Consider the following 57,671-nt stretch of genomic DNA (forward strand, 5'->3'; position numbering starts at 1 on the left):
GCGGCCCCCCCCCCCCCCGGGCCCACCGGGTGCGCCCCGTGGGACCCCCCCAAAACCTTGCCCCCCCCCCCCCCCCCCGGGCGCGGCGGCGCCCCCCCCCCCCCCCCCCCCCCCGGGGGCCCCCCGCGCCGCGTTTCGTTCCCTGACCGATGACGCCGATGACGCCGGAGCGTGGATGCCGGCGGTGGCCGGTGCCGCCATCAGGGGTCCGAGTTCTTGTTCTGACGATGAGAGATCTGTTTCCGCACCGTGCGCCACTGTGACCGAGTCTGCTCGACCACCTTGTCCCACTGCCGGCGGACTTCGCGGTCGGAAGGGCGGTGGCCCCGACGGATCCGGGTGAGTTCGTCCCGTACTTCTCGTCCCAGTGCCGCCGACGCGACCAGGACGAGCATGGCCGCGAAGAGCGCGGAGATCATCGCGAAGACCGCGCCGACCACTCCGTAGCGTGCTGCGGAGGAGGTGAAGAGACGCGGCATGTAGATGGTCGCGCCGACCGAATAGGCCGCCGTCAGAACGGCGCCGACCACGCCGAAGGGAAGCAGGGCCGACCGGCTGATCCGCTTCGCCGACAGGATCCAGCCGCTCCAGACGAGGAACGCGGCGGTCACCGGTACCTCGCACACCACGGCGGCAAGCCCCAGGGCGTAACCGCCGAGGAGCGCGGAGAGCAGCGTGGTGACCACTGCGTAGCCACCCAGGGTGAGAATCCACCACAAGCCGTTGCGCGTGTTGCGCACGCTCAGGGGCTTGAGTTCCCAGGTCTGTTCGAAGAGTCGCTGCGCGGCTCGCGCGAAACTCAGCACCGAGATCGTCAGGAACACGCCCCCGAAGATGCCGAAGCTGACACTGGTCCCGTCCGTGGCGGAGAACAGCGAGCTGACGGCCGTGGCACCTGCTCCCGTGAGGTGGTAGCGCCCGATGATCTGTTCCGCGGCGTCGTAGTGCACGAAGACGGCGCCGAGGAGGATGGAGAACGGGATCAGTGCCGTCAAGGCGCTGGATGCCAGGGCCATCGAGCGGTCGAAACCCACGATCTTCTGGAAGCGGTTGATGACCCGCAACGTGAAGGCGGGCCGCAGCCAGAACGTCAGTGTTCTGACGAGGCGTTCTCGATTGATCCCCGTCGTCCTGCCCTCCGTGAAGATCAGCACCGTGGTGAGCGACGCGAGCCTAACGGACGGTCGCCGGGCCGACGAAGGGCGACACGAGAAGCGGCCCGCCGACCGCGTGACGGCCCAGGCCTGGAGGGTGCGGAAGGCAGATGCCCGAGGAGCGGCCCTGCCTGGTGGGGGAGGGGCTCCTCGGGCATCCGGGGTGGTGACGGGGTCAGAACAGCGAGTGCAGCAGCTTGTTCGGGGAGCCCGTGCGCGGGTCCACGACCTTGCCGTCGGTCGCGTTGTTCACCAGGGCGTCGCGGACCTGGGCCGGCGTCGCCGTGGGGTGCTCACCCAGGTAGAGCGCGGCGACGCCCGCCGTGTGCGGGGTGGCCATCGACGTACCCGAGATGGTGTTCGTGGCGCCGTCGTTGTCCATCCACGCGGAGGTGATGTCGACACCCGGTGCGAACAGGTCCAGGCAGCTGCCGTAGTTGGAGAACGACGCCCGCCGGTCGGTCCTGTCCGTCGCGCCGACCGTGATCGCCTCGGGGACCCGCGCCGGCGAGTAGTTGCAGGCGTTCACGGGGATGCCGATGAGGATGCCGTTGCCGGCCGCGATCGAGTAGCTGACACCCGACGCGATCGACTTCTTCACCGCGTTGTCCAGGGCGGCGCTGGCTCCGCCACCCAGGCTCATGTTGGCGACGGCCGGCTTGGCGGCGTTCGCCGTCACCCAGTCGACGCCCGCGATGACACCCTCGGTCGTACCGGAGCCGTCACAGCCCAGTACGCGCACCGCGACCAGCTTCACGGACTTGGCGACGCCGTAGGTCTTGCCGCCGACCGTGCCCGCGACATGGGTGCCGTGGCCCTGGCAGTCCTGACCGTTCTGGCCGTCGCCGACGGTGTCGGTGCCGACACGCGCGCGGCCGCCGAACTCGCTGTGCGAGGTGCGGATGCCGGTGTCGATGATGTACGCGTTCACGTTCGACGCGGTCGCGTTGTACGTGTACGTGGTCGACAGCGGAAGGTTGCGCTGGTCGACGCGGTCGAGGCCCCAGGTCGCGTTCGACTGGGTCTCGTTGAGGCGGATGACGCTGTTCTGCTCGACGTACGCCACGCGCGGGTCGGCGGCGAGCCGCGCGGCCTTGGCCTTGGACATCGAGGCGGAGAAGCCGTTCAGGACCGAGCGGTAGGTGTGCTTGGGGGTCACACCCTCGTCGGCGGCGAGATCGGAGACACGAGTGCCGCCGTCCTTCAGGACGACGATCCAGCTGTTCTGTACGGCGGTTGCAGTGGGGGCGAGACGGAGATCGCCGAGCGACGCGCTCTGCGCGGTGGGGGTGACGGCGAACTGGAGACCGGCCGCGAGGGCGACTGCGGGAAGCAGCGCGCCCACACGTATGGAGCGGCGGGCAGTGAATCTCATCTCGTGCACCTGACCTCTCTCTTTGATCGGAACACGACAAACATCCACGTGGCGGAGTGGATGTGCGGCACAGCGTCTCGTGCGGTGATCGAGTACACAAGGGGTTGTTACTGAAGGGTTCAACTCAATGCCCGCGCGTTCTGCGGAATTTGGCGGACATCACCGACATCGGTATGGCGCGTGGGGGTGCCGCGCCCCCGGTGAGGTGTCAGCGCGAATCGCCCGAACCGCCACCTGTCGTGAAGTCCCAGGTCAGCATGGTGAATTCACCCTCGTTCGCGGCACCGGCAGAGCCGTACGTCGCCAGCGCCGGGTCGTTGTCCGTGTCGACGCCGACCCACATGTCGTAGCAGCCGCGCTCCCGGGCGGCCGCGGCGAGAGCCTCGGTCAGCGCCCGGCCGATACCGCGACGCCGGTGGTTCTCCGCCACCGACAGCTCGTACAGGCACATTTCCACGCCTTTGTCCGGATGGAGCATCTCGATGCCGGAGACCATCCCGGCCGGGGCGCCGTCGACATACGCGATCAACATCAGATGGCCGGGGGCGGCGAGGAAGCGCTCCGCCCACTCCGTGCGCGCGGGGCTGTCGTACAGATGCTCGGCGGCGATGAGCTCGGCGACGGTCGTCGCACGGCGGATCACCATGGCAGGGCCCTCCCCTTCTCCCGACTCCCGTCCGTCTCCACTCCGCGTCCCGGGTCCGTCTCCGGCTCCCTGTCCCGGCAGGCCCCGTCATCCAGGCTCCGCGTCTCGGCAGGCCCCGGCATTCAGGGTCCGCGTCCCGGCGTCGCGTACCGCGTCTGGTGTACGGGGACGGTACCCGGTACTACCCGAGGAGGTCGGAGAGTTCCGCCCGGCGGCAGCCGTACCAGGGGCGCCGTCCGCCTAAGGTTTCAAGCATGAAGATCCGACTTCCCCGGCCGGCCGCCGCGCCCCGTCGCCGTGGGCGGTGGCTCGCGGCCGTCGCCGCCTTCGCCGTGCTCGCCGGCGCGGGCACATGGACGGCCGCGGCATCGGAGGAACAGCCCTCCGTGCACCGCGAGGACCAGGTGCTGAGCATGCCCGGGGCGAGGATCGACACCTCCTACTTCACCTCTGGCGACGGCGACGGCGACGGCGGCCGCCGGGCCGCCGTGCTGCTGGGGCACGGATTCGGCGGCAGCAAGGACTCCGTGCGCGAGCAGGCGGAGGCGCTGGCCCGGGACGGGTTCGCCGTGCTGACGTGGTCCGCGCGCGGCTTCGGCGCGTCCACCGGCCAGATCGGGCTGAACGACCCGGACCACGAGGTCAAGGACGTCTCCCGGCTCATCGACTGGCTCGCCGAGCGCCCCGAGGTACGGCTGGACAAGAAGGGCGATCCGCGCGTCGGGCTGACCGGCGCCTCGTACGGCGGGGCGATCTCGCTCCTCGGGGCGGGGTACGACCAGCGGGTCGACGCGATCGCCCCGGAGATCACGTACTGGAACCTCGCGGACGCGCTGTTCCCGGACGGAGTCTTCAAGAAACTCTGGGCGGGGATCTTCTTCACCACCGGCTCGGCAAGCGCGTCCGGACTCACGCCGGACAGCCGCGAGGCCCCGAACAACCGCGAGGCGCCGGACACCCCCGAGGCCCCGGCAGGCACGCAGGCCCCGGCGGACGCACAGGCTCCGGCGGACGCACAGGCCCCGGCCGACGCACAGGCCCGGACGGGAGGCGGGGCCGAGGCGGCCACCGCCCCCACCGCGCCCGCGGCCGCCGCATGCGGACGCTTCCAGCCCACTCTCTGTGCCATGTACGAACGCGTCGCCACCAGCGGCAAGCCCGACGCCGAGGCCCGCACCCTGCTGGAGGCGCGCAGCCCGTCCGCCGTCGCCGACCGCATCAAGGTGCCCGCACTGATCGTGCAGGGACAGTCCGACTCGCTCTTCCCGCTGTCGCACGCCGACGCGATGGCCAAGGCGATCTCGGGGAACGGCGCGCCCGTCGCCGTCGACTGGATCGCCGGCGGGCACGACGGCGGTGATCTGGAGGGCGAGCGGATCCGAGGGCGGGTCTCCTCCTGGTTCGACCGGTATCTGAACGGGGACGAGGCCGCCGGGACCGGCCCCGGCTTCCGGGTCAGCAGGACCGGCGGCGTCGACTCCACGGACGGCCAGGCCACCCTGCGCGGCGCCACCGCCGCCGCGTACCCGGGCCTGCGCGCGGGCGGACGCGAGGTCGAACTCACCGGTCGTCCGCAGTCCTTCCGCAACCCGGCGGGCGCGACTCCGCCGGGGATCTCCGCCGTACCCGGCGTGGGCGGCGGGCTCTCCCAGCTGTCCTCCTTCGGTGTCGGACTCTCCCTCGACTTCCCCGGGCAGTACGCACGCTTCGACTCCGCGCCCCTGGGCCGCGGCACCCGGATCACCGGCTCACCCACCGTCCGGGTCGAGGTCGCCTCGGACAGCGGTGAGGCGGTCCTCTTCGGCAAGGTGTACGACGTCGGACCCGACGGACGCCAGCAGGTGCTCCCCGCGCAGCTCGTGGCCCCGGTCCGGGTCGAGGGCGCCACCGCGGGCAAGGCCGTCGAGCTGACCCTGCCCGCCGTGGACCACGAGGTCGAGGCCGGGCACCGGCTGCGCCTCGTCCTCGCGGCCACCGACCTCGGTTACGCCTCGCCCGCCGCCCCCGCCACCTACCGCGTCTCCCTCGCCGGGCCGCTCACGGTGCCCACCGCACCCGGAGTCACCACCCAGGCCACGGGGCTGCCCTGGTGGGTGTGGGGCCTGCCCGCCGCGGGTGCGGTCGTCGCCGCCGCACTGCTGCTCACCGCGCGCCGCCGGACGTCGGCGCCCGCGCCCGACCCCGGCCTCGCCGACGTTCCGCTGCAGATCACCGGACTCACCAAGCGGTACGCCAAGTCCGCCGACCGGTACGCCGTACGGGACCTCTCCTTCCGCGTCGAGAAGGGCCAGGTGCTCGGACTCCTCGGGCCGAACGGCGCGGGCAAGACCACCACCCTGCGCATGCTGATGGGCCTCATCACCCCTGACGACGGCGAGATCCGCGTCTTCGGACACGCCATCAAGCCGGGCGCACCCGTCCTTTCCCGGGTCGGCGCGTTCGTCGAGGGCGCCGGTTTCCTGCCCCATCTGTCCGGCCGGGAGAACCTCGAGCTCTACTGGCGTGCCACCGGCCGTCCCGCCGAGGACTCCCACATCGAGGACGCCCTCGAGATCGCCGGCCTCGGCGACGCCCTCGCCCGCGCGGTACGCACGTACTCGCAGGGCATGCGGCAGCGTCTGGCCATCGCACAGGCCATGCTCGGCCTGCCGGACCTGCTGATCCTCGACGAGCCGACGAACGGGCTCGATCCGCCGCAGATCCGCGAGATGCGGGACGTGATGATCCGGTACGCGGCCGGGGGCCGGACCGTCATCGTCTCCAGCCACCTCCTCGCGGAGGTCGAGCAGTCCTGCACGGATCTCGTCGTGATGGACCGCGGCCGGCTGGTGCAGGCGGGACCGGTCGCGGAGATCACCGGCGCGGGCGACACGCTGCTGGTGACGACGGCGGAAGAGCTGTCCGCACCGCTCGTGGAGAAGATCGCGGCCCTGCCCGGGGTCGGCTCCGCGGTCGCGACGGACGACGGGGCCGGGCTGCTGGTCCGGCTGGACGGTGCGAGCGCGGCAGGGCTGATCGCCGAACTCGTACGGCTGGACGTGCCGGTGACCGGTGCGGGACCGCACCGGCGCCTGGAGGACGCGTTCCTCACCTTGATCGGAGGAGCATCCGCATGAGCACCAGCACCAGCAGCAGTACCGACACCGGCGCCGGCACCGGCAGCACTGCAGGCATCGGTGGTACCGGTGGTGACACGAGGACGGCGAGCGGCGGCGCGGCCGTGGCGACCGCGCCCGGCTACCGGGCTCGGCACACGCTCCCGCTGCGCGTCGAGGCGGTGCGGCAGCTCAAGCGACGGCGGACGCTCGTGATGGGCGCGATCCTGGCGGCGCTGCCGTTCGTGCTGATCGTCGCCTTCGCGATCGGAGGCACACCGGACGAGCGGGGCGGGGGCGGGGGCCGGATCACGCTCATGGACACGGCGACCGCGTCCGGCGCGAACTTCGCGGCCACCTGCCTCTTCGTGTCGGCCGGGTTCCTGCTGGTGGTGCCCGTCGCGCTGTTCTGCGGAGACACGGTGGCGTCCGAGGCGAGCTGGTCCTCGCTGCGGTATCTGCTCGCCGCACCGGTGCCGCGGTCCCGGCTGCTGTGTTCGAAGCTGGCGGTCGCGCTGGGCTTCAGCGCGGCGGCGATGCTGCTGCTGCCACTGGTCGCGCTCGCGGCCGGCACCGTGGCGTACGGCTGGGGGCCGCTGCAGCTGCCCACCGGCGGATCCCTGGCGACCGCGGACACCTTGCCGCGGCTCGCGCTCGTCGTCGCGTTCATCTTCGTCTCCCAGCTGGTCACCGCCGGGCTGGCGTTCTGGCTGTCGACCAAGACGGACGCCCCGCTGGGCGCCGTCGGCGGTGCGGTCGGGCTGACGATCGTCGGGAACGTCCTGGACGCCGTGACGGCGCTGGGGTCCTGGCGCGACTTCCTGCCGGCGCATTGGCAGTTCGCATGGGCGGACGCGCTGCAGCCCCAACTGGAGTGGGGCGGGATGCTGAAGGGCGCGGCGGTGTCCGTGACCTATGCCCTCGTGCTGTTCGCCCTGGCCTTCCGCGGGTTCGCCCGTAAGGACATCGTGTCCTGACACCGGCCGGCAGCGGCTGCGATTGCCGTGGCAACTTCCCCCTCCGGAACGGCTGATGGAGGTTCCCGCCTCCGTCGGCCGTTGCCGCATTGAGATTCATCCGCAACTCGTTCGACTGCTCCTTCCGGCCGTCTCGCACGTCACATTCACAAGTGCTGACGATGGAGGGGGCGGGGATGAAGATCCGCGGAAAGGCGTCCGCAAGGACGTACAGGGGAGCACTCGTGGCGCTGCTCGCCGGGGCCGTGCTGCTGACCGGCTGCGGCGCGGGAGGGCACACGGACCGCGCGACCGAGGGCGGCGCGCAGCGCGCCGACGACGGCCGACAGGCGCCGATGCCACCCGATGGCGGTGGCCGGCCCGCCGAGGGCGACCGCGGCGAAGGGCGCGAGGGCGAGCAGAAAGACGATGCGCGACGGGACTTGGCACAGGTGCCCAACTACCTCTCCACCTTCGCTCTGGACGTGGACACTGCCTCGTACGGTTACGCCCGGCGCAGCCTCTCCGAGGGCAGGCTGCCGGCCCCGGACTCCGTACGGCCCGAGGAGTTCGTCAACAGCTTCCGCCAGGACTATCCACGCCCCGGGGGCGACGGCTTCTCGGTGACCGTGGACGGTGCCCGGGCGGGCAACGGAGGCGGTGACGGCTGGTCGCTGATGCGCGTGGGCCTGGCCACCCGTGCGTCGACCAGGACCGCCGAACGGCCGCCGGCCGCACTGACCTTCGTGGTCGACATCTCCGGGTCGATGGCCGAGCCGGGCCGGCTCGACCTCGTCAAGGAGTCGCTCGGCATCCTCACGGACCAGCTCCGCGACGACGACTCCCTCGCCCTGGTCACTTTCAGCGGCGAGGCCGAGACACGTCTGCCGATGACCCGGATCGACGGCAACAGGTCACGGATCCACGACATCGTCGACTCGCTGGAGCCGTCCGATTCCACCAATGTGGAGGCGGGTGTCCGCACCGGCTACGACGTCGCCGTGGAGGGCCGCAGGCGCGGCGCCAACAACCGGGTGGTGCTCCTCTCCGACGCGCTCGCCAACACCGGCGAGACCGAGGCCGACGCGATCCTGGAGCGGATCGACAGCTCCCGCCGGGAGTTCGGCATCACGCTCTTCGGCGTCGGAGTCGGCAGCGAGTACGGCGACAGTCTGATGGAACGGCTCACGAACCGGGGCGACGGCCACACCACGTACGTGTCCACGTCGGCGCAGGCCAGGAAGGTCTTCGTCGACCAGCTGCCCGCCCACGTGGAGCTGCGTGCCCGGGACGCCAAGGCACAGGTCGCGTTCGACCCGCAGACGGTGAGGGAGTTCCGGCTGATCGGGTACGAGAACAGGGCGGTCGCCGACGAGGACTTCCGCGACGACCGGGTGGACGGCGGCGAGGTCGGCCCCGGCCACACCGTGACGGCGCTGTACGCGGTACGGCTGAAGGAAGGGGCGAGCGGACATGTCGCCACGGCGACCGTGCGCTGGCTCGACCCGCGGACCCGGGCGCCGCACGAGGCGACGGGCACCGTGGAGGCCGGCGCCCTCGACGGGGACCTGTGGGCGCCGCGCACCGCGCCGCGACTGCAGGTCAGCGCCGTCGCCGCGTACTTCGCCCAGCGGCTCCGGGGCGCCGAGACCCCGGGCGCGCCCCGGCTGGGCGACCTCGCGGAACGGGCCGGGAGCCTCGCGCGGAGCACGGAGGATGCTTCCGTACGCCAGCTGGCCGAGTCGATACGCAGCGCCGACGCGTTGCTCGACTGAACGGGCGGAGGCGGCGAGGGCGAGCCAGGGCGGCCGGGCGAGCCAGGGGGACGGGCGGGCCAGCACTACGAGCCAGGGCGGACGGACGGGCGAGCCGGACGGAGGGAGCGGGCCTGACGGAGGGAGCGGGCATGGGGCCCAGCCTCTCCGCCCGGCCCCGGCCTCTCCGTCCGGCCCCGGACCTCCGCCCGGGCCCTCGGCCTACCAGGTCTGCTGCGCACGGAGGTTGTCCGCGACATGATGTCCGCCATGGCTTCCTTGCTGCTCGCCCTTGCCGTCATCTCCACCGGCCTGTACGCGGGTTTCATGCTGATCTTCCAGATCGGGATCATGCCCGCGCTGGCCAGGCTCTCCGACGACCAGTTCGTACCGGCCATGCGGCGCATCAACGAAGAGGTGCCGCGCGCCGTGTTCCTGGCGGTCTTTCTGGCCGTCGTGGCGTTTCCGGCGGCCGCCCTCGCCGTCCCGGGCGAGGGCCGCTCGGACACCCGGATGTGGCTGATCGTGGCGGGCCTTGTGTGCGCCGTGCTCAACCACCTGATCACGATCGCCGGGAACATTCCGCTGAACAACGCGTTGGCGTCGTCCGAGTCGGCGCCCGACTCGGAGGTCCGCGCCGCCTTCGAGGGCAGGTGGAACCAATTCCATCGCATCCGTACGGCCCTCATCGTCGTCTCGTTCGCCCTCCTCGTCGGCGCCTCGCTGGCGTGACGGAAACCCGACAGTGGCGCACAACCGACTCTCCAAAGGGCGGGTGTCCCGGTACGGTTCGTAGCGGCACACGCGGACAACGTTGTCGTTCTCGGCAGACTCAGCAGACGCGGTTGACTCAGCCGAATCAGCACCGCGGCCGACTCGGCCGACCGAACTTCCGGCACGACGCACGACGCACGACCGACCGCCGGACGAGGCCGGGGGCGGGCTGTCCCGGTCGTTCCCCCACGCCGACGGGGGTCGACTTCCCCCACCCGGGGCAGCCCGTCCCCCTTCCGGACAGGCAGCCCCCCTTCGGGACCGGTTCAGCGGCCTGGCAGGCTCGCACCGCAACGGCCGCAGAACCGCGCGTCCGACTCCGTCGCGAGGCGCCCGCATTCCGCGCACACCCGGTCCAGCAGGCACGCGGGCTCACCGCCCGCCGCCCTCTCCGCACTGGCCTTGATGGTCAGTCCCGGACGCCGACGGTGCACGCTCAGCTGCACCAGACCGTCGGGGCCCGCGTGCAGCCGGCGAACGCTGCCACGCGGCAGCCACACCACCGAACCCGCGACCACGTTCTGCCGGATTCCCTCCAGCTCGAGGAAGCCGCTCCCCGCGGTCACGTACAGCAGCACATCCAGGTCGGGTTCCACATGCTCGGCCACCCGGCCGTGCGGGGGGAGCCGCACCACATTCGCATCGAGCTGCCTCCCCTCCTCCGCCAGCCGCCACAGCGCTCCACCCTGTCCCGCGGGTACGCCACTGGTCAGCTCCGTCAGCCGCGCGAGCACGCCCGGCCGGGAAGACGGCGCCATTACTTACTCCTCCTGCGCTCGACCCCCACCAGATCCACGCCGGACCCCAAAGCCACGCATGCTACTCCGCGTCGTGATCCCGGGGCGTGGGCCAAAGCGGCCATTCCCCTGTGGCCGGACCTGGGCCGTCACCCCGGGTGACGCGCCTCCTCACAGCCCGCAGTCCTCGCGTACGGCATCGAACGGCGGATCCGAGGCCAGATAGAAGTGGCCGCCGGGCACGGTCCGCAACCGGAACGGGCCGCGGGTCGACTCCCGCCAGGCCGCGGCTTCCGCGACCGTCACCCGGGGATCGGCGTCCGCGACGAGCGCGGTGACAGCGCATTCCAGGGGAGTGCGGTCCGTCTGCACGTACGCGCCCAGCATCTCGAAGTCGGCGGTGATCGCGGGAAGCAGCAGCTCACGGAAGTCGGGGTCGCGCAGCAGTTCCGGGTCCGTGCCCCCGAGTTCGGTCACGGTCTCGATGACGGCCTGCTCGCCGCGCGGGACCTTCGGCGACCCGGCCGCCATCAACTGCGGTGCGCGCGCGCCCGACACGATGAGACGGTCCACCGGACGGTCGCGGGCCTCAAGGGCTCGTGCGGTCTCGTAGGCGACGATCGCCCCCATGCTGTGCCCGAAGAGGACGAGGCGCCGGTCGTCGGCCGACGCTGCGATCTCCTCCGCGATCAGACGGGCCATCGGGACGAGTTCCCGGACCGGTTCCTCAACAACGCGGTCGGCGCGTCCCGGGTAGCACACGGAACGGAGCTCGAAATCGGTCAGTTCCTTGCTCCAGCTCTGGAAGAAGAAGGGCCAGCCGCCGGCGTGCGGGAAGCAGACCAGCCGGAGCGGCGCGAAGGCCCGTGGCTCCGCACAGAGCGTCCAGAGCATGTGATCCTCCTGAGAAGAGCGTGGAGCCACAGGCACGGGAGACCGCGCCCGGTCCGCTCACCCTAGACGGCGATCACGGACGGGCCGCGCAGGTGCTGGGGGCATGAGGGGCAGCGCTCTGAGCCGACGGGGGCGGGGTGGTCGGACGGGGTGGGTTTGACCGGGGCGGGGTGGCCCTGCCGCCGGCCCGACGCCGCGGAGTCGCCGTCGCGACGTCGGATGCCCGGCCCGCCTCGTGGGTCAGTTCTTGCGCCCGACCCCGCCGAACATGGCCACCTCGTCGGGCAGCGGCTCACCGTCCGCGTCCGGACGCCAGTGGTTGCAGGACACGACTCCGGGCTCGAGGAGTTCCAGACCGTCGAAGTACTGAGCGATGGCCTCGGGCGTGCGCTGGGTCAGCTTCGGGGTGCCGTGCTCGTTCCAGAACGCCACCGCGGCGTCGACATCGGGCATGGCGGGGCTGGTGATGGTGTGGGTCAGCACCAGGTGGCTGCCGGAGGGGAGCGCGTCCAGGAGGCGCCGGACGATCCCGGAGGCCTCCTCGTCGTCCCCGATGAAGATGACCACGCCGAGGAGCATGAGCGCCACCGGACGGCTGAAGTCCAGCGTCTTCGCCGCCTGTTCGAGGATGGCGTCGACGTTGCGCAGGTCCTCGTCCAGGTAGTCCGTGCTGCCCTCGGGCGTACTGGTCAGCAGGGCACGTGCATGGGCGAGCACCAACGGGTCGTTGTCGACGTAGACGATGCGGGACTCCGGAGCCAGCCGCTGGGCGACTTCATGAGTGTTGTCCGCACTCGGCAGGCCCGTGCCGACGTCGAGGAACTGGCGTATGCCGCACTCGTTCACGAGGTGGCTCACGGCACGTCCGAGGAACTTCCGGTCAGCGAGGGCGTAGTCGCCGATGCCCGGGTGCAGCTTGCGGATCTGGTCCCCGGTCACGCGGTCGACTTCGTAGTTGTCCTTCCCGCCCAGCCAGTAGTTCCAGATGCGGGCGGTGTGCGGCTGCGTGGTGTTGATTCTGTCGCGCAGGTCATCGGAAGCTGCCGGGGCATCGGTCATGGGTCGTCTCCAGTCGGCCTGTCGTGATGGCAATGCACAAAGTAGTGCCTGGAGTTGATGTAAGTGAGACTTGCGGCACAACAAACGATCACGGCATTCCGCGCATCGGGCGGGCGCCGCCAACACCCCGGTCGGCCCGTCGAACTCGGCGCGCCGCCGACTCAGCTGTACGCGCTCGCCCGGCCTTGACCATGGCCCGCCCGTCGTCAGTCGGCGACGTCGACCCCGTAGCTGCGGGCGAGGGCGCCGAGGCCGTCGTCGTAACCCTGACCGACCGCGCGCAGACGCCAGCGCGGGCCACGGCGGTAGATCTCGGCGAGCAGCATGGTGCGTTCGGTGGTCGCGGCGTCGAGCGTGGCCTGGACGAGTGGTGCCGCGCTGGTTCCGGGGCCGGCGCTGATCTGGATGGCGCCGACGTCGCCGAAGGTGGGCGGGCCGTCGATGGACGCGGCGACGACGACCTTGTGGGCGGCGGGCGGCAGGGTGGCGAGATCGATGCTGACGGTCTGCTCGGTCGGCCCGTCGCCGAGGAGGCGGACGGTGCCGCCCGGGTTCTCCGGTGCTCCGTAGAAGACGAAGTCCTCGTCGAAGGAGACCTGCTCGTCCTCGTCGACCACGAGCGCGACCACGTCGATCTCGCAGGCGGTCTGCTGGGCCCAGGACGCCGTGACGGTCCAACGGGCGGCCATGGTCTTCCCGTCGGGCAGATCGATGACACCGCCGCGGGGCATGACGTGTGTTGCCTTCCGTCGGTCGTTTCGGTCGTTGCGCCCGGGCAGCGGGGCGGTGACCGGTGCGTCGAGCCAGCCGACGCCGTATGTGGGAAGGGCGAGGGAGGAGATCCGGCGCATACGGCGGTCCGCATCGCCGCCGGTGAGGAGCACGACGTCGGTGACGCTCGCGGAGAGGTTGATCGCGGCGGCTCCGCCGAGCTCGACGACGCGGGCGCGGGCGGCAGCGGCGTCCGGGTGGGTGCCGCCGAGGACGAGCACGCGACGCCCGGCCAGCGTTCTGACCGGAGCAGTCGGTTCCGCGGGGGACGTGGGTGCGGCCGCCGTGGGTGCGAGTGCGGGTGCGGGTGCCGGTGCGGGTGCCGGTGCCGGTGCGGCTGCGGACATGGGCAGGGGCGCGGCGGCGGGCGTATCGACGGCATCCTGCGGTGTGCGCGCCGGCGGAATGGAGGCCGGTACGGGTGTGGCGGCGGCGGCGGCGGCGGTGGTGACCGTGGCGGTGGTTGGAGTGTGCGGCGTCCCCGGCCGCACGTCGCGCAGCAGCCGCAGAAAGGTGTACTCGTCGACGATGGGAACGCCCTCGGCCGCGGCCCGCCGCGCCTTCGCCGACCCCGACGAGGAGTCGTTGGTGACCAGCGCGCTGGTGTGCCGGCTGACCGAGGCCATCATGTTCAGCCCGGCGGCGACCGAGCGCCCCACCAGTTCGGCCCGCGACGTCGCGGTCTCCCCGGTCATGGCGATCTTCATGCCCTGCACCAGTGGGCCGCCCGGTGACAGTCGCCCCGGGTTGCGGAAGGAGCACGCGGTCTTGGGCGGCTTGGGCGCGAACTGCGGGTCCTGTCGCGGTGGGCAGGCCACCAGCGGCAACGGCAGATCCAGCCGCGCGGCCTCCCGCAGCGAGGCGCGCAGCACTCCGGCCAGCACGCGGGTGTCGTCCAGTGCGTCGTGCGCCCTGAGCTGCCGGACGCCGTAGTGGGCGGCGAGCGTGCCCAGTTTCAGATCGCCGGTCGGCGGGTCGACGCGGCGGTTCAGCGCGAGGGTGCACAGCCGCTGGGAGACGGGCAGCCACATCCGCGCCCGAGCGAACTCGTGTGCGAGGAAGTCGTAGTCGAACTGCGCGTTGTGCGCGACCAGCACCCTGTCCTGCAGCATCGCCCCGATCCGCCCGGCGACCTGGTCGAAGGTCGGTGAACCACTCAGCCGCTCGGCCGTCAGACCGTGCACATGCACCGGTCCGGGGTCGCAGCCGGGTTCGAGCAGGGTGGAGAACTCCCCGGTCTGCTCACCGTCCGGGCCGAGCGTGACCACGGCCACGGACAGCACCCGGTCCCGGCGCGCGACCAGCCCCGAGGTTTCCACGTCCACCAGCGCCCAGTCGAAGGCGTAGTCACGCGGGCCGGACACATCGAGAGCGGCGGATGCGAGAGGCATGGCGGAAAGGATGGTGCGATATTCACCGGCCCTTCAACCTGGATGGCCATTCATCCCGATATGTCAGCGCGCGGCAGCGTCAGGTGAGGTATTGCCCCGCGTTTCGGCGCAGCACCGTTCGTCAACGGCCTCCTTCGTCAACGGCGTCCGTCGTCAACGGCGTCCGTCGCCACCGGCGACCGAGCCTGGGACGCGCACCCACGCGCCCCGGCATGGCCAGTTCGGCCCGAAGCGCGTCCTCCAGTGCTGAAAGGCCGCCCTCCACTCCCTGAAGCGGCCATTCGTCCGTCGCCGAAGTGCCCTCGAGGGCCACGGGCTCGACCCGCAGCAGAGCGCGGTGCACCTCACTCACAGCGGAGCGAACCTCGTCGTCGGCTATCAGGGACGCTTCGACGATCCACTTGTAGGCGGCCGACCGATGGACGGACATCTTGCCGTCGTCCTCGCCCCTCAGGATGGAGGCAAGAGAGTCGTGCCATCCGTACAGAGTGATCAACAGGTCCCTGTACAGGCCCTTCTTGTCGTCCAGCCAGCGGACCTGTTCCGCGTGCGTCCGTTGTTCCTGCTGGATGCGTACCTGCCCGCGCTGTGCAAGCCATGCGCCCGCAAAGCCGGTCACAGCCCCCACCGTTGTACCTGCAAGTCCGACCAGTGCAGCTTCCATGGCTGCTTCATACCAGAAGTTGCGTCCGCGGACGGAGGAAGATCAAAGTTGCTGAAGCCTCACGACTCAAGTCACATGCTGACTATGGCGGTTGCCGAGCACTGGGCCGTGAAGTCGCCCTGCGACTGACCGCCATGCGTCGCGCAACAGCGGGCCGTTGGCGAGGGCTGCCGGTGTCGGGCCGGTCGTACGACAAGTGGGACGGCTTCATGGGCGCACAGGAGTGCCGCGCCCTGTTGTACGGCAAAGGGGGCGCGCCGCAGGAGACCCCCTTCTGGGGGGCGAGCAAGGCCGCGGTAGCGACGGTGGCCGGGAGCCGCCGCCGGCGGCGTGGCTCGCGCCCGGATGCCGCCGGTGCGGGCCGCCGGACGCGCGGGCGGCTGCGTACGGGCTCTGCTCGCCGCGCCGGCCCGCTGCCTCGCGGACCGGCTCAGGGCCCACCGGAAGCGGATCCCGAGCACGGCCGAAGCCGGAGCGGAGCCCGGTCGCAGCCGGACGGCGCAGGGTCGCTCTCATGATCACCGGGGAGTGGTCCGTCGTTTACGTCCTCGCTACGCTAGCCCCGCTAGATTGCGTCTGACCAGCAAAAAGGCCCTCCCGGTGGGAGGGCCGAACCGTCGTCCAGACTGTGCGCCCCCGGCAGGACTCGAACCTGCGGCCAAGCGCTTAGAAGGCGCCTGCTCTATCCACTGAGCTACGGGGGCCCGGATGTGGCCTCGGTGGCCTGGAGCCCCAAATGGGTCGTCCGTGACCTTGCCGGGACAAGGATAGGGCTCCGATCGCCTTGACCCGGTTGCTTCACCTCCGTGGCACGATGTGGAGGTTCGGTGAAGCGAACCGATAATCGCAGGCAGGTGCGATTCTCGCAGCGCTTTTTTCGCCTGACACCTCGGGTGTTGTGCACTCGTTATGCCTGCGCCCCACTCGTCCCGTCTGTCCCGTCTGCCTGATCGGCGCGCAGGAGGGTCCATACGCTTCAAAAAGCAGCCAAAATTGGGCATTCTTCGCATGTGGTGACCATGGAAGTACGGCCTCAGCTGATCGACGCACTCTCCGCCCTGCGCGACCGGGTCGCTGCCGTGCGTCTTCCACTCCCCCTTCCAGGTGCTCCGCGGGCGCGGCAGACGAGGGCCGAGCTCCTCGCGCAGCTCGACGACTATCTGGTGCCCCGGCTGAAAGACCCCGAAGCACCGCTGCTCGCGGTCGTCGGAGGGTCCACGGGAGCCGGCAAGTCCACGCTGGTCAACTCTCTTGTGGGGCGACGCGTGACCGAGGCCGGGGTTCTTCGGCCCACGACGCGTACCCCCGTGCTCGTATGCCACCCGGACGATCACCATTGGTTCGCCGACATGCGCGTCCTGCCGAACTTCACCCGCGTATGGCTGCCGCAGCAGGAGGAGACCGAGGCGTCTTCGCCTGCCGGGGCACGAGGGAAGCCCGAGGAACGTGCGCTGCGGATCGAGACCTCCGCGTCGCTGCCGCCCGGACTCGCCCTGCTCGACGCGCCCGACATCGACTCTCTCGTCGTCGAGAACCGGATCATGGCCGCCGAGCTGATCTGCGCCGCCGACGTGTGGGTGATGGTCACCACCGCCTCGCGGTACGCGGACGCCGTCCCCTGGCACCTGCTGCGCACGGCGAAGGAGTACGACGCCACGCTCGTGACCGTGCTCGACCGGGTGCCGCACCAGGTGATCACGGAGGTGTCCCGGCAGTACGCGGCGCTGCTGACCAAGGCCGGCCTCGGACACGTACCGCGCTTCACGATCCCGGAGCTGCCCGAGTCCGCGGGCGGTGGCAGGGGGCTGCTGCCGGACACCGCCGTCGCCGCGCTCCGTGACTGGCTCGCCCACCGCGCCCTGGACCCCGCCGCGCGCCAGCAGACCGTCGTCCGTACCGCCGCCGGCGTCATCGACTCCCTGAATGCCCGGATGCCTGAGCTCGCGGGTGCCGTCGCCGCGCAGTACGCCGCCGCCGTGCGGCTCTCCGGCGCCGTCGAGGAGGCGTACGCGCAGGAGGCCGAGCGGGTACGCAAGCTGGTGCGCCGGGGCGCGGTCCTCGCCGGGGACGCACGCACCCGCTGGCGCGGCTATCCGCGCGACAGCTCGGCCGTGGAGCTCCTCGACGCGCTCGCGGAGAGCCTGACCGCGCTGCTGCAGTGCGCCGTGGCCGCCGCCGACGAGCGGCTCCAGGAAGCGTGGCGGCGCGAACCGGCCGCCGGTGCGGCCGGCGTCGGGAACGCGCGAGCCGACCTGGAGGCCCCCGAGCGCATCGGGATGGCCGTGCGGCGCTGGCGGCGCGTCCTCGAGGAACTGGCGGAGGAGGAGGTACGGGACCTGGAACGCTCCGCCGCGCCCGACCCCGAGACCGTCGCCGCGCTGCTCGCCACCACACTGCTCGGCGGCCGGCGGGCCCGGGCCGCGGGGGAGCGGCTGGCGGAGCGGATGGGGGCGCAGGGCGCGCTGCGGCTCCGCGACAAGGGCGGGGAGCTGGTGATGACGTACATCGAACGCGTACTGAACGAGGAGCGCGACCGGCGGCTCGCCCCGCTCGACGCTCTCGAGCTGTGCCCGGAGCCGCAGGCCGAGCTGATCGCCGCGCTGTCCGTACTGCAGAAGGAGAGGTGACCGCGGTGACTGCTGTCACTGGGGAGACCGAGGGCCGTCGCTCGGGGCCCGGCCCCGAGGCGGGGACGGAGGACGGGCCCGCGGCCGGAACGGTCGCGGGCCCCGACGGTCCCGACGCCCGTCCGGACGCCCGTCCCGACATCGGCCCCGAGGGCGCGCGCGGGGAGGACGCGGAGGGCACGCCGGTCGCCGGGCCGGCCGGGGGGCAGGAGCCCCAGGGGCCGGACGAGCAGGGCGAGCAGCCCGCTCTCGCCGAGGGCGGTGACGGAGCCGACGGCAGCGACGCCGCCCATCGCGAGGGTGATGGCGATGGTGACGTCGACGCCGACGGGGAACAGTGGGCCGACGGTCTCATCGCCCGCCGCGCGGTCGACCCCTCCGCCCTCGCCGGGGACGACGGGTCCCTCGTCGGCGACGAGGCGCACGTCCCCATCGGCGGCCCCTACGCCGCCCCGCTGCGCACCCGCCTGGACTCGCTCCGCGAGCTCGTCGGCCTGTCCCGTGCCCGGCTCGACGAGAAGGCCCTCGCCGAAGCGGGCCGGGTGCTCGACGAAGCGGCGGCACGGCAGCAGCTGTCGGCGCGGCACACCGTCGTCGCCATCGCGGGCGCGACCGGCAGCGGCAAGTCGACGCTGTTCAACGCCCTGGCCGGGGTGCCGATTTCGGAGACGGGACTGCGCCGTCCGACCACCTCCGCGCCGATCTCCCTCACCTGGTCGGAAGGGGCCGCCGGGCTGCTCGACCGGCTCGCCATCCCGCCCAGGCTGCGCCGCAGGCCCCTCGCGGGCGGCAGCGGCGACGAGGCGCTGCAGGGGCTCGTCCTGGTGGATCTGCCCGACCACGACTCGGCGATGACCGTGCACCGGGAACAGGTGGACCGGGTCCTGGCGCTCGTCGACGCGGTCGTGTGGGTCGTCGATCCGGAGAAGTACGCCGACGCAGCCCTCCACGAGCGCTATCTGCGTCCGCTCGCCGGGCACGCCGAAGTCACCTTCGTCGTCCTCAACCAGATCGACCGGCTGCCCGGCGAGGCCGCCGACCAGGTGCTCGACGATCTGCGCCGCCTCCTCGACGAGGACGGCATCGCCGTCGGCGAGCACGGTGATCCCGGCGCCACTGTCCTCGCCCTTTCCGCGCTCACCGGCGAGGGCGTCGGTGACCTGCGCGAACTGATCGGTCGGCTCGTCCAGGAGAAGAGCGCCGCGGCCCGGCGGATCTCCGCCGACATCGACGCGGCCGCGGAACGACTGCGGCCCGTGTACGTCGCCGACGGGCGCCCGGGGCTCGGCGAGCGCGCCCGCGACGACTTCACGGCCCGGCTGGCGAACGCGGTCGGGGCTACCGCGGTCGGCGAGGAGGCCGAACGCCAGTGGCGCAGGAACGCAGGGCGCGCCTGCGGGACGCCGTGGCTGCGGCTCTGGCGCTGGTACGAGCGCGTCCGCACCCCCGGCGGCGGGCTGCCGCAGCCCCCGGAGCCCGCGGAGGAGGAGCTGACGGCGCGGCAGCGGGTCGAACAGGCGGTACGCACCGTCGCGGACGACGCGGCCCACGGGCTTCCGGTGCCGTGGGCACAGGCCGTGCGCGAGGCGGCGGTGCGCGGGTCGAAGGGGCTGCCCGAGGAGCTCGACGAGCTGGCCGTCACGCTCGGCACGCCGAACGAACGCCCGCCGCGGCCCGCGTGGTGGCCGGCCGCGGTGCTGGCGCAGGCCGTCATGACGCTGCTGCAGATCTTCGGAGGGCTGTGGCTGCTGGGCCAGATCATCGGGGTCCTGGAGCCGGGACTGGTTCCGCCGGTGCTGGTGATGCTCGGCGGGATCATCGGCGGGCCGTTGGTGGAGTGGGCGTGCGCGACCGCCGCGAAGGGGCCCGCACGGCGCTACGGGCAGGACGCGGAGCGGCGCCTGCGGGAGGCCGCCGCGGCCTGCGGGCGGGCGAAGGTCCTGGATCCGATCGCGGCCGAGCTGCTGCGGTACCAGGAGGTGCGCGAGCAGTACGTGACGGTGTCTCTCAAGCGCTGAGATGCCCTGCGGCGTCCTGAGGTCTCTCGGTGGCTCTCCGAGAGACCTCACCGGGCCCTGAGGAGGCCCCTCAGGCCATGAGACGTCGGTTCGGGCCTTACGGACGTCGTACGGGCTACTGAGCGGTCGGTTCGGGCCCTGAGACGTCGTTCGGGCCCTGAGCGGTCCTGCGGACGCCGGGACACGGCGGCCCCGTCACCCGGGAGGGTGGCGGGGTTTTCCACAGCTGCTCCGGTTTCCACAGGCGTGAGCGGGAATCCGCCGGCCGGTCGAGCATGAGATCCGTCAGCGCAACGGCCGGACCGGCCGGAAGCAGGAAAGCGGGAGGGGATCGTCATGAACGAGGCGATGGTGACGCTGGTGGGCAATGTCGCGACCGCCGTGGAGTACCGGGAGTCGGCGACCGGGGGATGGGCGCGGTTCCGGTTCGCCGTGACGTCGCGCCACTGGGACCGGCAGCGGGAGCAGTGGACCGACGGGCCGACGAGCTTCTACACGGTGTGGGCCCGGCGGACGTTGGGCGTGAATCTCGCGGCCTCGGTGGCCGTCGGTGAACCACTGGTGGTGCACGGCCGGTTGAAGGTGCGGGAGGAGGAGAAGGAGGGGCAGCGCCGGACGTCCGTCGACGTCGACGCGGTCGCCGTCGGACACGACATGACCCGGGGGACATCGGCATTCCGGCGAACGATGAAAGGCGAACCGCATCTGACGGGCCGTCCTGTCGATCCTTCCGGGTTCGCGAGCCCCTTCGACTCGCCCGAATTCCCCGTGCGTACGGAGCTGTCGAGCCCGGGAGGCGGCCCGCCGCGACCGCCGGGCCCGGACGGTCAGGACCACGCGGCCGGCCGGGGGCCGGGAGGCGGCCCGGACGTCGTAGCTGCTGAAGCCCGGGCTCCCGCGGCCGTGCCCTGACCGCGCTGACCTGCGGTTGTGGAGATTTGTCGATAGTCAATCGGGGGGATGTGCAGTCGGCGATAACGATTCTGATTCGGAATGGTTATCTGACGGCATGACGGGAGATCGGGTCGCGTCGCGTCCCTAGGATTTCTCAGTACTCACGGGGCACTTGAGTCTGCTGGCGAGGCACTCCCCCCACGCACCCCGAGCGAAAGGGCCTCGCCCGGAGGGGAATTCTGTGTTTTCTGCGTTCTCTGCGTTCTCTGCGTTCTCTGTACGTGGGCGGGGAGCCGCCCGGCGCGCCGCGGTGGCCCTGGTGTCCGGTCTGTTCGCGACGGGTGCCATGGCCGGCGCGGGACCGGCCGCCGCCGAGGAGACTCCCCAGCACCAGGGTGGCGCCTCCGCCACGCTCGACGGCCTGACCACGTTCGACCGCGCCGTGCTGCGCGACGGCGGGCAGGAGCACGAGCTGCCCGCCGGGCTGTTCGAGATGACCGTCGACGGCGGTGGCAGGCTCAAGACGTACTGCATCGACATCCACAACCCCACCCAGGAGCAGGCGAAGTACCTGGAGACCCCCTGGGACCAGACCTCGCTCGGTGCGAACAAGGACGCCGGCCGGATCCGCTGGATTCTGCAGCACTCCTACCCCCAGGTCGACGACCTCATGGGGCTGGCCGAGCGAGCCGGGACGGGTGCGCTCACCGAGCGGACCGCCGCTGCCGGCACCCAGGTCGCGATCTGGCGGTACTCGGACGGCGCCGATGTCGAGGCGATCGACCCTGCGGCCGAGAAGCTCGCCGACTGGCTGGAGAAGAAGGCGAAGAACGTGGCGGAGCCCCGCGCCTCGCTGAGCCTGGAGCCCAGGGCGGTCTCCGGGAAGGCGGGCGGGCGGCTCGGACCGGTCACGGTCCGCACGGACGCCGACCGCGTCACCGTCACCCCGCCCGCCGACTCCGCCGCCAGCGGTGTCACTGTGACGGACGAGGCCGGCAAGCCCGTCACGACCGCGGCAGACGGCAGCCGGCTCTACTTCGGCATACCGTCCGGCACCCCTGACGGCACCGCCGCGCTGAGCGTGCAGGCCACCACCAACGTGCCCGTCGGGCGGGCGTTCGCCGGGGTGACCAAGAGCCAGACCCAGATCCTCGCCGGGTCCAGCCAGTCCACGGTCTCCTCGACGGCGACCGCCACGTGGGCCAAGGCCGGTCCGATCCCCGCGCTCACCGCGGAGAAGAACTGCGCCGCGGGCAGCGTCGACATCACCGGCACCAACAAGGGCGACGAGGCGTTCATCTTCAGCCTGATGGGCTTCAAGCACTCGATAGCCCCCGGTGAGTCCCGTACCGTCACCGTCCCGGTCCCCGAGGACCAGGCGTACGACTTCACGATCACCGGGCCCGGCGGGTTCTCGAAGAACTTCAAGGGCGTGCTGGACTGCAAGACCACCGGCAGCAGCGGCCCGGCCCCGGCCGAGCCGGCTCCCCAGCCCAGCGCGGCCTCGGCGGGCGGCACCTTCGGCGGTGACGAGAACCTCGCCGCGACCGGCGCGTCCAACGCCACCCCGATCATCGCCGGCACGGCGATCGGCCTCGTCGTCATCGGCGGCGCCGCCGTCCTCTTCGTACGCAAGAAGAAGGCTCCCTCCACCGAGGAGTGAGCGACGCAACGACCTGCCCCCGCCGGGCTCGGCCACAGTCGGCGGGGGGCTCCATCCTGCCTTCCGGAGCGCGGCCGTCGGCGGCCGACGGCGACGAGCGGTGACAGATCCACTACAGGGGGGGCCGGGGAACCGGCAGCTCAGGAGGCCCGCCAGATACGGGTTTCGTTCCAGGGGTGGCGGTCAGGCAAGATGGGGTGTATCTGCCCACTCACTGATTGCCGGACGGTTTCTCTTGGCTGAGTACATCTACACCATGCGCAAGACGCGCAAGGCGCACGGCGACAAGGTGATCCTTGACGACGTCACGCTGAGCTTCCTGCCCGGTGCGAAGATCGGTGTGGTCGGCCCGAACGGCGCCGGTAAGTCCACCGTGCTGAAGATCATGGCCGGTCTTGAGCAGCCGTCCAACGGTGACGCCTTCCTCTCACCCGGGTACAGCGTCGGCATGCTCCTCCAGGAGCCCCCGCTCGACGAGTCCAAGACCGTTCTGCAGAACGTCCAGGACGGCGCCGCCGAGATCATGGGGAAGCTCCACCGCTTCAACGAGGTCGCCGAGCTGATGGCGACCGACTACTCCGACGCGCTGATGGAGGAGATGGGCAAGCTCCAGGAGGACCTCGACCACGCGAACGCCTGGGACCTGGACACGCAGCTGGAGCAGGCCATGGACGCGCTGGGCTGCCCGCCCGGCGACTGGCCGGTCACCACCCTCTCCGGTGGTGAGCGCCGCCGTGTCGCCCTGTGCAAGCTGCTGCTCGAAGCCCCCGATCTGCTGCTGCTCGACGAGCCCACCAACCACCTGGACGCCGAATCGGTGCAGTGGCTGGAGCAGCACCTCGCCAAGTACCCCGGCACCGTCGTCGCCGTGACCCACGACCGGTACTTCCTCGACAACGTCGCCCAGTGGATCCTGGAGCTCGACCGCGGCCGCGCCCACCCGTACGAGGGCAACTACTCCACGTACCTGGAGAACAAGGCGTCCCGCCTCAAGGTCGAGGGCCAGAAGGACGCCAAGCGCCAGAAGCGGCTCAAGGAAGAGCTCGAGTGGGTCCGCTCCAACGCCAAGGGCCGCCAGGCCAAGTCCAAGGCCCGCCTGGCCCGCTACGAGGAGATGGCGGCCGAGGCCGACAAGATGCGGAAGCTGGACTTCGAGGAGATCCAGATCCCGCCGGGCCCGCGTCTGGGCAGCGTCGTTGTCGAGGTCGAGAACCTGAACAAGGCCTTCGGCGACAAGGTCCTCATCGACGACCTCTCCTTCACCCTGCCCCGCAACGGCATCGTCGGCATCATCGGCCCGAACGGCGCCGGCAAGACCACGCTGTTCAAGATGCTCCAGGGTCTGGAGAAGCCCGACTCGGGCAACATCAAGATCGGCGAGACCGTCAGGATCTCGTACGTCGACCAGAGCCGCGAGAACATCGACCCCAAGAAGACGCTGTGGGCCGTCGTCTCCGACGAGCTGGACTACATCAACGTCGGCCAGGTCGAGATGCCGTCGCGCGCCTATGTGTCGGCGTTCGGCTTCAAGGGGCCGGACCAGCAGAAGCCGGCCGGGGTCCTCTCCGGTGGTGAGCGCAACCGCCTCAACCTGGCGCTCACCCTGAAGCAGGGCGGCAACCTGCTGCTCCTCGACGAGCCGACCAACGACCTCGACGTCGAGACGCTCTCCTCGCTGGAGAACGCCCTGCTCGACTTCCCGGGCTGCGCCGTGGTCGTCTCCCACGACCGCTGGTTCCTGGACCGGGTCGCGACGCACATCCTGGCGTACGAGGGCGAATCGAAGTGGTTCTGGTTCGAGGGCAACTTCGAGTCGTACGAGAAGAACAAGGTCGAGCGGCTCGGCGCGGACGCCGCACGTCCGCACCGCGCCACCTACAAGAAGCTCACCCGGGGCTGATCTCTTGGCACGTCATATCTACCGTTGCCCCCTGCGCTGGTCGGACATGGATGCCTTCGGGCACGTCAACAACGTGGTCTTCCTCCGTTATCTGGAGGAGGCCCGCATCGACTTCATGTTCCGGCTGGCGCCGGGGGACGGCTCGCCGTCGTTCTCCGGCGGGTCCGTCGTGGCCCGCCACGAGATCGACTACGTACGCCCGCTGGTGCACCGGCACGAGCCGGTGACCGTCGAGTCCTGGGTGACGAAGATCGGCGCGGCGTCGCTGACGATCGCGTACGAGATCAAGGATCCGGACCAGGTGTACGTCCGGGCCTCGACCGTCGTCGTCCCCTACGACCTGGCGGCGGCGCGTCCGCGCCGGATCAGCGCCGAGGAGAAGTCCTTCCTCCAGGAGTACCTGGACGACGCGGTGAAGGACGCGCTCGCGGCATGACTGCGCCCGTGCAGACCCTGTGGTTGGCCGACGCGAGGGAGGCGGCGGATCTCGCCGCCTTCCTCGGTCGGCTGATCCACTACGACCGGGCCGCCGCGGTCCGGTTGCAGGCGGGCGGGGGCGCACTCGCCGTGTTCGGCCGACCGCCCTCGTTCGAGGTCCTCGCGATCCGTACGGCGCGGCTGGCGGAGCCGGTCGAGCTGGATGTCACCGTCTCGGCGGGAGAGCTGCTGGAGTCCGTCGAGGGCTCGGCGCTCGCCGTGCCCGCCGCCGTCACGGGTCCGCCGTGGGCCGGTGTGCTGCCTCCCCGGGGAGGCTGGCGGGAGCTGCCGGGGCTGCCCGGAGTCGTACAGATGCGAGGCGCGGTGGCCGCCGCGGTCGCCGAATTCCGCGCCCGTGACGAGGTGTTGCCCGCGGAGCGGCGCACCCGCGCCGAGCGCGACAGGATCGGCCGGGAGATCTGGTCCCGGACCCTCGGCGACACGGAACTGCCGCTGCGGGCCGTGCACGCCGCCCAGGCGCTGGGCTTCCTGCGCCCGACCCCTGATGACGTCACCGGTGCGGCGCTGCTCGCCTCGGGCGGCTGGCTCCGGCTGCGGACGCCGTTCGGCTCGATCGCGATACGCAGGGCCGGGCTCGGCGCGTTGACCGTCACACCGGCCTGAGGCCGACCGCGGACGGACCGTATCCGATGCTGAGGAGCGGCAGATGGCACAGACGACGTACGACGTGATCGTCCTCGGACTCGGCGGTATGGGCAGCGCCGCCGCGCACCATCTCGCGGAGCGCGGTGCCCGTGTGCTCGGCCTGGAGAGGTTCGGCCCGGCGCACAACAAGGGCTCCAGCCACGGCGGTTCCCGCATCACCCGCCAGTCGTACTTCGAGGACCCGGCCTATGTGCCGTTGCTGCTGCGCGCGTACGAGCTGTACGAGCGGCTGGAGCGCGACAGCGCTCAGGACATCGCCACCCTGTGCGGCGGCGTCATGGTCGGCCGCCCGGAGTCCCTTCCCGTCGCCGGGGCCCTGCGCTCGGCCCGCCAGTGGGACCTGCCGCACGAGCTGCTCGACGCGCGCGAACTCCGGCGCCGCTTCCCGACGTTCGCCCCGCAGGACGACGAGGTCGCCCTGTACGAGGCCAAGGCGGGGTTTCTGCGGCCGGAGAGCACGGTGTCCGCCCAGCTCCGGCTCGCCGCCCGTGGCGGGGCCGAGCTGCGCTTCGAGGAGCCGGTGACCCGCTGGGAGGCGTACGGCGACGGCGTACGGGTGCACACCGCCACCGGCGTGTACACGGCGGGACAGCTCGTCGTCTGCCCCGGAGCGTGGGCGCCCGCGCTGCTCGCCGATCTCGGCGTGCCGATCACGATCGAGCGCCAGGTCATGTACTGGTTCCAGCCCACCGGCGGCACCGGCCCCTACACCGCGGACCGGCACCCCATCTACGTCTGGAAGGACGCGGCGGGCGTCCACTTCTACGGCTTCCCCGCCATCGACGGCCCCGAAGGGGGCGTCAAGGTCGCCTTCTTCCGCAAGGGCACGGTCTGTACACCGGAGACCATCGACCGCACGGTCCACGACGACGAGATCCGTGCCATGGCGGACCAGGTCGCTCCCCGTCTCCCCGGTCTTCCCGGCACCTTCCTCAAGGCCGCCACCTGCATGTACTCCAACACACCCGACGAGCACTTCGTGATCGCCCGGCACCCCGCGCACCCGGAGTCCGTGACCGTCGCCTGCGGATTCTCCGGTCACGGCTTCAAGTTCGTCACCGTGGTGGGCGAGATCCTCGCCGATCTCGCGCTGACCGGCGTCACCGCCCACCCCATCGACCTGTTCGCTCCAGGCAGGCCGCTGTGACGTGCGACGCACCCGGGACCCGTCGCTTGCGCTGGTGACGCGTTTCGAGCGGGGTGGCCGCCCTGCGGCCCGCCCCGTGGGTGGGCCGGTCAGCCCGCCGTGTTCAGCATGGAGGCGGCCGCGTACGTGAGGTAGTTCCAGAGCTGCCGCTCGTGCTCCTCCGAGAGCCCCAGTTCGTCGACGGCGGCCCGCATGTGCTTCAGCCAGGCGTCGTGCGCGGCCTTGTCGACGGTGAACGGCGCGTGGCGCATCCGGAGCCGGGGGTGGCCACGGTTCTCGCTGTAGATGCGGGGGCCGCCCCAGTACTGCATCAGGAAGAGCCTCAGGCGCTCCTCGGCCGGGCCCAGGTCCTCCTCGGGGTACATCGGGCGCAGCAGGGGGTCCTCGGCGACACCTTCGTAGAAACGTCGCACCAGACGGCGGAAGGTCTCCTCGCCGCCGACCTGCTCGTAGAAGGTCTGCTCCTGAAGCGTGCCCCGCGGAATCTCGTTCACCGGTCCATGGTCTCAGACGGACCGGACGAGGACCTGGGCCCTAGGACTTCTGCCGGACCTCGGCGAAAAGCAGCCGCCGGGTCCTCGCCTCCCGCGCGGGGGCGCAGGAAAGTGGAGGTATGGGTGCAGACCAGGACGCGCGCATGCGGGATCCCTTCGCGGGTCCCGCTGCCGAAGTGCGCGCGGCGCTGCTGCGCCGGATCACCGCTACCGGGGCCCTGGGGGATCCGGCCTGGCGGGCGGCCTTCGCCGAGGTGCCCCGGCATCTGTTCGTGCCGTACTACTACGTGTCGACCTTCGCCGGGTACGAGCGGCTGTGGTCCGGCGACTGCGATCCGGACCGCCGGGAGCGCTGGCTGAGGGGCGCCTACGCCGACGGGCCGCTCGCCACCCGGGTACGCGACGGTGAACTGGTCTCCTCCAGCAGCCAGCCGTCCCTGATGGCCCGGATGCTGGACGCGCTGGAGGTGCGGGACGGGCACAACGTGCTGGAGATCGGCGCCGGCACCGGCTACAACGCGGCCCTGCTGGCGCACCGCCTCGGCGACTCGCACGTGACCACCGTCGATCTCGATCCGGAGATCACCGAGTCCGCGCGAAGCCATCTCGAGGCGGCCGGGTACCACCCCACCGTGATCACCGGCGACGGCGCCCGCGGCTGTCCCGGGCGCGCCCCCTTCGACCGGGTCATCGCGACCTGCGCCCTGCCGTCCGTACCGCAGTCATGGCTGCCGCAGTGCCGGCCCGGAGGGCTGGTCCTCGCCCCGCTCGCCAACGGTCTCGTCCTGCTGCGGGTACGTGACGCGGACCATGCGGAGGGTCATTTCCTGCACACCCCCGCGTTCTTCGTCCCTCTGCGCGGAGGCGGGCCCGTGCGGACGGCGATACCGCATGTCGGCGGGCTGCCGCGGCGCGTGGCCGGGAGTGAGTTGTTCCGCTTCCTGCTCACGCTGACCGCGGGGAGCCTGGATCCGCACGAAGCGCTCTCGCTCTGGCAGCGTGAGCAGCGGCCGGAACGGGAGCGCTTCGGTGCCACGGTCAGCGGCGGCCGCCAGTGGGCCTGGCTGGACGATCCCGAAGGGCCGTACGCCTGGCCCCTCGACGTGCCCGGCCACGCCGGGCGGTGACCGTCGGCGGCGGATGACGAGTGTCGGCCACCGTCGACGGTGATCGTCAGCCGCGACGGATGGTGATCGTCGTCCAGGCGCCCACATGCACCCGGTCGCCGTCCATCAGCGGGACGGGGACGTAGGGCTGGATCGGCTCCTCCCCGCCGTTCACCGTCGTGCCGTTCGTGGAGTTCTGGTCGACCACGGCCCAGGAGCCGTCCGGCTGCTGGACCAGGACCGCGTGCTGGTGCGAGACGCCCGGGTCCTCCGGCGGAACCGACAGGTCGATGTCGGGCGACTCGCCGGTGGAGTGCCGGCGACGGCCGATGGTGACCTGGTTGCCGGAGAGCTGGAGCTGCTGCTCCGGGGAGTACGCGGGCAGGTTCAGCCCTGCCGCCTCGGGGCCGCTGCGCTGCATCATCGCCATGAAGTACTCGCGGTCGGGCGCGATGACCGCCGTCCAGCCGGCGGGTGGCTGGTACGGCGCCTGTGGCTGCGGCGGCGTGGGTCGCTGCGGGGACTGCTGCTGCGAGGGCGGCGGCAGCATCCAGTCGTCCCCGCCTCCCTGCGGCTGCGGGGGCTGTTGCTGCCGCTGCGACGGTGCCGGCACGGCCTGGGGGAATCCGGGCGGCGCGGGCGGCCCGGGCGGGAACCCCTGCTGCTGCGCGGGCGGACCGGGCCGGCTGAACTCTGGAGGGCCGGGCTGTCCGGGCTGCCCGTGCTGCCCGTGCTGCTGCGGGAACTCCGGCGGGCCGGGCGGGCCCGGCTGCGGGAACGCGGGCGGTGCCGGCGGGCCGGGCTGCGCAGGACGCGGCGCGGACGCTTCGCCGGTCAGCGGCTCGGCGGGCCGGTTCATCTGCGAGGGCCGTGAGCCCTGGTACTCGTACGGGTCCGGCGGGCGCGGAGGCTGCTGGGCCTGGAATCCGGGCGGCAGATTCAGCCCGGGCACCTGGCCGCCGGGACCCCCGGGGCCCGGTCGTCCGGGCGGGGCGAGGGGGGTGTACGACGTCGCCGTGTTGGTGAGGAAGTTCCAGCGGCACTCTTCGCAGAACGGCGCCATCGGCTCGCGCGGCGTACGGCACTGCGGGCACAGCTCCGCCTGGGCCGTGGCGTCGGGGCCGCCCGGGCCCGGGTAGCCGTATCCGGGCGGCGGGGGAGGAGGCGGCGGAACCGCGCCCGCCGGAGCCCCCGCCCCGGCCATGCGATGGCCGCAGACCTCGCACCAGTCGTCGGAACCCGACTGGTGTCCGTTCGGGCAGGTCGGCATGTCGGCGCTTCCCCCTCTCCTTCGTCCGGCGGGCGAGCCGGACACGTTGTGCTTTCCTGACTGCTTGTGACCGCCGCGTGACTTACTTCTTCACGCGAACTGTCTTGGTGGAGCGCGTTTCGAGCGTCATCTCGTCCGCTTCCGCGACCCTTGCCTTCAGCCGCACAGTACCTGTCGCCGCATCGACGACGTCCACCACCTTCGCCAGCAGCTTCGCAGTGTCCTCGTTTCCGGAGGCCGCCGCCAGTTGCACGGCCCGGCCCAGCTTCGCCGTGGCGCCGTCGAAATCTCCCGACTTGCGCGCATCAAGCCCCTGTTGGATGACATGCGCCAGTTCGGCCTGACCCGTGTAGTGGGCGACCTGGGGGTTGATGGACGTCGACGCAGCCATGTCATCCGTCCACACCGCCCGGACCAGACCCTGGGAGAGCGTCTGCGGGGTGCCGCCCGCCGGGTCGGGAAGGATCAGCGAGACCCGGGCCGCCAGCATCTCCTGACCGATGGCGGCCTGGGGCACCTGCACACTCACGTGGTAGTCGCGGGACTCGTCGCCCCATGAACCGGTCGGATAGTCCCCGGCGCGCGGGCTCGCCTCCGTGCGCCGACCGGTCAGTTCCTCGACCGTCGGCGCCACCTGCTTCACGAACTTGATCTCCACGCCGACGGGCGTCCACAGCCGCAACGCGACATCCGCGATCTCCTTGCCCATCGCGTTCTCCATCATCCGCGTGAAGTCCGCGGCGAGGCCGGACGGATCGGCGACGATGTCGGCCGTGCCCAGCAGCGCGGAGGCGATGCCCGTGACCTCCTTGACCTCCCAGTCGGTGCCCACACCGCGGGCGTCGCAGGTGAAACGGCCCGCGCACGCGTCGAGGGCGGCCCGCAGATCCTCCGGCGACTCGTGCTCGTTGCGGCCGTCGGTGAGCAGAATGCCGTGCCGGATGGTGACTTCGGCTGAGCCCAGCAGCCGGTCCGCCAGGCGCAACCAGGTGCCGATCGCGGTCCCGCCGCCCGCGCTCAGCCGGCGCAGTGCCTCCTTGGCCTGCCCTCGCGTCGAGGGATCGGCGGTCGCCAGCCGGCCGCCGCCCGGATAGACCTCAGCGGCCACATGCGTACCCGCGACCACCGCGAAGGCCGTGCCGTCGCGCAGGGTGTCGATGGCGGCGGCCGTGGCATCGCGCGCGTTGCGCATCTTCGTCGGCGGATAGTCCATCGAGCCCGAGCAGTCGACCATGATCACTACAGCGGCGTCGGTGCGCTGCCCCGGTATCGACGGAGCGGAGGTAGCGGTTCCGGTTGCGGGGGTGCGGCCGTTGGTGCCTCCGCCGGTGGAGGTGACGGTGACGATCGCGTTCACTTCGCGCCCGCCTTCCGGCAGGAACTCGTTCTGGTACACCTCGACGGAGAACTGCGGCACGTTCGACTTCGAGAAATTGGCCATCTGGACTGGCTCCTTGAGGCTCCGCTTGACAGGCAGACGTGACGAAAAGGGTGCCGAACGGACGCGCGGGGCTGGAGGCGAGGCCTTCTTCAGGCCGATCCTGCCCCCTGCTGCGGCACGGCGAACGGGAGCACGGCCACTGTTACGTTGTCGTGGCCGCCGCCGTCGAGCGCATGACCGACCAGGACCTGCGCCCCGTGCAGCGGCCGTCCGGCCGCGTCCTGCGGCAGGACCTGCGCCATGTCCTCCGGCGCCTCCGCGTAGTTCCACAGGCCGTCCGTGCAGACCACGACCACACCGGGACGGTCCGGTTTGAAGGAAGCGGTGTGCGGCTCCAGTTCGTACGCGTCGGCGCCGAGCCAGCCGGTGATGGCGTGGGCCCGCTCGTCCGCGTAGGCCTCGGCCTCGCTCATCAGGCCCGCGGCGACCATCTGCGCCGCCCACGAGTCGTCCTCGGTGAGCCGGGCGGGCGGGCCGCTGCGGTCGTCGGGGACCCAGTACGCCCGGCTGTCGCCGACCCAGCCCACCACCAGCAGACCGGCGGCCACGATCGCACCCACCAGCGTGCACGCCGGGGCGTTCTGATGGCGGTGCGGATCGTGCTCCATGGCCTGGCCCGGCTCGGCCGCCAGCGAGTTGACCGCGGAGGCCGCGGCGAGGATCGCCTCGTGCATCGCCTGCTGCGGATGCGTACCGCCGGGCAGCGCCGCCAGGAGCGACTCGTTGGCCGAACTCGCCGCGGCCGAGGAGGCGTCGTCGGGACGGGTGGCCGAGGACACGCCGTCACAGACGATGGCGATGACCGCCGGTGAGCCGTCGGGCAGCGCCGTCGACGACACGGCGAACGAGTCCTCGTTGCGGTGGTGCCGCAGACCCCGGTCACTGACCGCGGCGACCGAGCCCAGCTCCTGCTCCATGTGGTCGCGCTCGCGCGGCTGGGCGTGTCCGCAGTTCTCGCAGTAGCCGTCGGGATCGACATGGCCCGCGCGACAGGCGACACAGAGTTTCGTGCCTGCCGGTGGTGTGGCGGCGTGCCCTCCCGCGTGCCCGGAGGCACGGGGATCGGGCGCGGCCAGCTCGAAGTCCCCCGAGCCGGCGGGTGCCGCCCGGCCCGGGACCGCGGCAGGGCCGGGCTGCGCGTCCGGGCCGGTCTGTGCGTCCGGGCCGTCGAAGCGGACCGCGGTCGCGGGCAGTTGACGGCCACCCGAGTCGGTGCCCGGCACCTCGCCCGGCCGCTGCGCCGGCGCCGGCAGGCCCGAGCCACCCGCCTCGGGGGCCTCGGGCCAGTCGACCGGCGCGCCCATCGCGATCGTGGGGTGGTCCTTCGGCGGCGCCGGTACGGCGGACAGGTCGTACCCGCACGCACCGCAGAACAGGTCGCCGGACTCGAGCGGTTCCTTGCAACCGGGGCAGGCCGACAACTGGGGCATCTGTGGCGTCATTCGCTTTCACCTCGCCTTGACATGCCGGGCGCGCCTCGGTCCTTCCGCCGGAGGTCCGGGGCTTGGTCCCCGGGACAGCACAGCATCACACCCACGTCCGGGGGCGGTAGCGGTTGGCCCGCTCCACCAGTTCGATCCGTTCCTCACCGTGCCGGGCGAGGCGGGCGAGCACCCGGAACGAACGCTCAAGACCGAACCGCAGTCCGCGCTCGTCCAGTTCGCTGCCGAGCAGGGCAGTGCTCCCCGGCCGGGCGCCGGCACTGCCGGAGAGTACCCAGTCCAGGGCCGTACCCAGAACCTCCGTGGACAACCGCTCGCGGCGCACGGCGTCCAGGCCGAGTGCGTCCAGGGCGGTGACCTGGGCCGCCGCGGCCGTCAGATCGTCGATCAGCGGATCGTGCGCGGCGCGTCGGCGCAGCCGCGCACGGACCGCGGCGACCCGCGCGGCCGTGTAGTGGATGGACGCCTCCGGCACGGACTCCAGCGTACGCACGGCTTTGACGCGGTCGCCCGCGGCCAGCTGGACCCGGGCCAGGCCGAACGCGGCGCTCACATAGCTCGGGTCGGTTGCCCACACCAGGCGGTAGTACTCCGCGGCGTTGTCCAACTGGCCCAGCACCTCGGCGCACACGGCGAGCGCCAGCTTCGGGGCGGCCTCGCCCGGGAAGGCGTCGTAGATCGCGTCGAAGGACAGCGCTGCCGTCTCGTCGTCGCCGGTCGCGAGCGAGGCGATGCCGCGGTACCAGACGATCCGCCAGTCGTCGGGGTGACGCGCCTCCAGATCCGCCAGAGAGGTCGTCGCGGACGTGAGCTCGCCCATCTCCAGCCGGGCGCGCAGCTCGCGCAGCCGCAGCTCCACGGAGGCGGCGGGGGCGCCGTGCAGCGCGGCGATCAGCTCGGCCGGCGCGGAGGCCAGCACACCGGCGAGGAAGCCCGCGTTCGGGTCGTTCGGGTCGACCCGCGGCACCGGGAGCGCCAGCGCGGTCGCCCGCACGTCCAGCGCCGCGAGCCGCGGCTCCCCGCCGGGCGGCAGCTGCGCCGCCGTCAGCTCCCCGCGCGGCGAGGGCAGTGAGGCCGGCGTCGGCGCGTACGCGTACGCGTACCCCGGCGACGCGCCGGAAGCGGCGCCGTGGGCCGCGCCGTCTGTCCCGCCGGGGATTCCGGTCGCCGTGCCGGTGAGCGGGGCGCCGCCCGCCTGCCCGGCGGCGCCGCCGCGGACGCGGCGCGCGGGCCGGCGGGTGCCCAGGGCCGAGACCTCGCCCCGCAGTTCGGCGAACAGCTCCGTGTCCGTGACGCGCAGCTCCGGGCCGAAGAGTGTCGAAAGCGACGGGCGCGGGCGGCCGGACTGGAGGGCGACGACCTCCCTGAGGACGCCCGTCAGCTGGTCGGCCATCTCCTGCGCGGAGGCGAAGCGGCGCGCCGGGTCCGGGTCGGTCGCGCGGACGAGGAGCCGGTAGAACGACTCGTAGGTCCGGAACACCTCGATGTGGTCCGGGTCGGGCAGGGAGTCCACGAACACGTTCGTGTACCCCTGGAAGTCGAACGTGAGCACCGCCAGCGTGCGCGCCACCGTGTAGAGGTCGGAGGCGACCGAGGGGCCGACCTCCGCGACCTCCGGTGCCTGGTACCCGACGGTGCCGTAGATCGCCGACTCGTCGTCGTCCATCCTCCGCACCGCGCCCATGTCGATGAGCTTGAGCTGGTCCTCGGTCTGGATCGCGTTGTCGACCTTGAAGTCGCAGTACAGCAGATTCCGGCTGTGCAGATGCCCGAGCGCCTCCAGCGCCTCGATCCCGTACGCACAGGCCTGCTCGACCGGCAGCGGGTCCCGCTTGCCGTCGGGAGCGCGCCGTTCGTTGGCGATCTCCTTGAGGGCCTTGCCGCCCACGTACTCCATGACGATGTAGCCGTCCATGGAGCCGGTCCGCTGGTCGAGGTGCTCGACGAAGTTGTAGATGCGGACGATGTTGGAGTGCTCGATCTCCGCGAGGAAGCGGCGCTCGGAGATGGCCGCGGCCATCGCGTCCTGGTCACCCGTGTCGAGGAGGCCCTTGAGGACCACCCAGCGGTCGGACACCGCCCGGTCTATGGCGAGGTAGATCCAGCCGAGGCCGCCGTGCGCCAGACAGCCGATCACCTCGTACTGCCCGTGGACGATGTCGCCCTCGCGCAGCTTCGGCACGAAGGAGTACGGGTGGCCGCACTTGGTGCAGAACCCCTCGGTGCGCCCGGACCGGTCGCCGCGGGCACGTCCCACGGGCGCTCCGCAGTCGCTGCGGCTGCAGAACCGCTTGCGCTCGGGGACCTCGGGGTTCGCCATGACCGCGGACCGCGGATCGGGGCGCGGCACGTCCGGGACGGTGACCAGGCCCGCGCCCAGCCGGTTCCGCCCCGACGAGGACGCCGACGCGCCCGAGCTGCGGACCGAGACCGAGCGGCCTGAACTGCGGCCGGACAACGAACGGGACAGCCGCCCCGACACGGACCGCCGCGACGTCGAGGAACGCGACGACCGGGAGGACCGCGCGGACCGGGAACCGCTCCGCGCGGACGAGCTGTTGCTTCCCTTGCCGCCCGCCGTCAGCCCGGTCGGCGGTGACGACAGCGAGCCGGTCGGCGACACGACGGGGGCGAGCCCGCAGGTGTCGCAGTACAGCTCGCCGCCTCCCACGTCCTCGTACGAGCCCTCGCAGCCGGGCCGTTGACAGGAGACCGCGCCGGGGGAGGCCGCCGCGGCCGGCTCCTTGCGCCCGGACTCGGGCGCCAGCCCGCAGGTGTCGCAGTACAGCTCGCCGCCGCCGACGTCCTCGTACGAGCCCTCACAGTCCGGGCGGCTGCACTTCGCCATGTCACTCATGATTCCCCCTGGTGACCAGTGCTGTCCCTGGGTCCCGCCTGCCGGGGCACCAGGACCTCCCCCGCGGCCCGCTGGTAGCGCAGGACCGCCTGCTCGGCGGCGCGCAGATCGCAGGGCGCGCTCCACAGCATCCGGCGGGCCGCGTCGTACCGCTCGATCAGCAGCGGGTCCTCCGCCATGCCGTGCCGGGCGACCTTCGCCTTGTACGCGTCGAGGCGCCCGCGCAGCTCCGCGCGGACCGCGAGCGGTGCCGTCACCGCCGTCAACGACTCACGCGCGCGCAGCAGTTCCTCCTCCGCCTCCCGCTCAAGGGACTCCAGCAGCGGCGAGAGCCGGTGCCACTGGGCGTGCCTGCGGTACTCGGCTGCCGTGGCGAGCCGCTCCTGCAGGACCGTCGGCGGGCCGCTGACCGCGGGCACCTCGGACGCGGCGATCTTCGCGAGCACTTCACCCCGCGCGGAACGTGCCTCGGTGAGCGTGCGGTCCGCGCGCGAGAGCACGTCGCGCAGCCGCAGCAGCCGCTCCTCCGAATCCTGGCGGACCGCGAGGACCGCCTCGATCTCACGGCGTACGTCCTCCAGAGCGCGCGCCGCCCGGTCGTAGCGGTCCGTGTCGGGGCGGCCGCCTCCGGGCGCCGAACTGACCGGCGCGGGCGACCAGAACGCCAGCGGGTCGGAAACGACCTGCGCACGCAGCGTGGACAGCTCGTGGGTGATCGATTCCAGATCATCGCCCGCCGGGTGCTCTCCCGGCCGCACACCCACCGAGTGGGCCAGCGAACGGGTGCGCTGCAGCTCCGCGGAGAGCAGATCGATCCGGGCGGGCAGTGCCGACCACACCGAGTCGGCGGCGACCACCAGGTCCAGCGAGCGTGCGTACAGCGTGTTCATCCTGCTGACCAGGCCCTCCAGCGTGAAGCGTTCGGAGAGCCTGGCCGGGCCCGTCACGGACGGGGCCGGATGGGCGGCGGAGCCGGCGACGGTGACGCTGGGGCCGCGCAGCCGGTCGGTCAGCTCGACGAGGTCGTCCCGGTTGGGCCAGCGGCGCCGGGCGCGCAGCTCACGCGCCGAGCGCAACGCCGCCGCGTACGCGTCGAAGTAGCCCCACAGCAGGGTGATGGCCTGCTCGGTGGAGGCCCAGCGGTCCTTGGTGACGCCCGTCAGCTCCGCGCCCTCCAGGAGCCTGCGGCCCGCGTGGTCCTGCAGGGCGAGGAGCGAGGTCTCGATCGCCTCGTGCTCCTCCCCGAGCCGCGCCAGCGCACGGTCCACCTCGTCCCGGTCCATTACCGGCCCGGGGGGTCCCGCGACGCCCATCGATCACCTCTCCGCTTGTGCTCTGCGATGTGCTGCCGGACCTCCCGGCAGAGTCGAACCCGTCGGACTCAGCGTCCCAACCGGATCAATTGTCCCGGTACTTGGGCACCGGCGGACCGGATATGCCGGGCAGGTCCTTCTTCAGCCACTTGGCGTACGCCTGCATCCAGGGGCCGGCGCGGTACTCGTCGAGGACCTTGTTGACCCGGCGGACGAGGTCGTCCCTGCCCAGTTTGGCCGCCACGCCGTAGTACTCGGTGGTGAAAGGCTTGTCGCCTTTCAGTTCGACGGAGGGGTCCTGCGCCGCCTGGCCCGCCGCGAGCGCCGCGTCCGTCACGACCGCGTCGACCTCGCCGAGCTGCAGCCGGACCAGGCAGTCCAGCTGGTTGGAGACCGTCAACCGGTCCTTGTCGCCGGGGCCTTCGTCGTCCTTGTCCTTGAACTCGGCGCCGTGCGGGCCCTTCGCCAGCGCCTCGTAGGCCGTGGAGCCCTCGGCCGAGCAGACCTTCTTCCCCGCGAGCGACGCGTCGAAGCCGGTGATCGTGGACTGCCGGGGCGCGAGCACCTGCTGGCCGGTCTGGAAGTAGGCCGTGGAGAAGGCGACCTGCTTGATCCGGGCGCAGTTGATGGTCATCGTCCGTACGACGAGGTCCACCGTGCCGTTGTTGAGCGCGGCGATCCGCTGGTTGGTGGGTACGGCCCGGAAGATGACCTTCTCGGGGTCGCCGAGGATGTCCTGCGCGATCACCCGGGCCAGATCGATGTCGAAGCCCTCCAGCTTGCCGTCGGCGCGGCGGTAGCCCCAGCGGTAGCTGTTCTGGTCGACGCCGACGATGAGCATGCCGCGTTGCTTGATCTCCTCGATCGCCGGTCCGTCCTCGGACGACGGCCGCAGCGAGGACTCCGGGCTCTCGCAGTCGTCGGCCTTCGCGGGCTGCGCGGCGGCCGCGCCCGCGCCCGCGCCTGCCGGCGCACCGGCAGGCGGGCCACCGTGCGAGAGCGGAACCAGGGTGAGCACCGCGGTCAGCGCACAGGCCGCCGCCATCGCGGCGACACCGCCCCAGCCGCGGAGCCGGCTCCCCGGCCGAACCGTGAGGCGCGGCCTCGCCCTACCGGCGTCCGGTGTGACATCCGGTGTCACGCCCGGTGCCACGGCCGACGTCCCGTCCGGGCCCGGTGCCGTGGCCGACGTCGCGTCCGGCATCCCGTTTCCCATCTCTCCCCCTCTCACCGGTACTCCGAAAGCCTGCGGCCGATGCCGAGGATCGCGCCCAGCGCACCGAGCACCGCGAGCGCCGCCGCCCCGATCGGCAGGCCCGCCAGCGCGCCCCTGCCGTCCTGAGCCGACTGCGTGAACTCGGCCTGCTCATGGGCCAGGGCCCGGTCCAGCGCGGCGTCGACCTGGTCGAAGCACTGCCCCGTGGAGCCCTTGCTGCCGATCACCTTGGCCAGGGCCCCGTCGTAGTCCCCGGCCTTGTCGGTGTCGCTGGCGGACTTGTGCCGGGTCTTCCACTCGGACACCGCGGTGACGGCGGTCGCGACCGGTGTGCGGCCCTCGCCGTCGTCGGCGAGGCTCTCCGCCCGGACGAGCGAGTCACGGAGTCTGCTCATGCCCGCCGTGTAGTCCGTCTCGTACTTGTCGCTCTTGCCGTCCGCCGTGAGCACGGCGCCACGCGCGACCAGGGTCAGATTCTCATTGGCCCGGGCCTTCAGACTGCTGATCCGGGCGTCGTTGAGGACCTTCAGGGACTCCTGGCCGTGCGCCCGCGCGTCGTTCAGCTCGGCTCTGGCGACCGCGTGCCCCACCCCGAGCCAGAGCAGGATCACCGCGGACGCCGCCGTGGCCGCGAGCAGTCCGTGGTTGAACACCCGGTTCGTGTGGTGGTAGTTGCGGCGCTGCACCCAGACCAGACCTCCGAGCGCCGCCACGCCGATGGCCAGCGACAGGAACGGCCACAGCCGCGCGTCGCCGTGGTCGTCGTAGAGCCGGGCCGTCTCCGCGTCGTACAGCTTCTGGGCCGCCGGGAGCAGCTCCGTGGTCATCTGCTGGTTCGCGTACCGCAGATAGGCGCCGCCGAGGGGGAGTCCCTGTCGGTTGTTCGCTCGGGCCCGCTCTATCAGGCCCGTGTAGCGGGGGAGCTGCTCGTTGAGCGTGGCGATCCAGTGGCCCGACTCGGTGGAACTGTCCGTGTTCGCCGCGGCCTTCACCAGCAGCCGGGACGCACTGGCGATGTCCTGGTGATACCGGTTCCGGGTCGCGGCGGGTTCCTGCGCTCCGGCCAGGAACCCGCTCGCCGCGGCCGTGTCGGCATCGGCGAGGGACCGGTAGATGCTCGCCGCGTCCGCGCTCAGTGGCTGGCTGCGGCTCACCACGTCATCGGCCGCGGTGGCGCGGTCGGCGATCTCCAAGGCGGTCACCACACCGAACGCCACGACCAGCGCGGCCAGTACGGCGCCGATGATCCGCAGTCGGCCGGGCTCCGTCGTCGCGGCGGCGCGCAGCTGCGCCGTCGTCTCCGCCCAGGCACTGCGCCGCGCGAGCGCCCCCGGGGGCGACGCCGACTCGTCGGCGGACGGCCGTGAGCCGGGTGCGGGCAACGGCGCCGGCAGTGACGGCGGCATCGCTCCGGGCAACGGCCCCGGCTGCGCCGGGACCTGAGGCACGGGTGGCGCCGGCGGACCTCCCTGATGCGGCGTGTGTGTCACCTTGACCTCCCCCTTGGTCACTGACGACGTCCCGCCTCCCGGCGGGTCGGGGGACGGCTTCCGGCCAGCAGTATGGCCGCAGGGGCGGACATCCACACCCGGGATTCACTGGATCTTGTGCTATTCCGCCCTTTGCGTCAATGCCGCCCCCTGCTTCCCGCGCCCCCACCATCAATACGTCCCCGGACCCGGATCGGTTCCCCTCACGCCGGGTTCAGCGGCGTCGCGACGTGAAACGGAGCCCGCGCGCGTGGCGCCGCCGGGCGGCGCGCACGAAGGGCCCGGGGCCGTGGACCACTCCCGGCGCACCGTCCGCAACGCGTCACCCGTGCGTGTGATCCTGACGGCGCGAACGAGACCCGCCCCACTGCGCGTATCCCTCCCGCAGTCGCGCCCGCGCCCGCGCCGGCGCTCCGACATGGTCGAGTCCCAGCAGCGCCGCACCCAGCACCGGTGGCGAGGTGACCACGGACACGGCCGCCTTCGGCGCCCGGGCCGCCAGCAGTTCGTCGATCCTGTCGCTCAGCTGCGGATGACGGGCGGCCAGCACACTGCCGCCCAGCACCACGGGCACCTCCTCGTCCAGCAGACCGAGCCGGCCGAGCGCCACCGTCGACAGGGCGACGACCTCGTCCGCGAGCCGGTCGACGAGCGCGCGGGCCACCGGATCGCCCGCGGCGCCCGTGGCGAAGAGGACAGGCGTCAGCTCGTGCCTGCGCGCCCCGGCGATACGGCCCAGATGCAGCGCCTCGATCAGCGCGTACATCGACTCCAGACCGAAGTGCGCCGGAAGCGTCCGCGCGAGCTCCGTCGCCTCGCCGCGCCCGTCCTCGGCCCGCGCGGCGAACCACAGTGCCTCCTCGGCGAGTCCGGCGCCCCCGCCCCAGTCGCCGGAGATCCTGCCGATCGCCGGGAAGCGGGCGGTGCGGCCGTCCGGGAGCATGCCCACGCAGTTGATGCCCGCGCCGCAGACGACGGCCACGCCCCGTGGTTCGTCGACCCCGGCGCGCAGGATCGCGAAGGTGTCGTTGCGCACGACGGTCGTCCCGCCCCAGCCACGGGCGTGCACGGCGGCCGTCAACTCCTCCTCCTCGACCGGGAGATCGGCGTTGGCGAGGCAGGCGGAGACATGCGTGACGGCCCGGATCCCGGCCTGTCCGAGGGCCCGTTCCACCGGCTCGGCAAGGCCGTCCAGAGCCGCCCGGACGCCCACCGCGGGCGGCTGGAAGCCGCCACCGCGCGCCGCCCCGATCACGGAACCGTCGGGCCCGATCACGGCCACGTCGGTCTTGCTGTTGCCGGCGTCGACGGCGAGCACCGACACCGAAGGGGTCACTCCGCCCACGAAAGGTGCTCCCGGTTGTGCGCGATCAGCTGGTCGGTGAGCGCCTCGGCGTACTCGTACTGGCCGATCAGGGGGTGGGACAGCAGTGCCTTGAAGACCCGGTCGCGGCCGCCGCGCAGCGCGGCCTGCAGCGCCAGGTCCTCGTACGCCGTGACGTTGGCGATCAGCCCGGCGTACAGCGGGTCGAGCTCCGGCACCGCCAGCGGCGAGGCGCCCTTGGTGCCGACGGCGGCCTGCACCTCGATGACGGCGTCGTCGGGCAGGAAGGGCAGCGTCCCGTTGTTGTACGTGTTGACCACCTGGTACGGGCTGCCTCCCGCGCCCAGGAGCGAGGAGGCCAGATCGACCGCCGCCTCCGAGTAGAACGCGCCGCCCCGCTTGGCGAGCAGAGCCGGCTTCTCGTCGAGTGCCGGGTCGCCGTACATCTCCAGCAGCTGCCTCTCCATCGCGGCGACCTCGGCGGCCCGCGACGGTTTGGTCCTCAGTTCCCGTACGACCGCGTCGTGCGCGTAGAAGTAGCGCAGGTAGTACGAGGGGACGACGCCGAGCCGGTCCAGGACCTCCCGAGGCAGCCGGAGGTCGCCCGCGATGGTGTCGCCGTGCTCGGCGAGCAGGGCCGGCAGGACGTTCTCGCCCTCGGGCCCACCGAGTCGTACACCCGTCTCCCAGGTGAGGTGGTTGAGGCCCACATGGTCCAGATGCACCTCGCCGGGGGCCGTGTTCAGCAGCGCGGCGAACTTCCGCTCCAGCCCGATCGCCACGTTGCACAGCCCGACGGCCCTGTGACCGGCCTGGAGCAGGGCACGGGTGACGATGCCCACCGGGTTGGTGAAGTCGATGATCCAGGCCTCCGGTGCGGCGCGCCGGACCCGTTCGGCGATGTCCAGCACCACGGGCACCGTGCGCAGGGCCTTGGCGAGCCCGCCGGCGCCGGTCGTCTCCTGACCCACGCAGCCGCACTCCAGCGGCCAGGTCTCGTCCTTCTCCCGCGCGGCCTGCCCGCCGACACGGAGCTGCAGGAGCACGGCGTCCGCTCCGGCGACACCCGCGTCGAGGTCGGCGGTGGTCGTGATGGTCCCGGGATGGCCCTGCTTGGCGAAGATCCGCCGGGCGAGCCCGCCGACCAGGTCCAGCCGGCCGGCGGCCGGGTCGATGAGGACCAGCTCGCCGATCGGCAGGGTGTCCCTCAACCGGGCGAAACCGTCGATTAGTTCAGGGGTGTAGGTGGATCCGCCACCCACCACCGCGATCTTGGCCGGCCGGGGGGCGAGGGGTGGTTCCCCGTGGGAATGCAGCATGTGTGTCAGCCCTTCACTCCGGTCAGTGTGACGCCCTCGATGAAGGCCTTTTGTGCGAAGAAGAACACGACGATCACCGGCGCCATGATCATCACGGTCGCGGCCATCGTCAGGTTCCAGTCCGTCTGGTGCGCGCCCTTGAAGGACTCCAGGCCGTAGGAGAGCGTCCAGGCGGCGGGATTCTCCGAGGCGTAGATCTGCGGGCCGAAGTAGTCGTTCCAGCAGTAGAAGAAGTGGAACAGCGCCACGGCCGCGATCGCCGGCTTCGCCATCGGCAGCACGATCCGCACCATCGTCCGGAACTCGCCGCAGCCGTCGATCCTGGCCGCCTCGGTGTACTCCTTCGGGATGGTCAGCAGGAACTGCCGCAGCAGGAAGATCGTGAACGCGTTGCCGAAGGCGAACGGAATGATCAGCGGCCACAGGGTGCCCGCCAGGTCCAGCTGCTTCGCCCAGAACAGGTACATCGGGATGACGACGACCTGGGGCGGCAGCATCATCATCGCGATGACCAGCATCATCGCCAGACTTCTGCCGCGGAAGCGGAACTTCGCCAGCGCGTAGGCCACCGGGATGCTTGACCCGACCGCGAGCACCGTGCCGAGTCCCGCGTACAGCAGGGTGTTGCGCCACCAGGTCAGGAACCCGGGTGTGTTCCACACGGTGGCGAAGTTGCCCCACTCCCAGGTGTGCGGCCACAGCTCGCGGGTGAGCGCCTGGTCGTCGCTCATCACCGCGGTCAGGAACACGAACACGAAGGGGAGGAGGAAGAACAGGGCGGCGGCGATCGCCAGTGAGTGGACAGCGATCCACTCCAGGGCGGCCCTGCGCCGCGCGCTGCGCAGGGCGGAGCCGCCGCCGGCCGGGCTACGCACGGCGGGTGCCGCCGGGGTGAGTGTCGTGGTGGGGGTCATCGTTCAGTCCTCCGCCGACAGGAAGCCGGAGCGCCGTCTCATCAGAAACGCTGTGAACACCATGGCCAGCGCGAACAGCACCAGGGCCACGACACACGCGGCACCCGTGTCGAACCGCTGGAAGCCGAGGTTGTAGACGATCTGCGGAACGGTGAGCGTGGTCTTGTCCGGATAGCCGGGCTCGAACTGCTGCCCGGAGCCGCCGATCACCCCGCTGGCGACCTTCGCCGCGACGATCGGTTCCGTGTAGTACTGCATCGTCGCGATCACTCCGGTGATCACGGAGAACAGCACGATCGGGGAGATGTTCGGCAGCGTGACGTACCGGAACCGCTGCCAGGACCCGGCCCCGTCCAGTTCGGCCGCCTCGTACTGCTCCTTCGGCACGTCGAGCAGCGCCGCCATGAAGATCACCATGAGGTCGCCGATGCCCCACAGGGCCAGGATCGTCAGTGAGGGCTTCGACCAGAACGGGTCGTTGAACCAGCCGGGCTCCGGCAGCCCCAGCGCCGCCAGGACGGTGTTCGCCGGTCCCGTACCCGGGTTCAGCAGGAAGACGAACGACATGGTCGCCGCGACCGGCGGGGCCAGGTACGGCAGATAGAACAGCGTCCGGAACAGTCCCGCGCCCGTCCTGATCCTCGTCACCAGCAGCCCGACGCCGAGGCCGAACACGACCCGGAGCGACACCATGACCACGATCAGCCAGAGCGTGTTGCGCAGGGCCGGCCAGAAGAACGGGTAGTCGCCGAAGACGTACGCCCAGTTCTTCAGGCCCACCCAGGTGGGCGCGGTGAAACCGTCGTACTTCATGAAGGAGAAGTAGACGGCCGAGACCAGGGGGTAGGCGAAGAAGACGCCGAACCCGATCAGCCAGGGCGACAGGAAACCGAGGGTGCGAAGCGCAGCTCTCCTGCGCTTCGCCCTCAGCCCCGCCGGGACGGGGAGTGCCGCGGTCATCAGCCCGCCTGCTCGTTGTCCTTGTCGACCTGGGCGTCGGTCTTCTTCAGCCCGGCGTCGAGGTCCTTCTCCCGCCCGGCCTCGTAGGCGACGCCGAAGTCCTGGGCGGTCAGCAGGAAGGCGCCGCCGTTCACCGAGGACGGAGCGTGTGCGCTCTTCGGGTGCTGCGCGATGTCGACGAACGTGCGGTACACGGGGTCGTTGTTGAGCTTCGGCGACTTCAGGGCGGCCAGGGTGGACGGCACGTTGTGGATCGCGTTGGCGAAGGAGACGACCGCGTCGGTGTCGGTCGACAGGTACTTCACCAGTTCCCAGGCGGCGTTCTGCTTCTCACTGGTGCTGGCGATGCCGAGGATGGTCCCGGACAGATAGCCCTTGCCGTAGTCGGCGGCCTGGTCGTCCGGCACGGGGAAGGGCGCCGCGCCGATCTCGAACGGCAGCTTCGCGTCCTTCGCCATCTTGCCGCGCCATTCGCCGTCGAGCTGCATGGCGACCTGGCCGGTGTGCAGCGGGTGCTTGGGGCCCCACTCGTCGCCGAGCCCGGTGCGGAACTTCTCCAGCTTCTGGTAGCCGCCCAGCTTCTGGACGAGTCCCTTCTGCCAGGTCAGCAGTGCCTTGGTGTTGGGGTCCGAGGCCAGGCTGGACTTGCCCTCGCCGTCGAGGTACTGGATGCCGAACTGGGCGGCGTAGTGCTCGAAGGTGGTCTCGTAGCCCTGGAAGTTGGGCATGAAGCCGAGCTGCTCGTAGCTGTCGCCCTTGGCCTTGGTGAGCTTCTTGGCGACCTCGTCGAACTCGGAGAGCGTCTTCGGCGGGGCGGTGACGCCGGCCTCGGCGAACGCCTTCTTGTTGTAGTAGAGGCCGTACGCGTCACCCAGCAGCGGCACCGTGCAGCGCTTGCCCTCGTGCTCGGTGTACTTGGCCATCTGCGGCAGGAAGGTCTTCGCCGGGTCGATCTTCGCCTTGTCCAGGAAGGGCTTGAGGTCGGCGAGTGCGTTGGTGGAGCAGAAGCGGCCCACGTTGTCGGTGGTGAAGGAGGAGACGACGTCCGGAGCGTTCGAGCCGCCCGCCCGCAGCGCCTGGTTGAGCTTGTCGTCCGTGATGCCCTTGACGACCTTGACCTTGATGTTGGGGTGCTTCGCCTCGAACGCCTCGATGTTCGCCGCGATCGCCTCGACCTCGCTGGGCGCGCTCCAGCCGTGCCAGAAGGTGAGGGTGGTCCGCGCGTTCGGGTCGTCCTTCGCGCCGGCGTCGTTGGACCCCGTACAGGCGGTGGCGAGCAGGGCTATCGAGGCGGTCGCGGCCAGTGCGACGGCCGTGGTGCGGCGGCTTCCGGGCATGACGCTGTCTCCCTGGGGGCGGGGCATGGACGGGACGGGGTCGGACGGAGCGGAGCAGTGGACCGGGACGGGGCAGTGGACCGGAGGCGGACCAGCGGACCGAGATGGAGCAGTGGACCGAGGTGGAGCAGTGGACCTGGACGGGGCTGAGGACCGGGTCGGGGGCGGTGGTGTGGACTTCAGCGCGAGGTGTCGAAGACCTCGTCGCGGGTGGCCGCCAGGGCGCTCTCCAGCGCCCCGCGCAGCACGGGATGCTCCTGCACGTCGCCGATGACGAGACGCGGCCGGGACGGGGCCAGTTCGGCCAGCTCCGACTGGACCCGTGTCCGCAGCGGTTCCCCGCCGGCGACGGTCAGCGGTCCGGAGAGAACGACGAGTTCCGGGTCGAGTACGGCGACCATGGAGGCGAGACCGGTGGCGAGGCCGGTCCCGAAGGCGTCGAGCAGCATGCGGTACGGACCCGACTCGGCCTCCGCGGCCCGCTCCAGCAGCCCGGCCGCGACCTCGGGGTGCGACCCCTGCCCGATGTCCTCGATGCCGAGTTCCCTCGCCAGCCGGGGCACCGTCTGCGCGCCGGCCAGTTCCTGGAAGCCGCCGCTGCCCGCCTTGGAGACCTGTCGCACCAGGGGCGTACCGGGCACCGGCAGGAAGCCGACCTCGCCCGCGCCGCCGGTGAAGCCGCGGTGCAGCCGTCCGCCGATGACGAGGGCGGCGCCGAGTCCCTCCTCGTTCCACAGCAGAACGAAGTCGTCATGGCCGCGGGCGGCGCCGAGCCGCTGCTCGGCCACGGCGACCAGGTTGACGTCGTTCTCGTACTCGACGGGCATCGGCAGCACGGCCGCCAGTTCGTCGAGCAGGGTGGGGGAGTGCCAGCCGGGCAGATGGGACGCGTACCGGAGCCGCCCGGTCGACGGGTCGAAGGCGCCCGGGGTGCCGATGACCAGGCGGTGCACATCGGCCCGGGTGATCCCGGCGGCCTTCACGGCCCCGTCGAGGGCGTCGGTGACCTGCCGCACGACACCCTCGCCGCGCCGTGCCGGGGTCGGCAGGACGAACTCGCCGACGGTCGCTCCGGTGATGTCGGCGACGGCGGCGCGGATGCGCTGCGGGGTCACGTCGAGGCCGGCGGCGAAGGCGCTGCGGGCGTTGATCGTGTACAGCTGCGCGTTCGGCCCCGGCCGGCCTTCGGTGGTGCCGGTGGCGACGACCAGACCCGCGGCCTCCAGCCGGGCCAGCAGCTGGGAGGCGGTGGGCTTGGACAGACCGGTCAGCTTGCCGATCCGGGTGCGCGAGAGCGGCCCGTGCTCCAGCAGCAGATCGAGCGCCGCGCGGTCGTTCATGGCACGGAGTACGCGCGGTGTCCCCGGGGTAGTACCGGCCACGACGACGCACCTGCCCTTCGAGCATTGTTAGGAAAGTTTCCTAATTGACGACGAGAAGGTAAGTGCCCCGCCGTCGCTCCGTCAATACCCCGCGACCCGCGAATGCCCCGTGACGTGAAAAGGGCGCCCCCGCCGTCACGGCGGGGGCGCCCTTTCCGGGCTCGTACGACTTCCTGCGGCGTCCCGGGCCCGTCCTGAGCCCTCCTGCGGCTACTTCGACAGGCTGGCGGGCGGGGAGATGGGGGACGCCGCCAGAGACTGGGGCGACGTCGTCGAGGAGTAGGCCGACGGGGCCGCGACGCCGGCCGTCGGGTCCTTCACGGGCTGCTCGCCGTCCGCCTGCAGCGGCAGACCGCCGACGATCCGGATGCCCGCCTCGTCGAACGCCCGCTTGATGCGCCAGCGCAGCTCGCGCTCCACGCCCAGCGCCTTGCCCGGCATGGTCTTCGCGGCGACCGAGACCGTCATCTGGTCCAGCAGCACCTCGGTCAGGCCCAGTACCTCGACGGGACCCCACAGCCGCTCGTTCCACGGCTCGTCCTTGGTCATGGTCCCGGCGGCCTCCTCGATGACCTTGCGGACCTGGTCCAGATCCTCCGACGGGCGCACCGCGACGGCGACGGACGCCGTCGCCCAGCCCTGGCTGAGGTTGCCGATCCGCTTGACCTCGCCGTTGCGGACGTACCAGATCTCGCCGTTGTCACCGCGCAGCTTCGTCACCCGCAGACCGACCTCGATCACCTCGCCCGAGGCGACACCCGCGTCGATCGAGTCGCCGACGCCGTACTGGTCCTCCAGGATCATGAAGACGCCGGACAGGAAGTCGGTGACGAGATTGCGGGCACCGAAGCCGAGCGCCACACCGGCCACGCCCGCCGAGGCGAGCAGCGGCGCCAGATCGATGTTGAGCGCGCCGAGGACCATCAGGCCGGCCGTGCCGAGGATCACGAACGAGGCGACGGACCGCAGGACGGAACCGATCGCCTCGGAACGCTGACGGCGCCGTTCGGCGTTCACCAGCAGACCGCCGAGGGCCGTGCCCTCCACGGCCTGGGCGCTGCGGTTCATCCGTTCGATGAGCTTGGTGAGCGCGCGGCGGATCGCGATCCGCAGCAGGACCGCGATAACCACGATCAGCAGGATGCGCAGACCGACGCTGAGCCAGGTGGACCAGTTCTGCTCCACCCAGCCGGCGGCGTTGTTGGCCCTCTCCGCGGCCTCGTCGAGCGTGACGGGCGGGGCAGACGGATCGGCGGCCAGGAACACGGCGGGGACCTCCGGTTGTGCGGTCGGCGGACCATCCACACTAACGGGGCATCGGGGATGCCCCGGTCCTTCACCGGGGGGAGAGACGAGGCTCACCCGGGCATCCTTCCGGTGTGGCCGAGCGCACACAAAATCCTTCCGGCCCGTTACGGGGACGTAGTGGCGCTTCGACCAGGCATGAGGAGAGACTGAGAGCAGATCGTCCCGGCGCGAGCCACGCGCCGCCGGCGTACAAGGAGGCATCCGTGCCGCATGTCCTGGTCCTCAACGCGTCGTACGAGCCGCTCGGCGTCGTACCGCTCCGCCGCGCGCTCGTCCTCGTCCTCGAGAACAAAGCCATCTGTCTCGAGGAGTCCGGCGCCTTCATGCACAGCGAGACCCGAGTGATGCCCGCGCCCAGCGTGGTCAGGCTCAAGCGCTTCGTCCGGGTCCCCTACCGGGGGCCCGTTCCTCTGACCCGCCGCGCGCTGTTCGCCCGCGACGGGGGCCGCTGCATGTACTGCGGTGGCGTCGCAACCAGCGTCGACCACGTCGTTCCGCGCAGTCGCGGCGGTCAGCACGTCTGGGACAACGTGGTGGCCGCGTGCCGCCGCTGCAACCACGTCAAGGCCGACCGGCACCTGCGCGAGCTGGGCTGGCGGCTGCGGCACCAACCAGCCCCGCCGAGCGGCCTGGCCTGGCGCATCATCGGCACAGGGCATAGGGACCCGCGCTGGCTGCCATATCTGCAGCCGTTCGGCGCGGACGACGCGATGGCCCGGATCGACGGCATATCCGCCTGAGGATCCGGGCCACTGTTGTGTGCGGGTGCCCCCGCCGGCCCTCGGGTCAGGGGGCGCCGGCCCTCGGTCAGGGAGCGCCGGCCCCCTGCTCCGACACCGCGTACGCCTCCACCGACCACAGTGAGTAGCCGAAGCGGGTCGCGCGAGTCTCGCCCTGCACCCGGACGAAGCGGATGCCCGGCGCGTCCATGCGGATCGACTCGCGTCCGCCCCTGCCGTCGCGGACCGTCGCCGCCGTGCGCCAGTTGCGGCCGTCCGCCGAGACCTGGATGCGGTATCGCGTGGCGTGGGCGTCCTGCCAGTGCAGCACGACCTGGCCCAGCCGGGTCTGCCCGGGCAGCTCCGCCTGCCACCAGGCGCCGTCCTCCGCGGGGGAGGACCAGCGCGTGGCCGGGTCGCCGTCCGTGGCCGCGGAGGCCGGGAAGTCGGGCGTCTCGTCGCCTGAGGACGAGACCCTGGCGGTACGCAGCACATCGGGGCCGCCGGTGCGCGGGTAGGCCCGCACGGTCAGGGTGCGCTCCTCGCCGTCGAAGGTGAACGGCACCTGGTACTCGCCCGCCGGAGTCCCCGGCGGCACGGTCACCTCGACCGGCACGGCCGTCCGCCTGCCCCGCGGCACCCGCACCTCCTTCGGCACGGCCACCGTGATGCCCTTCGGGGCCTTCGCGGTCAGCGGACCCCGCACCTCGTCCGGCCGCCGGGCGGCCACGTACGCCTCGGTCCGCTGCGGGCCGCCGCCGATGGGCGCGTCCAGTTCGCCCCGTACGAGCGCGAGCCGCGCCCGGGGTTCGTCGGCGAACCACGGGACGAGCGCGTGGACACCGGCCGCCCCGGTGATCCGCAGCGCGTCCACCCGCAGTCCCTGGGTGCGGTGCTGCGTCCAGCCGGACGGGGTGAGCGCGCCGAGCCGGCGCCAGCCCTCGCCCGGCACATGCGCCTCCAGCGTGCCCGCGACGCCGGCCGCGCCCTCCGCGGCGGGCTCGGTCATCGCGGTCACCACTTCGACGGGCCGGGCGCGGTCCAGCCGCACCGTGTACGCGTCGGCGGTCCGGGTCACCGGTCCTGGCCTGCGGTCCGCGCCCGTCCACGCCGCGGACTCCTTCGCCACGCGGGTCAGGAACGGGCCGAGGACGCCGTTGCCGACCGTGACCTGCCGTGCGCCGATCGCCGTGCGCAGCGGCGCGAGGGCCAGCGAGGACCGCCACGCCGTCTCGCCGTCGCCGCGCGCCTGGGCCTGGAGCATGTCGACGGCGACCTCGCCCGCCGTGCCGTAGCGCGCCAGCTGGTCGACCCACGGCCCCACTTCGGCATCGAGCGAGGCCAGTCGCCGCGGCGCCTCCCGCATCACGGTGAACGCGGCCCGCAGTCGTCCGGCCGCCGCGTCCCTGGCGTCCGCGTCCGTGCTGGTACGGGAGCGCCAGAACTCCGCCAGCAGCGGGCTCAGATAGGCGGACTCGGTGGGGTCGAGCAGGGACGACGCGTGGTTCCCGGCGAGCACGCCGAGCGCCTCCCGGGTCTTCGGATCGCCGCCCGCGAGGTCGTCTATCGCCGCCCGCCAGGACTCCTGCGGCCGGTAACCCTTGGGGTTCCAGGCGTAGTCGGCGGCGGTGAACAGGGGGATGCGGGAGGCGGCCGGCTGCTCCATGGCGTTGGCGAGCAACGCCGCCGAGCCCGTCGCGACGGCCGGCTCGCGGCCGGTGTAGGGGCCGAGGAAGAGCCGGTCCTGGGCGTAGTCGTTGACCGGATAGTTGTCCATCGTGACCACCGGGTGGCGGAACACCTCGCGCGCCCCGGCCAGTTCCCGCCCGGTGATGGTGCGCGGTACGACCCCGACGCCGGTCCAGGCGACCTGCACCCGGGCGTCGAGTGCCGAGGCGAGGGCCGTGCGGTACTCGGTCGCGCCGTCCTGGTAGAACTCCGTCGGCATCACCGTGAGCGGCGCCGCCTCGGGGTGGCGTTGCGCGAGATGGTCCGCCAGCTCCCCGGCGAGCCGCGCCTGCGCCTTCGCCGCGGCGGCGGGCCCCGAGCCGAAGGTGTCGGCGTCCCGGTCGCAGTGCCACTCGCTGTAGCTGACGTCCTGGAACTGCAGTTGGAAGGCGCGGACGCCGAGCGCCCACATCGCGTCGACCTTGCGCTTGAGGGCCTTGGCGTCGTCGTCGGAGGCCAGGCACATGGACTGGGCGGGGGCGACGGCCCAGGCGAGCGTCACATGGTTGCGGGCGGCCCGCTCGGCGAGTTCGCGGAACGCGGCGCGCTGGTCGGCGGGATACGGATCGCGCCAGCGGGTCTGCCTGAAGGCGTCGTCGCCCGGCGCGTAGAGGTACCGGTTCTGCTTGGTCCGGCCCATGAAGTCGAGCTGAGCCAGCCGCTGTTCGTGGGTCCAGGGCTGTCCGTAGAACCCCTCCGTCACTCCGCGCACCGCCGTGCCGGGCCAGTCCCGCACGGCGACGCCGGCGACCGAGCCCTCCTCGACGAGCTGCCGCAGCGTCTGGGCGCCGTGGAACAGCCCGTCGGCACCGACACCGTCAAGGGCGACGGTGTCCCGGCCCAAGACACGGCCGGTGGCGATGCGGTAGCCGCCGGAGGGCAGATCGGCGCGTTCGGAGGCGCGCAGGGCGCGCAGGGCTTCGAGTGCGCCGCTGCCGCCGAGATGGAGCACGGGGCCACGGCCGGGCAGCGAGGTGTGGACGGTCCGCACCCCGGCGGCACGCAGCGTCTCGCGGACCGCTTCCACGGCGTACGGATCGGCGTCCGGGGCGGCGAGGAGGGTCACGTCCTCACCGAGCCGCACGGCCGCTCCGGTGGACTTCAGCGTCTGCGGACGCGGCCAGACCGCGGGCGGTGTCCCCTCGCCCTCCCGGTCGGGCACGGTGGTGGCGGGGGGACCCGGTACGTCCGGGGCGGCGGCGGCTCCGGGAGCCGTGCCGAGCAGTCCGCCGATGACCGCGACGGCGACGGCCGTAGCCGTCTGCTTTCTGCGCCCGAACCGCACATCAGGCTCCCCTCGACTCCCCGTGCCCCAGCGAAACGGGTTCGAGCCCACCACCGGTGCGGTGAACGTGTCAATGTGGCTGACTGTTGTGTCGTATTTGCCCGGCGACGCGCGAGGGACGCGGACGGGCGGCTCAACTCCCGTGCGTGGAGCAGAATGTGACACGGAACACGTTGACGACAGGTGTACGTCTGCGGCCGTGCCCGCTGGGTAGGGCTGCAATGTCCCGTTGCCCACCTTTAGGAGGCCCCCGTGGCCGCTTCCGCGCAGCTGCTGCTCTCCGCCCTGTCCAAACCGGTGCCCGGCCCGCTCACCAGCGAGCCGCCGCTCGCCGACGTCCTGCCGCTGACCAGCGAGCCGCCGTTCACCGCCGCCCTGCCGCTGACCAGCGAGCCGCCGCTCGCCGACGCCACCCCCCTGACCAGCGAGCCGCCGCTCGCCGACGCCACCCCCCTCACCAGCGAACCGACCGCCCCCGGCGCAGCCGGCGGCACGGAGTCCCCAGGAGTCTGAATGGGCCTGGCCCGGCTGGCCGCGCTGCACGGTGTCGCCACCACGTACTCGCCCTCGGCGGGCGTCACCGTCCCCGTGCCCGACTCCACGGTCGTCGCGGTGCTCGCCGCCCTCGGCGTGGACGCCGCCACCCCGGACGCGGTCCGCACGGCCCTCGCCGCGGCCGGCAGCGCCGCCGAGGAGCGCCTCCTCCCTCCGACGGTGGTGGCCTGGCTCCCGGTGACCGGGCCACCCGTCGCCGTTCCTCCGGGCGCCCGCGTACGGGTGCACCTGGAGGGCGGCGGCAAGCGGGAATGGCGCGAACGCGCACCGCGCGCGGGAGGCGCCGACGAGCAGCCGGCCGCGCCCGCCGGCTGGGCCGAACTGCCCACCGGCTTGCACGGATTGACCGTGCGCACACCCGACGGCCGCACGGCGCGCGCCACGCTCGTCGTCGCGCCCGAGGCGGTCGCACCGCCGCCGGGGCGGGCGCACGGCTTCCTGGTGCAGCTCTACTCGCTGCTGTCCGCGCGGTCGTGGGGGATGGGCGATCTCGGAGACCTCGCGGAGCTCGCGGCCTGGGCCGGCCGGGCGCTCGGAGCCGGGTTCGTGCAGGTCAACCCGCTGCACGCGGCGGTGCCCGGCGCGCCGACCGACCCGTCCCCGTACCGGCCGTCCTCGCGCCGCTTCCCCGATCCCGTGCATCTGCGGATCGAGGACGTCCCCGAGTACGCGTACGTCACCGGCCAGGACCGGGTCCGCCTCGACGTGCTCGTGGAGAAGGCGGCCGGGCTGCGCGGGTCCGTTCTGCGCAAGGGCGCGCTGATCGACCGCGACGCCGTGTGGGAGCTCAAGCTCCAGGCACTGGAGCTGGTGCTGCGCGTTCCGCTCGGCCCCGGCCGGTGGGCCGCGTACTGCGACTTCCTGGCCGACCGGGGCGAGGCGCTGGACGACCATGCCACCTGGTGCGCCCTCGCGGAGGTCCACGGCTCCGACTGGCACGCCTGGCCCGCCGGGCTGCGCGACCCGCGCTCCGCGGAGACCGCCCGCGCCCGCGATGAGCTGATGGACCGGGTCGACTTCCACTGCCGGCTCGCCTGGCTCACCGACGAGCAGCTGGCCGCGGCGTCCACGGCGGCGCGCGACGCGGGAATGTCCGTCGGCATCGTCCACGACCTCGCCGTCGGCGTGCACCCGGGCGGCGCCGACGCCTGGGCGCAGCAGGACGCGTTCGCCGCGGGGATGTCGGTGGGGGCGCCGCCGGACGCCTTCAACGCGCGCGGCCAGGACTGGGGTCTGCCGCCGTGGCGGCCCGACGTCCTCGCCGCGTCCGGCTACGCCCCGTACCGCGGACTCCTGCGCGAGCTCCTCCGGCACGCGGGTGCGCTGCGGCTCGACCATGTCATGGGCCTGTTCCGGCTGTGGTGGGTGCCCATCGGCGCCGAGCCGACCGAGGGCACGTACGTGCGCTACGACGCCGAGGCGATGCTCGCCGTCCTCGTCCTGGAGGCACACCGCGCCGGCGCCGTCGTCATAGGGGAGGACCTCGGCACGGTCGAGCCCGGCGTGCGCGAGAGCCTCTCGCGCCGGGGCGTGCTCGGCACGTCCGTGCTCTGGTTCGAGCGCGACTGGACCGGCACCCGCCGGCCGCTGCCCCCGGGGCGCTGGCGCGAGGGCTGTGTGGCCACCGCGACCACCCACGATCTGCCGTCCACCGCGGCACGTCTCACCGGCGAGCACGTGGCGCTGCGCCACCGGCTGGGGCTGCTCACCCGGCCGCTGGACCAGGAGCGTACGGAGGACTCCGCGGAGGTCGCGGAGTGGCGCGCCTGCCTGACCCGGCTCGGCCTGCTGCCCGAGGGCACGCACGACGAGGAGGGCGAGATCCGGGCCGTGTACCGGTTCCTGCTGAGCACCCCCGCCCGGATGGTCGGCGTCTGGCTGCCGGACGCGGTGGGGGACCGGCGGCCGCAGAACATGCCGGGCACCTGGGACCAGTACCCGAACTGGCGGCTGCCCGTCGCGGATGCCGAAGGCCGCCCCCTGACCCTGGAGGAACTGGCCACCTCGCCGCGGCTGCACGCCCTGATGGAGATCTTCCGGACGGCGCCCACACCCCGTACGGGCACCCCGGGCGCGCGCCTCTCCTAGCCGTTCGCTACGTTTGCACCGTGGACAAGAAGAACGCCCTGCGCGCCGGCACCGTCGCGGCCGGTACGACGCTGATGATGCTGCTCATGTCGTCCCCGGCGCTCGCGCTGATCTCCGACGACGGTGACGACCCGGGTCCCGGCCTGAGCGTGGCCGAGACCCTCGGCCTGTTCGTCGCGGCGCCGATCGTCCTGTTCCTGGTGATCGCGGGCCTGGTGATGGTCCTCGACAAGTCCGACAGGCCCAAGAAGCAGGCCTGAGCACCCGCTCCTTCGCACCTTTCGTGAGGGCGCCGCGCGGTACGCACCGCGCGGCGCCTTCGTGCGTTCCCGGCCCGGCTTCCCCGGCCCGGTTTCCCGACGGGCCGCGTTCCAGGTCGATACATCCAGGGGCCCTCAGGCCCCGATCGAGGTCAGCAGCTTCCGCAGCAGTCCTGCCAGTTGCTCCGCCTCCTCCTCGTCGAGCGCCGATTCCAGCGCGTCGCGCTGCGCCGCGAGTCCCGCCTCCACGGCCTCGTCCACCAGCGCCCGGCCCCGGTCGCTGAGGGTCACCCGAAGTCCGCGCCGGTCGTGCGGGTCGGGGCTGCGGCTGAGCAGTCCGGCCCGCTCCAGGCGGTCCAGGCGCCCGGTCATGCCGCCCGTCGTCAGCATCAGCGTCGCCGACAGCTGGCGCGGTGAGAGCGTGTACGGCTCTCCCGAGCGCCGCAGTGTCGCGAGTACGTCGAACTCGCCGCGTGCGATGCCGAAGGGCTTGTAGGCCTTGTCGATGCGCAGCGCCATCGCGCTCGACAGTCGGTAGATCCGCCCGAAGACGGCCATCGGAACCGTGTCCAGTTCGGGGCGCACGGCGGCCCACTGCGCGGTGATGGCGTCCACGGGGTCCGGGGTCGAGGTCATGGGAGCAGTCTCGCCGTTCCGGTTACTGACAAGCAAGTGGCTTGCCAATAAGTAGCTTATTGCTAAGCTACTTATGGCTGAGCTGCTTACTGTCAAGCTGCTTGCTGCCGGGCTACTCCTTCGCGGCCGCCGTGAGGGACTCGCATCCGTCCATGGGGGAACCGTCATGCCGTCGCGCAATGCCGCCGTCGTCGCCGTCACCGCGCTCGCCCCGATCTCCTGGGGTTCCACCTACGCCGTCACCACCGAGTTCCTGCCGCCCGACCGTCCCCTCTTCACCGGGCTGATGCGCGCCCTGCCCGCCGGACTCGCTCTGCTCGCGCTCACCCGTACGCTGCCGCGCGGTACGTGGTGGTGGAGGTCGGCGGTCCTCGGCGCGCTCAACATCGGAGCCTTCTTCCCGCTGCTGTTCCTCGCCGCGTACCGGCTGCCCGGTGGGGTCGCCGCGGTCGTCGGCTCGGTCGGGCCGCTCTTCGTCATCGGTCTCGCGGCGCTGCTGCTGGGCGACCGGCCGGGCCTACGGGGACTGACGGCCGCCGTCGCGGCGGCCTTCGGCGTGAGTCTCGTCGTCCTCAAGGCCGGCGCCGCACTGGACCTGGTAGGCGTCCTCGCCGGACTCGCATCCTCCGTCTCGATGTCCGCCGGGACGGTGCTCACCAAGCGCTGGGGCCGCCCCGAGGGGGCGGGGCCGCTCGTCATGACCGGCTGGCAGCTCACCGCGGGCGGGCTGCTGATCGCGCCCGTCGCGTTCCTGGTCGAGGGCCCCCCGCCCGCGCTCGACGGCCGTGCCGTCGCCGGCTACGTCTATCTCGCGCTCGCCAACACCGCCGTCGGCTACTGGCTCTGGTTCCGCGGTATCGGGCGGCTCACCGCCACCTCCGTCACGCTTCTCGGTCCGCTCTCCCCGGTCACCGCGGCGGTCATCGGCTGGGCGGCGCTCGGTCAGGGGCTGACGGCGGTGCAACTGCTCGGCATGGCGATCGCGGTCGCCGCCACGGTCGCCGGACAGGCCGCGCCCTCCAGATCGTTCAGCCTCACTGAAGAGAATGCACGGAGAGATTCGATGGACCTGACCGTTCGGGCGGTGCGACGGTAGATCCCGATGACCGATGACCGATGACCGATGACCGATGACCGATGACCACGACGGCGAGGCGTGGGCGGTGGCCTGCCGCTGACCGGCGCGGGATGGCTCCACCTCCCCGAGTGCGGGGCGGACGGGTCCGGAACCCGTCCGCCCCGCAGCCAGGGAGCGATCCGTGCGGACGGGGTCACAGCCCGCCGGTGAACAGCAACCGGTTCGGGGAACCTCTGGAGATGCTCCGCACCGCGCTCTTCGTCGACTGCGCGATGATCCAGTCCGAGACCGCGCGGGCACCTGCCGTGGGATGGGCCGCCTTGTAGAGCGCGGCGACGCCCGCCACGTGCGGGGCGGCCATCGACGTACCGTTCTTCGTCGTGGTGCCGCCGCCCATCAGTGCCGAGACGATGTCACTGCCGGGTGCGTAGAGCGCGAGGCACTCGCCGTAGTTGCTGTAGTCGGTCTCCGAGTCCGCCGAGTCGGTCGCGCCGACCGTCATGACGTCCGACGCGCTCGCGGGCGAGATGCCGCAGGCGTCCTCCGCGGAGTTGCCGGCCGCGATGACCGGCAGGACACCGCTGGCGAAGACGGTGTCGGCGGCTTCGTTGGCGGCGACGGACGTGGAGCCGCCGAGCGAGGCGTTCAGAACAGCGGGCTGATGGGCGTTCTTCGCGACCCAGTCGAGGCCCGCGATGATCCCGGACCAGGCACCTTCGCCCTCACAGTTCAGCACCCGGACGCTGACGAGGGTGGCTTCGGGCGCCACTCCGTACGTCGCCCCGGCAGCCGTGCCCGCCACATGGGTGCCGTGGCCTTCGCAGTCCCGTCCCTGGCGGCCGTCGCCGATCGCGTCGAACCCGAACACGGCGCGCCCGCCGAACTCGCTGTGCGCGTAGTCGATTCCGGTGTCGACGATGTAGATCGTGGCGCCCTTGCCCTTGCCGACCGTCGTGTACTGCCCGTCCAGCGGCAGGGCGCGCTGGTCCGCACGGTCCAGCCCCCAGCTGGCGGCCGGGACCACCCCGCGGGACCGGAGGTCGTCGTCCTGGACGCCGTATCGCCCGTCCGGGCTCCGGAGGTCGTCCCGGATGTCGTGCGCGGAGACCCTGGCGTCCTCCTCCACCGCCGCGACCCCGGGCATGAGCCGCATCGCCTCCAGCTGGGTCGGGTTCAGCGTCGCGGAGAACCCGTGCATGGCCCGGTTGTACGTGTACCGGGGCTTCACGCCGGCCTCCCGGGCGACGGCGGCCGGCTCGGTGCCCGTCTTCAGCGAGACGATGTACCGGCCCTTGACCGGCTCCGCCGACCGGTGCAGCGGGGCGGGCGTCGGACCGTCCGTGCCACTCTCCGCGGCGGCCCCGGGCGCGGCCACGGACACGGCGAGCAGCAGAGCGGCGGCCGCGCAGCGCGCGAACAGTCGCATGGGTACTCCCATCGGATCGATGATGATCATGTCACCGCTCTTTTCGACCGGGCCGCGCCGC

Annotated in this window: 44 protein-coding genes and 1 tRNA gene; 18 read left to right on the plus strand and 27 right to left on the minus strand. The window is 72.0% G+C overall.

Translation table 11 applies throughout. The features are described 5' to 3' along the window. Positions 1 to 200: 200 nt before the first annotated feature. The 3 genes from ACIQMR_RS31870 to ACIQMR_RS31880 form a co-directional block, all read right to left on the minus strand. Positions 201 to 1,154: a hypothetical protein gene (locus tag ACIQMR_RS31870; RefSeq protein WP_401394655.1), complete on the minus strand. Its 954-nt coding sequence runs from the start codon at positions 1,152 to 1,154 to the stop codon at positions 201 to 203. Between the two features lie 175 nt (positions 1,155 to 1,329). Then, on the minus strand, positions 1,330 to 2,529 hold the full coding sequence (locus ACIQMR_RS31875) for a S8 family peptidase (protein WP_401394658.1): 1,200 nt from the start codon (positions 2,527 to 2,529) through the stop codon (positions 1,330 to 1,332). A 208-nt stretch (positions 2,530 to 2,737) separates the two neighbouring features. Continuing rightward, positions 2,738 to 3,175: a GNAT family N-acetyltransferase gene (locus ACIQMR_RS31880; protein WP_401394661.1), complete on the minus strand. Its 438-nt coding sequence runs from the start codon at positions 3,173 to 3,175 to the stop codon at positions 2,738 to 2,740. A gap of 254 nt (positions 3,176 to 3,429) precedes the next feature. Here ACIQMR_RS31880 and ACIQMR_RS31885 point away from each other — a divergent pair, with 254 nt between their 5' ends. The 4 genes from ACIQMR_RS31885 (at position 3,430) to ACIQMR_RS31900 (ending at position 9,712) form a co-directional block, all read left to right on the plus strand. Continuing rightward, complete coding sequence (locus tag ACIQMR_RS31885) at positions 3,430 to 6,291, plus strand: alpha/beta fold hydrolase (protein WP_401394664.1); 2,862 nt, start codon at positions 3,430 to 3,432, stop codon at positions 6,289 to 6,291. Then, positions 6,288 to 7,247, plus strand: coding sequence for an ABC transporter permease (locus ACIQMR_RS31890; RefSeq protein ID WP_401394667.1), 960 nt, complete (start codon positions 6,288 to 6,290; stop codon positions 7,245 to 7,247). The genes ACIQMR_RS31885 and ACIQMR_RS31890 overlap by 4 nt, the downstream gene beginning before the upstream one ends. A gap of 176 nt (positions 7,248 to 7,423) precedes the next feature. Then, positions 7,424 to 9,001, plus strand: a complete 1,578-nt coding sequence (locus ACIQMR_RS31895; protein WP_401394670.1) for a von Willebrand factor type A domain-containing protein — start codon at positions 7,424 to 7,426, stop codon at positions 8,999 to 9,001. A gap of 249 nt (positions 9,002 to 9,250) precedes the next feature. After that, positions 9,251 to 9,712 (plus strand): DUF1772 domain-containing protein, encoded by a 462-nt coding sequence (locus tag ACIQMR_RS31900; RefSeq protein ID WP_401394673.1) that lies wholly within the window; start codon positions 9,251 to 9,253, stop codon positions 9,710 to 9,712. Positions 9,713 to 10,020: 308 nt separating this feature from the next. On the opposite strand, the gene ACIQMR_RS31905 is transcribed toward ACIQMR_RS31900, so the two are convergent. From ACIQMR_RS31905 to ACIQMR_RS31930, 6 genes are all read right to left on the minus strand, one after another. Continuing rightward, positions 10,021 to 10,512 (minus strand): AraC family ligand binding domain-containing protein, encoded by a 492-nt coding sequence (locus ACIQMR_RS31905; RefSeq protein WP_401394676.1) that lies wholly within the window; start codon positions 10,510 to 10,512, stop codon positions 10,021 to 10,023. A 150-nt stretch (positions 10,513 to 10,662) separates the two neighbouring features. Next, entirely contained in the window at positions 10,663 to 11,385 is a 723-nt protein-coding gene (locus ACIQMR_RS31910; protein ID WP_401394679.1) for a thioesterase II family protein, read from the minus strand. 240 nt (positions 11,386 to 11,625) lie between these two features. Next, complete coding sequence (locus ACIQMR_RS31915) at positions 11,626 to 12,444, minus strand: SAM-dependent methyltransferase (RefSeq protein ID WP_401394682.1); 819 nt, start codon at positions 12,442 to 12,444, stop codon at positions 11,626 to 11,628. 206 nt (positions 12,445 to 12,650) lie between these two features. Further along, positions 12,651 to 14,606 carry a TerD family protein gene (locus tag ACIQMR_RS31920; protein WP_401394685.1) on the minus strand — a complete coding sequence of 652 codons (1,956 nt, stop codon included), beginning with the start codon at positions 14,604 to 14,606 and terminating at the stop codon, positions 12,651 to 12,653. Between the two features lie 121 nt (positions 14,607 to 14,727). Then, positions 14,728 to 15,270 carry a hypothetical protein gene (locus tag ACIQMR_RS31925; RefSeq protein ID WP_401394688.1) on the minus strand — a complete coding sequence of 181 codons (543 nt, stop codon included), beginning with the start codon at positions 15,268 to 15,270 and terminating at the stop codon, positions 14,728 to 14,730. 631 nt (positions 15,271 to 15,901) lie between these two features. Beyond that, positions 15,902 to 15,974, minus strand: a tRNA-Arg gene (locus ACIQMR_RS31930). Positions 15,975 to 16,289: 315 nt separating this feature from the next. On the opposite strand from ACIQMR_RS31930, the gene ACIQMR_RS31935 reads away from it, so the two are divergent. From ACIQMR_RS31935 to solA, 8 genes are all read left to right on the plus strand, one after another. Then, positions 16,290 to 17,897 (plus strand): dynamin family protein, encoded by a 1,608-nt coding sequence (locus ACIQMR_RS31935; RefSeq protein ID WP_401394691.1) that lies wholly within the window; start codon positions 16,290 to 16,292, stop codon positions 17,895 to 17,897. After that, entirely contained in the window at positions 17,894 to 19,915 is a 2,022-nt protein-coding gene (locus tag ACIQMR_RS31940; protein ID WP_401394694.1) for a GTPase, read from the plus strand. The genes ACIQMR_RS31935 and ACIQMR_RS31940 overlap by 4 nt, the downstream gene beginning before the upstream one ends. A gap of 336 nt (positions 19,916 to 20,251) precedes the next feature. Next, the gene (locus tag ACIQMR_RS31945; RefSeq protein WP_401394696.1) at positions 20,252 to 20,827 is read left to right on the plus strand and encodes a single-stranded DNA-binding protein; all 576 of its coding nucleotides are present in this window, start codon (positions 20,252 to 20,254) and stop codon (positions 20,825 to 20,827) included. A gap of 223 nt (positions 20,828 to 21,050) precedes the next feature. Then, entirely contained in the window at positions 21,051 to 22,472 is a 1,422-nt protein-coding gene (locus ACIQMR_RS31950) for a Cys-Gln thioester bond-forming surface protein (protein WP_401394699.1), read from the plus strand. A gap of 235 nt (positions 22,473 to 22,707) precedes the next feature. Further along, on the plus strand, positions 22,708 to 24,372 hold the full coding sequence (ettA, locus tag ACIQMR_RS31955) for an energy-dependent translational throttle protein EttA (protein WP_401394702.1): 1,665 nt from the start codon (positions 22,708 to 22,710) through the stop codon (positions 24,370 to 24,372). 4 nt (positions 24,373 to 24,376) lie between these two features. Then, positions 24,377 to 24,808, plus strand: coding sequence for a thioesterase family protein (locus ACIQMR_RS31960; protein ID WP_266374147.1), 432 nt, complete (start codon positions 24,377 to 24,379; stop codon positions 24,806 to 24,808). Next, on the plus strand, positions 24,805 to 25,473 hold the full coding sequence (locus ACIQMR_RS31965; RefSeq protein ID WP_401394705.1) for a hypothetical protein: 669 nt from the start codon (positions 24,805 to 24,807) through the stop codon (positions 25,471 to 25,473). The genes ACIQMR_RS31960 and ACIQMR_RS31965 overlap by 4 nt, the downstream gene beginning before the upstream one ends. A gap of 43 nt (positions 25,474 to 25,516) precedes the next feature. Next, positions 25,517 to 26,662, plus strand: a complete 1,146-nt coding sequence (gene solA, locus ACIQMR_RS31970; RefSeq protein WP_401394708.1) for an N-methyl-L-tryptophan oxidase — start codon at positions 25,517 to 25,519, stop codon at positions 26,660 to 26,662. 89 nt (positions 26,663 to 26,751) lie between these two features. Here the strand turns inward: solA and ACIQMR_RS31975 are convergent, their stop codons facing one another. Further along, positions 26,752 to 27,156, minus strand: a complete 405-nt coding sequence (locus ACIQMR_RS31975) for a globin (RefSeq protein ID WP_401394711.1) — start codon at positions 27,154 to 27,156, stop codon at positions 26,752 to 26,754. Positions 27,157 to 27,275: 119 nt separating this feature from the next. Between ACIQMR_RS31975 and ACIQMR_RS31980 the strand changes: the two genes are divergently transcribed. Continuing rightward, the gene (locus ACIQMR_RS31980; RefSeq protein WP_401394714.1) at positions 27,276 to 28,283 is read left to right on the plus strand and encodes a methyltransferase domain-containing protein; all 1,008 of its coding nucleotides are present in this window, start codon (positions 27,276 to 27,278) and stop codon (positions 28,281 to 28,283) included. A gap of 46 nt (positions 28,284 to 28,329) precedes the next feature. Here the strand turns inward: ACIQMR_RS31980 and ACIQMR_RS31985 are convergent, their stop codons facing one another. From ACIQMR_RS31985 to ACIQMR_RS32050, 14 genes are all read right to left on the minus strand, one after another. After that, on the minus strand, positions 28,330 to 29,532 hold the full coding sequence (locus ACIQMR_RS31985; RefSeq protein ID WP_401394717.1) for an FHA domain-containing protein: 1,203 nt from the start codon (positions 29,530 to 29,532) through the stop codon (positions 28,330 to 28,332). Positions 29,533 to 29,614: 82 nt separating this feature from the next. Next, complete coding sequence (locus ACIQMR_RS31990) at positions 29,615 to 30,973, minus strand: VWA domain-containing protein (protein ID WP_401394720.1); 1,359 nt, start codon at positions 30,971 to 30,973, stop codon at positions 29,615 to 29,617. Between the two features lie 89 nt (positions 30,974 to 31,062). Beyond that, complete coding sequence (locus ACIQMR_RS31995; RefSeq protein WP_401394723.1) at positions 31,063 to 32,415, minus strand: protein phosphatase 2C domain-containing protein; 1,353 nt, start codon at positions 32,413 to 32,415, stop codon at positions 31,063 to 31,065. 85 nt (positions 32,416 to 32,500) lie between these two features. Further along, positions 32,501 to 35,272 carry a tetratricopeptide repeat protein gene (locus ACIQMR_RS32000; RefSeq protein ID WP_401394726.1) on the minus strand — a complete coding sequence of 924 codons (2,772 nt, stop codon included), beginning with the start codon at positions 35,270 to 35,272 and terminating at the stop codon, positions 32,501 to 32,503. Next, a complete protein-coding gene (locus ACIQMR_RS32005; RefSeq protein ID WP_401394729.1) occupies positions 35,269 to 36,555 on the minus strand; it encodes a hypothetical protein in 1,287 nt (428 codons plus the stop codon). Before ACIQMR_RS32005 ends, ACIQMR_RS32000 begins: the two co-directional genes overlap by 4 nt. A 115-nt stretch (positions 36,556 to 36,670) precedes the next feature. Next, positions 36,671 to 37,801 carry a glutamate ABC transporter substrate-binding protein gene (locus ACIQMR_RS32010; protein ID WP_401394732.1) on the minus strand — a complete coding sequence of 377 codons (1,131 nt, stop codon included), beginning with the start codon at positions 37,799 to 37,801 and terminating at the stop codon, positions 36,671 to 36,673. Positions 37,802 to 37,812: 11 nt separating this feature from the next. Beyond that, on the minus strand, positions 37,813 to 39,207 hold the full coding sequence (locus tag ACIQMR_RS32015; RefSeq protein WP_401394735.1) for a hypothetical protein: 1,395 nt from the start codon (positions 39,205 to 39,207) through the stop codon (positions 37,813 to 37,815). 406 nt (positions 39,208 to 39,613) lie between these two features. Then, positions 39,614 to 40,627, minus strand: a complete 1,014-nt coding sequence (locus ACIQMR_RS32020; protein ID WP_401394867.1) for an N-acetylglucosamine kinase — start codon at positions 40,625 to 40,627, stop codon at positions 39,614 to 39,616. Further along, complete coding sequence (locus tag ACIQMR_RS32025) at positions 40,624 to 41,934, minus strand: 6-phospho-beta-glucosidase (RefSeq protein WP_401394738.1); 1,311 nt, start codon at positions 41,932 to 41,934, stop codon at positions 40,624 to 40,626. Before ACIQMR_RS32025 ends, ACIQMR_RS32020 begins: the two co-directional genes overlap by 4 nt. Before the next feature lie 5 nt (positions 41,935 to 41,939). Beyond that, complete coding sequence (locus tag ACIQMR_RS32030) at positions 41,940 to 42,848, minus strand: carbohydrate ABC transporter permease (RefSeq protein WP_401394741.1); 909 nt, start codon at positions 42,846 to 42,848, stop codon at positions 41,940 to 41,942. 3 nt (positions 42,849 to 42,851) lie between these two features. Then, entirely contained in the window at positions 42,852 to 43,808 is a 957-nt protein-coding gene (locus ACIQMR_RS32035; protein ID WP_401394744.1) for a carbohydrate ABC transporter permease, read from the minus strand. After that, complete coding sequence (locus tag ACIQMR_RS32040; RefSeq protein WP_401394747.1) at positions 43,808 to 45,145, minus strand: ABC transporter substrate-binding protein; 1,338 nt, start codon at positions 45,143 to 45,145, stop codon at positions 43,808 to 43,810. Before ACIQMR_RS32040 ends, ACIQMR_RS32035 begins: the two co-directional genes overlap by 1 nt. Positions 45,146 to 45,324: 179 nt before the next feature. Then, positions 45,325 to 46,527 (minus strand): ROK family transcriptional regulator, encoded by a 1,203-nt coding sequence (locus tag ACIQMR_RS32045; RefSeq protein ID WP_401394750.1) that lies wholly within the window; start codon positions 46,525 to 46,527, stop codon positions 45,325 to 45,327. A 210-nt stretch (positions 46,528 to 46,737) separates the two neighbouring features. Then, on the minus strand, positions 46,738 to 47,793 hold the full coding sequence (locus ACIQMR_RS32050) for a mechanosensitive ion channel family protein (RefSeq protein ID WP_401394752.1): 1,056 nt from the start codon (positions 47,791 to 47,793) through the stop codon (positions 46,738 to 46,740). A 245-nt stretch (positions 47,794 to 48,038) separates the two neighbouring features. On the opposite strand from ACIQMR_RS32050, the gene ACIQMR_RS32055 reads away from it, so the two are divergent. Further along, positions 48,039 to 48,575 carry an HNH endonuclease gene (locus tag ACIQMR_RS32055; protein WP_266374166.1) on the plus strand — a complete coding sequence of 179 codons (537 nt, stop codon included), beginning with the start codon at positions 48,039 to 48,041 and terminating at the stop codon, positions 48,573 to 48,575. Positions 48,576 to 48,642: 67 nt separating this feature from the next. Here ACIQMR_RS32055 and ACIQMR_RS32060 read toward each other — a convergent pair whose 3' ends face one another. Next, positions 48,643 to 51,567 (minus strand): beta-N-acetylglucosaminidase domain-containing protein, encoded by a 2,925-nt coding sequence (locus ACIQMR_RS32060; protein ID WP_401394756.1) that lies wholly within the window; start codon positions 51,565 to 51,567, stop codon positions 48,643 to 48,645. A 252-nt stretch (positions 51,568 to 51,819) separates the two neighbouring features. Between ACIQMR_RS32060 and ACIQMR_RS32065 the strand changes: the two genes are divergently transcribed. Genes ACIQMR_RS32065 through ACIQMR_RS32075 form a run of 3 tightly spaced genes read left to right on the plus strand, consistent with a single transcriptional unit; the run spans position 51,820 to position 54,470 of the window. Next, entirely contained in the window at positions 51,820 to 52,080 is a 261-nt protein-coding gene (locus tag ACIQMR_RS32065; RefSeq protein WP_401394758.1) for a hypothetical protein, read from the plus strand. Next, complete coding sequence (gene malQ / locus ACIQMR_RS32070) at positions 52,081 to 54,210, plus strand: 4-alpha-glucanotransferase (RefSeq protein ID WP_401394761.1); 2,130 nt, start codon at positions 52,081 to 52,083, stop codon at positions 54,208 to 54,210. Positions 54,211 to 54,230: 20 nt separating this feature from the next. Then, complete coding sequence (locus ACIQMR_RS32075; protein ID WP_266374170.1) at positions 54,231 to 54,470, plus strand: hypothetical protein; 240 nt, start codon at positions 54,231 to 54,233, stop codon at positions 54,468 to 54,470. 135 nt (positions 54,471 to 54,605) lie between these two features. On the opposite strand, the gene ACIQMR_RS32080 is transcribed toward ACIQMR_RS32075, so the two are convergent. Continuing rightward, on the minus strand, positions 54,606 to 55,106 hold the full coding sequence (locus ACIQMR_RS32080; RefSeq protein WP_401394764.1) for a MarR family winged helix-turn-helix transcriptional regulator: 501 nt from the start codon (positions 55,104 to 55,106) through the stop codon (positions 54,606 to 54,608). A 166-nt stretch (positions 55,107 to 55,272) separates the two neighbouring features. On the opposite strand from ACIQMR_RS32080, the gene ACIQMR_RS32085 reads away from it, so the two are divergent. Beyond that, the gene (locus ACIQMR_RS32085; protein WP_401394767.1) at positions 55,273 to 56,202 is read left to right on the plus strand and encodes an EamA family transporter; all 930 of its coding nucleotides are present in this window, start codon (positions 55,273 to 55,275) and stop codon (positions 56,200 to 56,202) included. A gap of 175 nt (positions 56,203 to 56,377) precedes the next feature. On the opposite strand, the gene ACIQMR_RS32090 is transcribed toward ACIQMR_RS32085, so the two are convergent. Continuing rightward, on the minus strand, positions 56,378 to 57,640 hold the full coding sequence (locus tag ACIQMR_RS32090; RefSeq protein ID WP_401394770.1) for a S8 family peptidase: 1,263 nt from the start codon (positions 57,638 to 57,640) through the stop codon (positions 56,378 to 56,380). Positions 57,641 to 57,671 lie beyond the last annotated feature (31 nt).

It is taken from the genome of Streptomyces sp. NPDC091376, from assembly GCF_044757085.1.
Taxonomy (GTDB): domain Bacteria; phylum Actinomycetota; class Actinomycetes; order Streptomycetales; family Streptomycetaceae; genus Streptomyces; species Streptomyces pratisoli.

Coding starts and splice junctions, on each gene's coding strand:
- ACIQMR_RS31875 (WP_401394658.1), bottom strand. CDS start 2,529: ATGAGATTCACTGCCCGCCGCTCCATACGTGTGGGCGCGCTGCTTCCC.
- ACIQMR_RS31880 (WP_401394661.1), bottom strand. CDS start 3,175: ATGGTGATCCGCCGTGCGACGACCGTCGCCGAGCTCATCGCCGCCGAG.
- ACIQMR_RS31885 (WP_401394664.1), top strand. CDS start 3,430: ATGAAGATCCGACTTCCCCGGCCGGCCGCCGCGCCCCGTCGCCGTGGG.
- ACIQMR_RS31890 (WP_401394667.1), top strand. CDS start 6,288: ATGAGCACCAGCACCAGCAGCAGTACCGACACCGGCGCCGGCACCGGC.
- ACIQMR_RS31895 (WP_401394670.1), top strand. CDS start 7,424: ATGAAGATCCGCGGAAAGGCGTCCGCAAGGACGTACAGGGGAGCACTC.
- ACIQMR_RS31900 (WP_401394673.1), top strand. CDS start 9,251: ATGGCTTCCTTGCTGCTCGCCCTTGCCGTCATCTCCACCGGCCTGTAC.
- ACIQMR_RS31905 (WP_401394676.1), bottom strand. CDS start 10,512: ATGGCGCCGTCTTCCCGGCCGGGCGTGCTCGCGCGGCTGACGGAGCTG.
- ACIQMR_RS31910 (WP_401394679.1), bottom strand. CDS start 11,385: ATGCTCTGGACGCTCTGTGCGGAGCCACGGGCCTTCGCGCCGCTCCGG.
- ACIQMR_RS31915 (WP_401394682.1), bottom strand. CDS start 12,444: ATGACCGATGCCCCGGCAGCTTCCGATGACCTGCGCGACAGAATCAAC.
- ACIQMR_RS31920 (WP_401394685.1), bottom strand. CDS start 14,606: ATGCCTCTCGCATCCGCCGCTCTCGATGTGTCCGGCCCGCGTGACTAC.
- ACIQMR_RS31925 (WP_401394688.1), bottom strand. CDS start 15,270: ATGGAAGCTGCACTGGTCGGACTTGCAGGTACAACGGTGGGGGCTGTG.
- ACIQMR_RS31935 (WP_401394691.1), top strand. CDS start 16,290: ATGGAAGTACGGCCTCAGCTGATCGACGCACTCTCCGCCCTGCGCGAC.
- ACIQMR_RS31945 (WP_401394696.1), top strand. CDS start 20,252: ATGAACGAGGCGATGGTGACGCTGGTGGGCAATGTCGCGACCGCCGTG.
- ACIQMR_RS31965 (WP_401394705.1), top strand. CDS start 24,805: ATGACTGCGCCCGTGCAGACCCTGTGGTTGGCCGACGCGAGGGAGGCG.
- solA (WP_401394708.1), top strand. CDS start 25,517: ATGGCACAGACGACGTACGACGTGATCGTCCTCGGACTCGGCGGTATG.
- ACIQMR_RS31980 (WP_401394714.1), top strand. CDS start 27,276: ATGGGTGCAGACCAGGACGCGCGCATGCGGGATCCCTTCGCGGGTCCC.
- ACIQMR_RS31985 (WP_401394717.1), bottom strand. CDS start 29,532: ATGCCGACCTGCCCGAACGGACACCAGTCGGGTTCCGACGACTGGTGC.
- ACIQMR_RS31990 (WP_401394720.1), bottom strand. CDS start 30,973: ATGGCCAATTTCTCGAAGTCGAACGTGCCGCAGTTCTCCGTCGAGGTG.
- ACIQMR_RS31995 (WP_401394723.1), bottom strand. CDS start 32,415: ATGACGCCACAGATGCCCCAGTTGTCGGCCTGCCCCGGTTGCAAGGAA.
- ACIQMR_RS32000 (WP_401394726.1), bottom strand. CDS start 35,272: ATGAGTGACATGGCGAAGTGCAGCCGCCCGGACTGTGAGGGCTCGTAC.
- ACIQMR_RS32005 (WP_401394729.1), bottom strand. CDS start 36,555: ATGGACCGGGACGAGGTGGACCGTGCGCTGGCGCGGCTCGGGGAGGAG.
- ACIQMR_RS32010 (WP_401394732.1), bottom strand. CDS start 37,801: ATGGGAAACGGGATGCCGGACGCGACGTCGGCCACGGCACCGGGCCCG.
- ACIQMR_RS32015 (WP_401394735.1), bottom strand. CDS start 39,207: ATGCCGCCGTCACTGCCGGCGCCGTTGCCCGCACCCGGCTCACGGCCG.
- ACIQMR_RS32025 (WP_401394738.1), bottom strand. CDS start 41,934: ATGCTGCATTCCCACGGGGAACCACCCCTCGCCCCCCGGCCGGCCAAG.
- ACIQMR_RS32030 (WP_401394741.1), bottom strand. CDS start 42,848: ATGACCCCCACCACGACACTCACCCCGGCGGCACCCGCCGTGCGTAGC.
- ACIQMR_RS32035 (WP_401394744.1), bottom strand. CDS start 43,808: ATGACCGCGGCACTCCCCGTCCCGGCGGGGCTGAGGGCGAAGCGCAGG.
- ACIQMR_RS32040 (WP_401394747.1), bottom strand. CDS start 45,145: ATGCCCGGAAGCCGCCGCACCACGGCCGTCGCACTGGCCGCGACCGCC.
- malQ (WP_401394761.1), top strand. CDS start 52,081: ATGGGCCTGGCCCGGCTGGCCGCGCTGCACGGTGTCGCCACCACGTAC.
- ACIQMR_RS32080 (WP_401394764.1), bottom strand. CDS start 55,106: ATGACCTCGACCCCGGACCCCGTGGACGCCATCACCGCGCAGTGGGCC.
- ACIQMR_RS32085 (WP_401394767.1), top strand. CDS start 55,273: ATGCCGTCGCGCAATGCCGCCGTCGTCGCCGTCACCGCGCTCGCCCCG.
- ACIQMR_RS32090 (WP_401394770.1), bottom strand. CDS start 57,640: ATGATCATCATCGATCCGATGGGAGTACCCATGCGACTGTTCGCGCGC.